The sequence below is a fragment of the Nonlabens sp. genome, from assembly GCF_039941875.1.
GTDB lineage: Bacteria > Bacteroidota > Bacteroidia > Flavobacteriales > Flavobacteriaceae > Nonlabens.
Window position 1 is genome coordinate 1 of sequence record NZ_JBDVDQ010000006.1, and the last position, 57671, is coordinate 57671.

Genomic DNA, 57671 nt, shown 5'->3' on the forward strand with positions numbered 1-57671 from the left:
TTATGAGCAAGTGCTTCTATGTTGATTTCTTCAGCTTTTTGAACTGCAGCTTGTTTAGAAGCCTCGGCAGCCTTAGTTACCTTAATTAAATCATCTTGAGCTTTTGCTTCAGCATTTGTGATAGCAACTTGTTTAGCACGGTCAGCAGTTTTGAAAGCCTCGATGTCTTTCATGTTTTCTTGCTCTTCTACCACACCTTTTTCAAGAACTACGCGATCTCTAATCACATCTTGAATGTTCTTTTTCTCAACTTCTACTACTTTCTCTTTCTCGATTTGAGCTAGAGTAACCACTCTTTCTCTCTCGGTAAGTTCTAGCATACGGTCTTTTTCTACACGTTCTGTCTCTACAGCAGCAGTACGTTGCTTGTTTTTCTCTGCAACGATAATTTGACGTTGCATATTTTCTTCGGCAACTTGTACTTTCTCTGTGGTAGCTATACGAGCAGTTTCTGACTTCAATCTTTCTTCTTCTGCTACTTTTAGTGTTTCTGCATCTTCACGAGACTTGATGTTGGCAATCTCACGTTTTTGTTGTTCTTCTTTTTCGGCCAGTTGCTTATCTAGTTCTAGAATCGCTTCACGAGCTTCAACATCTTGTTTGCGTATTACCTTTTCCTCATCACGCTTGATCAGGTTTGCTTTAATATTTTGTGCAGCAGTAAGATCTGTAATCTTCTTGATACCTTCAGCATCTAGGATGTTGTCAGCTTTTAAATGAGAAACACTGGTTTGCTCTAAAAAGTCAATCGCACAATCTTCTAGTGTATAACCATTTAAGTCTGTACCGATAATGTCCACAATCTCATCACGAAACTCGCGACGTGCTTCATACAAATCGATGAACTCAAATTTCTTACCTACGGTTTTTAATGCCTCAGAGAACTTTGCTTCAAATAGGTCTTCTAGTGTTTCTTTTCTAGAAGCACGAGCAACACCTATGGTTTGTGCCACTTTTTTAATGTATTCTACCTCGTTATTTACACGCACGAAGAAGGCTACTTTAATATCGGCTCTCATATTATCTTTACAAATAAGACCTTCTACGCCCATACGCTCGATCTGGATTTTCTTTACCGAAATATCCATAGTCTCCACTCGGTGGAATACTGGTACAACATAAAGTCCTTTATCTGTAGCGACTTTGGTACCTCTAAAACCAGTACGTACTAAAGCTTGTCCTTGATGTACTTTTTTGTAGAACATTGCCACGATAACAAATACCAATACCCCTAAGAGAATGATACCTACTAAAACGGCACCTATAATAAATCCGATGTTTTCCATAAATTAATTTTGATTAGTTGTTTGTGTTATTATTATTATTATTACGGTGTTTCCGCCTTTGATATTTTTATTTTTTAATGTAGCCAATTTAGCCCTGTTGCTGATCTCCATTGATTATTTTCCTTGATAAATAGAATAGTTTTTCCGCTTCCACATAATCCTGGACATAATTCAGAGATTTTGATAAACACTTTAGATTTGTCTTTTGAAAATACAGGTACAGAAATTTTATACCAATAGTTTTTATTGGACACATTAAATCCTAGCCTATCATTATCCCACGAAAAACTTGTGTGTTTTTCTTTTTGTTTAGTCATTTCTCCGATTTCTTGATCTGTTAAATTAAATGATCCAGGTTTAAAACTGAAATCATTTATATTATACGAACTATCCGTATTTGATATTACGGAGTTATTTTTTGACTTTTTGATAATCTCATAACTTAAATCTGGTTCAATTGATAGCCCATAATTTAAATTTAGTTTTTGATCAATAACCATTATACTCATGAACTCATATATGTCTTCATCAGTTTTCTTGTCTGATTGCGTACAGCTTATCATAAACAGTAGTAAAACTAACAGAGCATGGTGTTTTTTCATTTCTTATTCGTTGGTTCTTTATTTTTAATTAGCTATTTATTCTTATCAATATCGTCTTCGACAAGCTCAGACTGACATCTGATTAAGATTTACTTACTAAATAGTAATTTTTATCATTCGATTGCTTGATAATGAGCACGCTTTCGCGAAAGCGTAATTCTGATCCATCTAATGATTTTACATAAATACTCATAGGGTTACCATCTGCAAGGACTTCTGCATTACCCATTTTATCTCCAGATATAGTGGAAGATAGAGTAGCCTGACGACCTATAAAATCCACTGGAGTATCACCATCTCTATTCAATTGTTTAAAGAAACCTTTAAAAGGAATGGTAAATATTTTAGTAATGAATAGTGCTGGAATCATCATTCCTATCATAATAAAATGACCAATTGAATTATCTGCGCTATGAGTAATCGAAGTTAAGGTTACCGTAGAAATCCACCAAAAGAAAATCCAGCTTGTAAACGTGAACATAAAAGGTAATCCAACAAAGTTGAAATAAATAAGAAAGACTTGCCACCATTTTAAAGGTTTGCGTCTCTTATGAACAATATGTTCTCTGTCTATTTCTCCACTAGAAACGTCTTCAAAATCCATGTTTCCTGCATCTACAGCTTCTAGGTCTATATCCATGTCTACATCTACGTCGATATCTACATCATAGTCAAAGTCGATACCACTAACCGCAGTTAATATCCAATAAATGAACAGTAACAATAGTAGGTAGGTAAGCACCAGATTTGAAGAAGAGAAAAGTAGATCTATGAAATTTTCCAAGGTTGGTTAGTGTTTAATGGTTAGTGTTGGTATGCATGAGCTTCTGGCAGATGCAATCGGCCACTAGGCCTCATCTTTCTTAATACCTAGTTGCTCTTTAAGTTTTGCAAGGTCGTCATCTAGTTTAGATTCTGTCATGTCTGCTGCGGCATCGATTTCATCATCTACAGATTTATTTGTGTTTGCTAGATCGCCATAAGCCTCAGCAAGTGCTTCGTCTTGTGCTACTTTTTCTTTCATACGTTCTAGCATGCTCACGGTTCCTGCGCTGTCTAATTCTGCCATTTGTTTATTGACATTTTTAGTCGCATCACTCACTTTTACGCGAGCTTTGAGTGTTTTTAACTCGTTTTCCCAGTTGGTGATGTTACCTTTAATGGTCTCGATAGTATCTTTTAATTGGGATACATTTTTCTCAAATTTTTCTGTGTCTTCACCAGCACGATTTGCATGTTGTTGTGCTTCTTCTTTTTTGGCCAGTGCTTCTTTAGCAAGTCTGTCAGCATCTGCCACGTCCATAGTCCCAGCGTGCGCTTTTTTAAGAATAAGCATCGCTTTAGATTCATAATCTTTGGCTGTTGCAGTGTGCTCGTCACGTTCATTTTTAGAACGTATGGCAAGTGCTTTTACTTGTGCCATAGCTTCCACGCTTTTATTAAGGTCTTCTTTCATATCACGTATTCCTTGCTCGGTCATGGTGATAGGGTCTTCTAGGTTATCAACTGCTTTGTTTGCTTGTGCTTCTCCTATTTTAAATATTCTTTTAAATATGTTCATGATGTTGTGTTTTTATGGCAGATGCAATCCGCTGTTAGGTTTAGATACATTGCATGCATCTAATATTTTGAAAATTTGATAATGTTATCAGAGTACTCGCTCATTAATAAACTCAATGAGTTAAGAGTACCTTCTAACTCGTTAAGGTCTAGATTTTCTATTTGAAGCGTGTCTCTAAAGATGACTTTAGATCCACTTTCATCGAGTACAAATGCGCCGTGAATGATATCCCGGTTTTTTTGTAATAGACTCTTAAAAACCTCTTCGTTTTTATTATTGATTTTAAAAATATATTGTTCCATAATGAGAATAGGCGGTGCGATTCCCAGAATCATATTTTTAACTCCGGCGCTTTCTTTTTCTATCACCATTATTCCATCTTGTGGATTTTCTCTGATGATGTCAAAATCAAGCTGTAAGAGGTAGTCTTTAATTGTATTGAAGTAATTATTCATAGGTTTTAATTGGCAGGTTTAATATTACGAAAAAGCTTATTGTAATCCCACTAAAATTTGGGTAGCTATTTCAATAACATATATAATAATAGGTATCATAGTTTTTTAGTTTAAGGTTATCTCGCTTTCGCGAAAGCGTAAACAGCAACGGCCTATTGCATTATTACAGTTGTTTTAAAAAACAATCGTTCTAAAAAGGTTGGTACATTTTTAGAACTTTTGCTCAAAATATTAGTGTAAACAAAATCATTTAGCTAATATTGTTAGTGTAAATATACATAATATTTTAATATTTGCAAATAAAATTAGCAAAATATGTCGTTTTTCGGAAAGAACATAAAAAAAATACGTGGAGTTAAAGGGTTGAGTCAGCAGGCGTTTGCCGATCTATTTGACTTAAAGAGAGGTACTTTAGGTGCTTATGAAGAAGGTAGGAGTGAGCCTAAGATAGATACTATAATTCTTATTGCTAATTATTTTAGCATTGCAATAGGAGACATGCTCACAGCAGAATTAACCGTAAATCAGCTCTTGCGATTTAACGACAGTCTTACCTTAACACCAGAAGATTTAGAAAGAGAGCAATTTGCGCAAATACCTTGTATTACAGAAAAAACGTCTCATGATTATATAGAGTATTATGACAACGATGCTTTTCTTGCCGATTTACCTACACTTACTTTACCACTCAATACAGAAAAGGATTTTATAGGTTATACGGTGACTAACTTAGAAATGACTACGCATGACAAAGGACTGTTTCCTAAGGATGTAGTGATAGGTGAGAAGGTGCCTAAAAATGTGATTACCAAGCTTAATAATGGAACTGTAGTTCTTGCAGTAACTGATAAAACTCTTATTCTAAGAAGGCTGTATATTACAGACAAGGGGCTGGTCCTGAGAGCAGATCATAAAAATGTTGATGATATTACCATAGATAAAAAAGCTGTGAAGCAATTATGGCGTGTGCGTTATGTGTTCTTTAGAAGAATGCCTGACTTTTCTGATAGTATGGAAGATAAAATGGCTTTTTTAGAAGCGCAAATGAAGGAGTTGAGAGATTCTATTTAGAACTTAAAATATATTAGTACAAAATAAAGCTGCAAACAGATGTTTGCAGCTTTTTATTTATAAATCTGTTATGATTTTAAATTATTAATTCTTAATCCATTTAAAAGTTTTACTTGCATTATCCTGAGTAACGCTTACAATGTATAGTCCTGTAGCTATAGTAGGTTTGATTATTTGTGATTCACTCACTGTGGTGGTAAGTAGTTCTTTACCTGATAAGGTATGTATGCTTATTTGAGCATTTTCTAGTGTCATACCGTTAAAACTTAAGTTTTGTGATGGGTTTTGAGTAATTTTTAAATTATTTAAAGCATGGTTCTCCATACTAAGAGCGTTTACCGATACACAGTCTGATAATTGAGTACAGCCGTTAAAGGTCACCTCTACAGCATAGTCGCCTATAGCTGTTGGAGAATAAGAGCTAGATGTCGCGCCTGTTATTGCTCTATTATTTGCACATTCTACCCATCGGTATGATGCGCCAGATTGTTGTGAAGAAAGAATACCATTATTTTGGGTAACTGTAAGATCTATTAAAGGAGTTAAAGTTACTGCGCTAGAAACCCAGTTAGAACTAGTACCGGATAATGTAAAGTTGAATAATGTGCCAGAGGATAGTCCTGAAGAATCTGTTAGGCTAGTGACAGTAGTGTTAGTAGCGCCGGCACTTCCTTGATTAAATTTGTAGTAAGCCTCTATTCCTGAGGTAGACTGACATATTTCATTACTCATAGAGTTGGATATTTCAGTTTGTGTTCTTGCTACATTCCAAATTCTTACTTCGTCTAATTCTCCTGCAAATGTTAGGTTTGCGCCACCAGGTACTCGACGGCCTATTCTTAAATCAATTCCTGTAGTAGGAGTGTCAACGCTAGATAGGTTTCCTGTACCTACTTGCAGTCCGTCTACATATAGAAAACCTGTACTATTATTTAATACAAATGCGACGTGTGTCCACTGTCCTACGGGAACGACTCCTGTAGAAGATGATAGATTTGCATTAGTCCCGCCAGAAAAAAAGGATAGGCCTCTATTTCCATTGATCATAAAAGTATTTCTAGATCCTGCAGCATTTACTCCATAATCTAATATGGTTAGGTTGGAGCTGGGAGCGCTAGGGCTTATGTAAATCCATGCTTCAAATGTTCTGTTTGCACTACCGGTTACACCTGTATATGTGGTCTGGATATAATCATCTGTAGCATCAAAACTAAGAGCATTTTGAGTTTGACTTTGAACGATTGTGCATAAAAAAAGTAGACAAATTTGGGCTAGTTGTAATTTTGTTTTCATGGTTGTTGGATATTAATTGGTTATTAATCATAATGATACGTATTTTATATCAAAATTTTGACTTCATTAATATCAAAAACTTACTTGTAAATAATAATATATTTTATGTAGTACTTTTTTACCAAAATCTATTTTGTAAATGGTGTATTTTAAGAATATGTCATTTCTTTCTTTTTAATAAAGTCATTTGTCTATCTGAGGCAATGTTGTGCTATAAAAATGCTGTATTTGTTAAATGAATAGACGGTAAGAAGAATAAGTGTGTCTAAACTTTAAGGAGTAACAAACACCATTTTATATAGAGTTGAAATGGTGAATTCCCATAGAATACTGTGTCAAGCAAGGTGCAGTTTTCTTGCTGAGGGGAAATAGGCTTTGAGATTTCTAGGAAGAAGTAATAAAAAAAGGCCTTAGCGTTAACTAAGGTCTTGTTGTGGGCCCACCTGGGCTCGAACCAGGGACTTTCTGTCCCGATAGCTATCGGGAGAGTCCGATTATCTAGTTTGATTTAAGATTTTCTCACGTAATTCTTTATACTTCATTAAGTTCTCGATGTACGTTCTGCTTTTCATTCTTTTGATTTTCTTTTCTAAACGAGTAGCATGCGCGTAATCATCACATTGTATCGTTAGTTTTATTTCCCAATCATTAACTGTAGCAGTAAATTTTCCTTTCCCGTATTTGCCCTGATTGTGTGCGTTCAGTCTTATTTCAAGACTCTCTTGAATAATACCTACATAAAATTTATTCAACTGTTCACTGTAAATAATATAGAGCCACGCCATGATATAGAAAACTGTTAAAATAAAAAAGACCTTAGCGTTAACTAAGGTCTTGTTGTGGGCCCACCTGGGCTCGAACCAGGGACTTTCTGATTATGAGTCAGATACTCTAACCAGCTGAGTTATAGGCCCAATAAGATAATAGCTGGTAATATCTTATCTAAAAAGTCTGCAAATGTAATCAATTATTAGATTACTGCAAACTTTTATTCGATTTCTTGACATAATTCTACAAGAACTCCATTTGTTCCTTTGGGATGTAGGAATGCAACCCATTTATTATCGGCACCGCGTTTAGGTTCTTTATTGAGAATATGAAACCCTTCTTTTTCTAATCTTATCAATTCTGACTTAATATCTGTTACGGCAAATGCTATGTGATGTATACCTTCTCCTTTCTTTGCGATGTACTTTGCTATCGCACTGTCTTCACTAGTCGCAGCAAGAAGCTCTATCTTATTATCACCACTTTTAAAAAAACTTGTGTCTACAGATTCACTCTCTACCGTTTCTGTTTTATAAGGTTCACGTCCTAAAAGTTTTGTGTATAATTCATTTGCTTGATCTAGATTTTTAACCGCAATTCCTAAGTGTTCTATTTTTCCAAACATATTATTTACCTTTAAGAAAACAAATTTAGTGTAGATAATGTATTAGATGGTATTTCTATGACCATATTAACTACTGGTCTATCAACTATTAATGAGGAACATCTTACCTTTGCAGCATGGAAGAAAGTAATAGACAGAAAAAAATAGCCGGAATTTTACAGGGAGACCTATCTACGGTTATTCAGGATGTGATGAGAAAGAATGCTGTGAATAATCTTATAGTATCGGTTACTAAGGTTACTGTTACTCCAGATTTAGGTTATGCAAAGGTCTATCTATCTGTATTTCCAGCAGAGAAATCTGTTGCTGTTGTTAAAGAAATTGTAGAAATGGGCCATGAAATACGTTATGAAGTGGCTGCAAAGGTGCGCCATCAGTTTAGACGCATGCCAGAACTTCAGTTTTTTAACGATGATTCTTTAGAATACATGGATCAAATAGATCGTGAACTGAGAGGAGAGAATAACCCAATCGATAATCCAGACCTTCTACCACGACGTAAAAAGTCTTAGTGAATTTTTCTTTTTACATAGCGCGACGTTACCTCGTTTCTAAAAATGGCAAAAACGCCATTAACATTATTAATATCCTTAGTTTTATTATTACTGTAGTGGGAACCGCGGCACTTTTTATCGTGCTTTCTGGTTTTTCAGGACTTAAGGATTTTAGTACAGAATTTTCAAATTACTTTGATCCAGATCTTAAAATTTTACCTGTAAAGGGTAAGACTGTTTCTATTCCGCTTTCGCGAAAGCGAGAACTAGAAAGTATTCCTGGGGTAGAATTAATATGTGCTGTCATTGAAGAAAAGGCGTTTTTAAACTATGAAGAGAAAAACGACATAGCATTTATAAAAGGAGTTCCTGATGATTATGTAAACATGATCCAACCAGATTCTATTTTATATTATGGTAGCTGGTTATCTAAAAGCGATGCACAAGTAGTGGCTGGATACTCACTAGCTGCCCGATTATCACTTACTGTAAATAATTATGGTAGTTACATGCAAATTATGGTGCCTAGACCTGGTACTAATGCCATAAACAAATTGAATATAAGTAGTTCATTTTCTAGAATGGATGCCATACCTGTAGGAACTTTTAGTGTGAATGAAGCACTGGATAGTAAGTACATTTTCACGAGATTAAGTGCAGCACGACGATTATTACAAATGGACGACTCTACGGCTAGTGCTGTTGAGGTAAAATTATCCTCTACAGCAAACGAGAGTGATGTGCGTAGAGCAATTAATGATGTTTTTAAAGAGCCGATTAAAATAAAGGATAAATTCCAGATGAATGACGCGCTTTATAAAATGCTTAATTCAGAAAATCTAGTCGTTTATTTGATCTTTACACTAGTCTTAATTATCGCGTTATTCAATGTAGTAGGTAGCATTATTATGATGATTCTTGATAAGAAGAAGAATATGAAAACCTTACTAGACCTAGGTGCGCCGGTTGCTTCATTGCGCAAGATATTTTTTATACAAGGTAGTCTTATGACACTTTCTGGTGGTGTGATAGGTCTTGTTATAGGAGTAGTGTTTGTGTTGTTACAGGTAGAATATAAGCTGGTTTATATAGCGCCAGGTTTGCCTTATCCGTTTGCGATGGATTTTTGGAATGTGATTATATCCCTGGCAACTATTACCGTATTAGGAATAATCGCCAGTTATATAGGTTCTAGAAGAATAAATGATCGTTTGCTTTCTCAGGCAAAATTATGATCACCGAATTTTGCTAACACCTCGTCAAAGGCAGCAAAAACTCCAGCAGAATCGTCGCTAGTGACCATTTTCATTCGGTATTCTTTAAAATTCGGTATTCCTTTAAAGTAATTAGTATAATGTCTACGTGTTTCAAAAACACCTAGTGTTTCTCCTTTCCAGTCTATCGCCATTTGCAAGTGTCTGCGGGCTACTTCTACACGGTCTGCCATGGTAGGTGGTGCCATGTGAGTTCCATGTTTAAAGAAGTGTTTTATTTCGTTAAAAAACCATGGATATCCTATACTAGCGCGTCCTATCATACAGCCATCTAGACCATATTCATCGCGCATTTTCATAGCGAGTTCTGGTGTGGTAACATCTCCATTACCGAATATAGGGATATGCATGCGTGGGTTGTTCTTCACCTCTGCAATTGGTTTCCAGTTTGCATTACCTTTATACATCTGTGCACGTGTACGACCGTGTATGGATAAGGCTTTTATACCTACATCTTGTAAACGCTCTGCGACTTCTACTATTCTTATAGAGTCGTCATCCCAGCCTAATCTTGTTTTTACAGTAATAGGTAAGGAGGTGTGCTCTACCATAGCCTTAGTAAGCGACACCATAAGATCTATGTCTTTAAGAATACCTGCTCCAGCACCTTTAGAAACTACCTTTTTTACAGGACAGCCGAAGTTGATGTCTATAATATCTGGTTTTGTACGTTCTACTATTTCTACACACTGTAGCATAGAATCCAGATTTGCGCCAAATATTTGGATCCCTACCGGTCTTTCACTCTCATAAATATCTAATTTCATGGTGCTTTTTGCAGCATCACGTATAAGACCTTCGCTAGAAATGAATTCTGTATAAACCACATCAGCACCATTTTCTTTACATAACGTACGGAAAGGTGGATCGCTCACATCTTCCATAGGTGCAAGTAAGAGTGGGAAATCTGGTAATTCTATGTCGCCTATTTTAACCATGTTGTAAGGGTAAGGTGTAAATTAAAGTTCCGCTTTCGCGAAAGCGGAACTAGTAAAATCTTAATTTAAATTTTTGAACTATTTCTTATAAGCCAGCTTTTCTGAACGGCCTTTCTTAAAAATATTATTGCTATTGTAATGACCTGCTCTCAAAGCTTTTTGCTCTTCATATGGTAGCTTAATAATATCATTACATTCTTCACTACAGCAATTTTCATATTTCTCTTTGCAAGAATCACACTGAATAAATAGTAAATGGCAGGCATTATTTTCACAATTAGTATGTGTGTCACAAGGTGCACCACATTGATGACAGTTAGAAATAACCTCGTCACCTATCTTTTCAGCAAGTCTGTGGTCAAAGACAAAGTTTTTACCTCTGAATTTATTCTCTAGATTTTGCTCCGTTACCTGTCTATGGTACTCGATAATACCACCTTCTAGTTGGTAAACGTCTTTAAAACCTTTATGTTTATAATAAGCGCTAGCTTTTTCACAACGTATACCACCAGTACAATACATAACTAGCTTCTTGTCTTCTTTATGATCTTTAAGTTTATCTTCTATATAATCAAGACTGTCTCTGAAGGTATCCACATCTGGAGTCCAGGCATTTTTAAAATGGCCTATTTCTGACTCATAATGGTTGCGCATATCGACTAGAACTGTATTAGGGTCGTCGATAAGTTCATTAAAAGCAGTAGCATCTACATGTATACCTTTATTAGTAACATCAAAGGATTGATCTTCCAGTCCGTCTGCGACTATTTTTTTGCGCACTTTAACTTTAAGTTTTAAGAAGCTCTCGTTATCGTGTTCTCTAGCGATATTTAAACGTACGTTTTCTAAAAAATCGATACCGTCTAAAAAGGTTTTAAACTCTTCAAAACGATCTCCAGGAACAGAGAGTTGTGCATTTATACCTTCGTGAGCGACATAAATTCTCCCTAGAACATCCATGGGATGCCAGTGAAGAAATAGATGATCTCTAAATAGTTGTGGATTACCGATCTGGTGGTACTGATAGAAAGATATAGTAAGGCGTTCTTTTCCAGCCTCGCGTATTAATACACGTCTTTCTTCAGCACTTAATTTGTTATACAGTTGCATGCTATAAACAGTTTATGTGTTGAAAATTTGCGCAAAGATACTGAGAATTAATAAAAGACTAAAAGCGATAACAATAGGCGAAGGGAAAGTAGTTTTGAACAAGCAAGTAATACGATTAATATTAATAGTCTTTCAACAGGTATGTACTTTGTGAAAGTAGTTAATGGTAATTCCCAGTCTACTTTGAAATTTATAAAAGAGTAAGAATGTAGTTTACACATTTAATTTATTTAGAAATGGGAATCTTGTAATGAGATTCCCTTTTTTTATGCCGTTCTATTTGTTGTTGTTCCGCTTTCGCGAAACCGGAATTATATCATAAAATGATCTATGAAATGAGTTGTTTTGTATTATGTAGACGTACTGACTATAAAGTGTCGAAAACGGTAAATGAGGTACAAAATAAAGTTATAGTTAGATTTGGAATAATTTTCCAAGGATCAATGTCAAGAAATAACGGTCAATTGTTTACTATTTGGATAAATATGTATATTAAACCTGTAAATGGTTATATAATTTATATCTTTAGACTCGATTATAGAAGGAAAGGTGCAAGTGATAGTATTTAAGGAAAAAGATAATTTTAAAATAAAAAAATAGGGAAATGAAAAATAACAAGTATTTAATTTTAGCAATTTTTATATTAGTAGGAACAATAGCTCATGCGCAAGCTCCTGGTTTTGTGGATGATGTAAATGATGTAGAAGATACTGCACCGATCCCTGGTTTGTTATTAGCGGTTTGTGCTGCGATAGGTATTGGGGTAGCAAAATTAAGAGCAAAAAAATAACTCTAAGTTATTCAATTGATAATAAAAAAGGGGAATCTTAAATCAAGATTTCCCTTTTTTATATTTTATAGTTGGATATTAGTTTCGCTTTCGCGAAAGCGGAACTTTTATAAACATCGTTAATAACCTAATCTCTATCCTATTGTTTCTACTTTATCTAGGCCGTATTTTTACCTAAAATAATTACAATGGCAGACGATAAAGAGAAAGAAGCAAAATTAAAAGCCCTTAAATTAACCCTTGATAAGCTGGATAAGGCTTACGGTAAGGGAACGGTAATGAAAATGGGTGATAAGCAAGTTGTTGAGGTAGAATCTATTTCTACTGGTTCACTTGCCTTAAACGCAGCTTTAGGTGTAGGTGGTTATCCACGAGGTAGAGTTATTGAAATTTATGGACCAGAATCTTCTGGTAAAACAACTTTAACCTTACACGCTATAGCAGAGTGTCAAAAAGCAGGTGGTATCGCAGCATTTATTGATGCAGAGCACGCTTTTGACCGTTTTTATGCAGAAAAATTAGGCGTTGACTTAGATAATTTAATTATCTCACAACCAGATAATGGAGAGCAAGCTCTAGAAATAGCAGATAATCTTATACGTTCTGGAGCAATTGATATTATCGTAGTAGATTCTGTAGCAGCGCTTACTCCTAAAAGTGAGATAGAAGGTGAAATGGGAGATAGTAAAATGGGTCTTCATGCTCGTTTAATGTCACAAGCACTTAGAAAACTTACAGGTTCTATTTCTAAGACAAATTGTACTGTTATATTCATTAACCAGTTACGTGAGAAAATAGGGGTGATGTTCGGTAATCCAGAGACTACTACTGGTGGTAATGCCTTGAAATTCTATGCTTCTGTAAGATTAGACATAAGAAGATCTACACAAATTAAAGATAGTAGTGGTGCCGTTTTAGGTAACAAGACTCGTGTAAAAGTGGTAAAGAATAAAGTCGCGCCACCATTTAGAATGGCCGAATTTGATATCATGTACGGTGAAGGTGTTTCTAAACTAGGAGAAATTATCGATTTAGGTGTTAATTATGAAATCATCAATAAAGCTGGTTCGTGGTTCTCTTATGAAGATACTAAACTAGGACAAGGTCGTGACTCTGTTAAGACTATTCTTAAGGATAATCCAGATCTAGTAGAAGAGTTGGAAGTTAAAATTATGGATTCTATAAAGGCTATAAGTAACTAGTCTTATACCTTTTGAAAATTTTAAAACCGCTCTCTGTAAAAAGAAGCGGTTTTTTTTATAGCTAGACGCAACCTTTTGTATAATGGTGCATCTATAATGTATAATACTGAAAATGAAGATGAGATTAAAATTTATTATGATTCTTGCACTAGCAATTATCACCCTTAATAGTTGTAGCGTAGATGATGGTAATAGTACAGCTATTATTAATTATGAAGCCCTAGCTATAGAAAGTGTAGACTTGCCACAAAGTTTTACTTTTGGAGAAACTCATGATATTCTTGTTGGGTTTGACTATTCTAATAGCTGTCAAAACTTTGCAGGTTTTGAAGTAGATTCTAACTTAAATGAAAGAGTTATTACCGTGGTAGCATCAGTTAGTAACGGTAATTGTACAGATGAGGTAGTTAGAAGAGAACAAAATTTAAGATTTTTAGCAGCAAGTAATGGGACGTATGTGTTTAAATTCTTCACAGGGTTTGATGAAAATAACGAACCTACTTATTTGGAATACACAATACCTGTAGAAGAATGATTGAATTTTAAAGTGTGGTCTATAAAAAGATAGTTTCATTATGTCAAAAAAATGATCCTAAAGCCCAAAAAGAACTCTATGAAATGTTCTCACCTAAGCTTTATGGATCCTGCCTAAGATATGCTCCTAATGAGCAAGAGGCACAAGACATATTGCAAGATTCTTTTATAACCATATTTAAAAAAATTGATCAGTTTAAATTTAAAGGTTCTTTTGAGGGCTGGTGTAAAAGAATAACGGTAAATACTGCTTTGCAAAGGTATAGAGGTACAAAAGTATTTGACTTAGTTAATGAAGATCAAATAGAAGATATAGAAACCGTTGAGGTAGAAGAGTCTGATGACGTGCCGCTTAAAGATTTACTTTTCATGGTGCAGCAGTTGCCAGAAAGATATAGACTCGTGTTTACCATGTATGTAATGGATGGATACAGTCATAAAGAAATAGCAGATATGATGAAGATTACCCTAGGTACTTCTAAATCTAACCTTGCTCGAGCAAGGCAAAACCTGCAAATAATGGTTAAATCATGGCGAGAATCGCATAATTCTAACGCCAGTTAATATGAGTGATAAGAAAAATATAGATAGACTTTTTCAAGAAGGTTTTAAAGACTTTGAGGTGAAACCACCTTCTATGGTCTGGGATAATATTGGCCAAGAAATAGGTCATAATAAAAAGCAGAAAGCTATTTCATTATGGTGGATTTTAGGCGGTGTAGCAGCTGGACTGGCTATTTTATTATCTGTTTATATAAGTGCATACAGCAACGTTACTGTAGATGATAAGCTACCTATAGTTAATATGCCTGCATTAATTGACAACAACAAAAAAACTGAAGGAGAGACAGATGTCAAAGATGTCAATAATAGTCTAGACACAACACCTGATAGCAAAGAATCAATTAATGATGTACAATTAGTAACTAGAGATCTAGATTCTGAGAATAACGATGTAAATAATTTAAGAAGTAAGCCATCTACATCTAGACTTAAGATAACAAATACTCATCAAAAACCGAGTAATTTATCTAAAAATAGAAATTATTCTACTGATAATAAGGTTGCGAACGCTGAGAAAACGGTAACAACTACATATGCCAGTCCGTCGACCACTAGGGCTAAGGATGCATATAAAACTTCTATTGCTCAAAATAGTAATCAGTCTGTTTTAAACACACCTAATGATAATACAGGTGTTTTAAATGAAACTTCTAAGAAGGTAAATGCGATCACAGATAATAATTCTACGGCAATGAATACCGGTGTTGATAAAACAGATTTTGAAGACAGTTCCATAAATAAAACAGAAGACATTTATAAAAAGGATATTTTAAACAATGCGGTTACAGCGGTTGATTCTATAAAGAAAAAACTACCTACTCTAGAAGAGATAGCGGCACAAGAAGAAAAAGAAGATAGTTTAAATAGCACGGTGTTTAAAGGAAGATGGGCAGCAAGTACGAAGGTAGGTCCAGTATATTCAAATAGCCTGAGTGGTAGCGCTATTAATAGTGAGGTAATCAATAATAATCGCGATGCAGGACTCAATCTGAGTTATGGTATAGGATTAAGCTATGAGATCTCTCCTCGATGGAGTGTGAGAACCGGTGTTAATCAAGTAAATATGACTTATAGTACACAGGATATTAATTATCAAGTAAATGTAGATATAGCCAGTCGTGGTCAGTTTCTTCCTCAGACTTATTCTTCTAGCTCGATTACCAGTGCAGTGGTGACTGGTGCTAGTCCACTTTCTAATGATGCTTTAAACACTGGTTTTGCAGCGCAAGAGTTAGTAGAAAGCCAGTTACAAGGATTTAAAGGAGAGCTTTCTCAACGATTAGGTTACATAGAAGTACCACTAGAACTTAGATATAGTTTAATAAACAATAAGTTTAAGGTAAATGTATTAGGTGGTATGAGCGCTTTATTTCTAACCGATAATATGGTTACTGTTCAAAACGATAATCAGCGATTAGAACTAGGTGAGGATGCTAATTTTAATGAATTTAACCAGAGTGCAAACTTTGGATTAGGAATTAGCTATGACTTTACATCTAAGTTAGGTGTGTTTATAGAACCTACATTTAAATATCAATTAAGTACATTAAGTAATAACGTTGCAGATTTTAAACCCTATACTATTGGGGTGCAAAGTGGTGTAGCATTAAAATTTTAAATCACTAGCAGTCATTGTGAGCTAGTTAAGATTTCAGTGAAAAAGAAAAAGAAGAATTTTGAGGTTAGTTATTGAAACTCAATTTTTGCAATGATGATGAAAAACCGTTTCCGTGCCATGGAGCGGTTTTTCTATTTTAAGCCTTTTCTAGAGAGTGAAGAATGATGTTTCTTACGCTTTCGCGAAAGCGTGCTTTATCCTCCACCACCTTCATACCTACCGTCTCAATAGGGAGATGAGTTTCTGCTCTCATAATTCCAGGGCTACCGTTCCAAAAATGAAAGGGAAACCTTTTTTTATTATCGTATAAAGTAACAGGTAATAAAGGTATTTGATGCTCTATGGCTAGTCTAAAAGCACCATCCTTAAAAGGATCTAAAACCACATTTAAATCGTCAGAAACGCCGCCTTCAGGAAAAATACAAATCCCAACACCATCTTGCATGCGCTGTCTAGCACGATCAAAAACCTCTTTTCTACTTCTAGGATTTTTTCTGTCTACTAGAATGCAAGTACGTTTATAGAAAAAACCAAAAACTGGAATCTTAGAAAGCTCTTTTTTACCAACAAAAACAAAGGGGTTTTTAGAGATCAGCAACATCATCATGATATCAGTCATACTGGTATGGTTGGCAACCAGCATATAACTTTGATTCTTTTTCATGGGTTGAGCGCGCTTAATAACTGGCCAGAAACCCATTCCATAAATTATAATAGCCGACCAAAATCGAGCTACCTTAAAGAATAAATGATACGTTTTTTCTGAAATAGTGAGCAATACCAGTAATGGAAACATTATAATAATAGGTACACCCATTAAAATGTAAAACCATACTCGGTACAAAGGCATCAATATGTAGCGCATCCATTTCAAGACATCAAAAATAGAAGAAATTATGATTTTATGGACATGTATTTCTTTGGATCTACTTAAAATAATTGCTCACATGATATTTTATAAAGCTTTAACGTCCTTTGCATTGTGTTGATCGCTTTTTACTAATTATCTTTGATCCTCAATTAAAAACAATGGCAAGAATACTTACTGGCGTTCAATCTACTGGAACACCGCACCTAGGAAATCTTCTAGGAGCAATTTTACCAGCGATCGAAATGTCTACAAATGAAGAAAACGATTCTTTTCTTTTTATTGCAGACATGCATTCCTTGACACAGATTAAGGACGGAAATTTATTAAGAGAAAACACCTATTCTACTGCAGCGGCATGGCTGGCATGTGGTCTAGATATCAATAAAACCGTTTTTTATAGACAAAGTGATATACCGCAAGTAACAGAATTAAACTGGTATCTTGCTTGTTTCTACCCATTTCAAAGGCTAACTCTAGCACATAGTTTCAAAGATAAAGCAGACCGTCTAGAAGACGTAAATGCTGGTCTTTTTACTTATCCTATGTTAATGGCTGCAGATATATTATTATATGATGCCGAGATCGTTCCTGTAGGAAAAGATCAATTACAACATCTTGAAATCACTCGTGATGTTGCTGGTAGATTTAATAATAAGATGGGAGAAACTTTTATTGAACCTCAAGCTAAGATTCAAAAGAACGGAATGCTTATTCCAGGAACTGATGGAGAAAAGATGAGTAAGTCTAGAGGTAATTACATCGATATTTTCCAGACGGATAAGAAGTTGCGCAAACAGTGTATGTCTATAGAGACAGATAGTACACCGTTAGAAGAACCTAAAAATCCAGAAACTTGTAATGTTTTTGCATTATATAAGTTAATTGCACCAGAGCAAAAGATACAGGAATTGCGCAATAACTATGAGGCTGGTAACTATGGCTATGGACATGCAAAGCAAGCGCTTTTTGAGGTACTTTGTGACCGATTTAAAGATGCTAGAGAACGTTATAACTATCTTATGGATAATAGACATGAAATAGACGAGGCACTAGAAGAAGGTGCTTTTAAAGCACGTCATATTGCAAATGATGTATTAAAACGTGTGCGTTCTAAGGTTGGGTATTAATAAAACTTGAATACTTATTTACAATAAAGCCTGTTCTAATGTTTAGAACAGGCTTTATTATTTTCTACTATTATAGAGTTGTTATCTAAGCAAAAAGCCCAGTCAACTCGGCATCAATTTTATTGATAATACCACCTAGATCTTCAGGATTATTTACAAAATCGATATCATCTACATCGATTATTAATAAGTTCCCTTTATCATAACCATGAATCCATGCCTCATAGCGCTCATTTAAACGGCTTAGGTAATCTATAGAAATCGTGTTTTCATAATCACGACCACGTTTATGAATTTGGTTCACTAGATTAGGTATAGAACTGCGCAAATAGATCAATAAATCTGGAGCAGCAACTACCTTTTCCATAAGGTCAAATAATGAACTGTAATTATCAAAATCTCGTTGAGATAACAATCCCATCGCATGTAGATTAGGTGCAAAAATGCTTGCATCTTCATATATAGTACGATCTTGGATAATTTTATTTCCACTCTCGCGTATTTCTAACACCTGACGGAAACGGCTGTTTAAGAAATAGACTTGTAAATTAAAGGACCATCTTTCCATATCCTGATAAAAATCTTCTAGATATGGGTTTTCTAGAACGTCCTCAAATTGAGGTGTCCATTTATAATGTTTTGCAAGTAAGTTAGTTAGGGTAGTTTTACCAGCACCTATATTTCCGGCAACGGCTATATGCATCTTTATTTCTTAACAGGATTGATCTCATAAACGTCCACACGTTTATCATGCCAAAGATAAAGTTTTCCGCCCTTTAGATAAAGGGTTTTAATATCCTTTTCTAAGACGGTGATGGTTGCGATCTCGCTTTCGCGAAAGCGGAACGTTTTATCTAACTTATAAATCTTAATTATTCCTTCTTTTAGTATAACTAGATTTTCAAAATCATAATCTAAAAGCGTTGCATTTTCTAGAGTTAAGGAAGAGGTTTTACTACCGTAAGAATTAAATGTTTCTATAAAATGATTACTCACCACGTGACAAAAATTATAATCACTGAGTAATTGAGATGAGGTTTCTTCTAAAACAGCCGTACTTATTAGAGTCTGGTTATTAATGTAGTCGTATAACTCTAGACGGTTTTGATCCAGATCGTGCAGCCATAAACGTCGCTCGCCGGCTAGTCTAGCGTGTTCTATAAACCTGCTAGGTGTTAGTCGATTTAAAAGAATGCGCTGCTTTTCATTAAGTCTATTATCTAGTAAAACTATGGTTTGAGTGTCTTTATAGAATAATAGAATACTCAAAGGGTTTATAAGATCTACCTCAGTTAAATCGCCTAGTTGTAGGTCATAGAATTGTGTGATCTCTTTACCGTTTTTCTTAAAAAAGGCATCGTTTTTACCATAATAAACAGCGCCAAAATCATCCAGACCGTAGAAAGAGTCTGCCGTGAGATCAAAACCTTGATCTGTTTTTTGGGCCCAAGAAAGGGAATTTATAAAAAGTAAAAAGAATATCCATTTCATAAAAGCAAATTACAATTAACTAAGGACTTTTATAATATGATTTTATTTACTTTAAGAACTAGTGATCTTAACTAATGACTATTTTAAGGCGCCATTAATTTATAACCATAACCACGCACATTAACTATTTCTAATTGGTCGTCTTGTGCTAGTTTTTTTCTCAACTTGGTAATAAATACATCCATACTACGACCAGAGAAAAAGTCGTCATTACCCCATAATTTTTTAAGAATAAAAGTACGGTCTAGTACTTTGTTTTTCTTTAAAACTAGATGATATAGCAAGTGAGATTCTCTATGGGTCAATTTAGTAACCTCTTCTTTATAAATAAGTTGTTGTTTTGGGAAATTAAAAGAATAGTCGCCCAGTTCATAAATAGCAGCTGTTTTTTGAACCGTCTGTCTACTCAATAAATTTTCAATGCGTACGATAAGCTCTTCCATAGAAAAAGGCTTTTTAAGGTAATCATTACCACCTACATGAAAACCTTCTAGAACGTCTTCAGTTTGCGATTTTGCAGTTAGAAAAATGATAGGAATTTCTTCATTTTCTACACGTATTTTCTTAGCGAGTTCAAAACCATCCAGTTGAGGCATCATTACATCTAGAACCAGTATATCTGGTTGCTTTTCATGAAAAGCATCTAGTGCTAGTGCACCGTTTTCTTTAAGTCTTACACTAAAACCTCTAGTTTCAAGACTTTCTTTTACGATCATTCCTAGAGCTGGTTCATCTTCGGCTAGGATAATGTCTATGTTGGTATTTTTATTCATGAGGCATCGTGATTTTAAAAGTGGTTTGTGGTTGTGCAGCAGCAGTAATTGTACCGTTGTGTTTTTCAATAATAGATTTAGTATAAAATAAACCGATACCGAATCCTTTCACATCGTGTCTGTTTCCTTTTGCTACTCGATAAAACTTGTCAAAAATAAGTTTTACGTCCTTATTACTTAAATTCTGTCCATTATCGCTAACAGTAATAACCGTAGAATTATCGTTGTTTTTTAGATCTACCGTTATCTGGTCACCACCATATTTTATGGCGTTATCTATAAGGTTATTAATGGCGTTTTCTAGGTGAAAAGCATCGGCAGTAATGGTAATGTTTTTATCTAACTCATTAAAGTTTATTTCTTTAGAAGTTTGATTTTGATGTTTTTTAATAATTACATCTATCAATTCATTAATTTCAAATACACTTTTTTGTAGCATAAGATCTTTACTATCCAGTGTGGCAGTTTCTAGTATGCGCTCTACCATGCCATTTAATTTTACTAACTGGTCGCGACCCATACTTAAATACCGATCGGTTTTATCGAGATCTCCACTATTTGTAAAGCTCTGTACACCTTCTAGTGCCGCGCTAGCAGTAGCAATAGGTGTTTTAAATTCATGTGTAATATTAGAGATTAAATCATTTTTCATCTCGCCTAGAGCTTTTTGTTTTCTTATAATCTGTAGGAGATAGAAAAGACAAAGAACAACAGCTGCGATCAACAAAGCACTGAGAATAATTCCAGTAAGGTTGAGTCTGTAAACGTTAGGAGATAAACCAGAATAAGTCATTAGTAAAGCATCTCCTGGTTTTAAAAGTTCAGAATTTGCTCGTAAGGCATTTTTACCTAATGTTGTAATTAGAAAATCCTCTCTATCTATAGGTTCTAACTTTAGTTTAAAATCTATCTCGAGACCTTGTTTTTTAATACGGGCAGAGACTAAACTATCTAGACGTACGAGATCCATTTGATCCTCTCTTAAACTTACTACAAGTTTACTGGTGAGCGATGCGACCACATTATTTATGTTTGCCGCATCAGCAAAATAAGTTTCTGCTTTTAAATCCGTATAATCACCATTAGGTTGCTCTATATCATAAGTTGGAAAGCTCCATAAACCCTCTATGGGTTCTACTTCATTAAGATCTTCAAAATCAGAACCTCTGTATATCCTTAATTCTGATATGTCCGAGACATTAATATTTTCAAAATTAAAACCTTGCTCCCCACGACTTTTAAAAATGCGATTCAATACTTCACTACGATTAGTAGTTTCCTTTACTATAATACCTATGTTATTATCCTTAACAAGTTGCTGGTAATACACCTCTACGCTTTCATCCAGGCCCATTTGAAGGTCAGCAACAATTTCACGTTTAGATTCCTGAAAATTATTATAATTCCAGTACAATTGTATTGCAAGAGTAGCTGCGATTACCACACTTATTAAAACTAAAAGAAATTGATATTTTCTATCATCCATAATTCAAAGGTGCGTCATTCCTAGCTTAGTTTAAAGTAAGGTTAACATATATTAACGCAACTTAACTCTGACAACTATAAAAATAGTTGATATTTGAATAACTAATTAAAAACCAACTACATGAAACGATTTAATAAAGGTATGTTGCTTTTTGTTGTTCTCGCTTTCGCGAAAGCGTACACAACACAAGCACAGCAAGATTTTACAGGTATCGCCCATTACCAAAGTAAAATGACATTAAAACAATCTGAAGATAGTACACAAATGGCAAAATTAGATCCTGCCATGCGAGAGATGATAGAAGAAGCAATGAAAAAAGCCGGCGAGGCAGAGTTTACACTCAAATTTAACCGTACAGAGTCGCTTTATGAAAAAGTACAAAAACTTGCCGCACCTAAAAAGCCAGTAAATGGTATGAGTATGACCATTGAAATGAGTGGTAATGGCGATACTTACGGTACGACATATAAAGATCTTGCTTCACAAACCTTTCTAAGAGAAGATAATATCCAAGGAAAAGATTTTCTAATAACGGATAAAATTGAAAAACTAGACTGGAAAGTAACTGGAGAGACTAAAATGATAGGTAAATATACCGCGATGAAAGCAACCTATACTTTTCCTAAAGAAGAGAAGGAAGAAAGTGAAGAAGAATCTACAAGCTTATTAAATATGGTAGATGACAAGGAACACATAGTAACGGCTTGGTTTACCATGGATATTCCCATAAGTAATGGTCCAGGTATCTATCAAGGTCTACCAGGTTTAATCTTAGAACTCAATGAAGGAGAAGTGACTATTTTATGCAATAAAATAGAAATGAATCCAGAAGACTTTGAAATTAAAAAACCTAAAAAGGGAAAGAAAATATCTAATCAGGATTTTAACGAACTCCAAGAAAAGAAGCAAAAAGAAATGCAAGAACGTTTTAAGAATAGTAAAGGCGGTAACGGTGCTATTTTCATTGAAACTCGTGGATAGGTTTGTTAAACTTATCTTAAGATGAAACTATTCGTTTTTTATGTCGTCTAAGATTTGGCCAATTGTTTATAAGCTAATAATCAAATTATACGATCATGAAAAAAAAGATACTATTAATCATTGCTATAATCTTCACTGGTGTGCTGAGCGCACAAGATTTTTATGGTGAAGCAACTTATATGTCTAAGACTAAAACAGACACTAGTTTCTTACCAGAAGACGCATCTCCACAACAGAAAAAGCGTTTTGAGGAAAGAATGAAGGCTTTTAATGAAAAGACTTTTGTACTTAAATTTAATCGTAATGAGTCTACTTATAAAGAAGAAAAAGAACTTTCTGCTCCTGGACAAGGTGGCGGTCGTGGCCCTGGTAATTTTTTAGGAACAGCTATGGCTGGTGAAAAATACAAGAATCTTAAAGATGGTGAGTGGATAGAGCAACGCGATATGATGGGTAAAACTTTCTTGATAAAAGATAGTATCCCTAATCTAGAGTGGAAAATTACTGGAGAGACTAGAATGATAGGTCAGTATCAGGCCATCAAAGCAACTGCTGTTAAAAATAACAATGAATTAGATTTTTCTGCTTTTAGAAGACGTGGACGTAACAATTCTAGTGACGATAAAAAAGAGGAAAAAGTAGCTGAGAAAGCTAGTCAAATAGAGGTAGTAGCCTGGTTTACACCTCAAATTCCTGTGCAACATGGTCCTGCAGAGTATGCTGGCTTACCTGGTTTAATATTAGAAGTTAATTCAGGTAAAACTACGTTACTATGTAGTAAAATAGTAGTGAACCCAGAAGATAAGGAAGAGATTAAACCTGCTACAAAAGGTAAGGAAACTAATGAAGAAGAATACAACGTTCTTTTTAATGAAAAGATGAAAGAGATGTCAGAGCGTTTCGGTCGCGGTGGTCGTGGCGGCGGTGGCGGTCGTGGAAGAGGATAAATAACACTTATATCAAAACTTTTGCGAGAGTAACCTAACCATTATTCTCGCTTTTTTAATCAATAAACTTAACATGAAAAAGACATTACTCTTAACGCTTATGGCTTGCTTCCTGCTTTCTCTAGCAGGTGCACAATCCATTAAAATATCAGGTGTGGTTGTGGATAGTACAGGTACTCCACTGCAAATGGCAAATGTGATCGCCTACCAAAAGGACAAAAACTTAGGTGGATTCGGTATTACAAATGACTTAGGTAAATACCAGTTACAAGGCCTCAAAAAAGATAGTACTTATGTACTAAAAGTATCTTTTTTAGGATTAAAAACTATTGAAGACACCGTGAGAAATGTTCAAGGTGATCTAGTCAGAAATTATGTAATGTATGAAGATGAAAATACTTTAGACGCCGTAAATATTGTTTATGATATGCCGGTCTCTATAAAAGGAGATACCATAGTTTATAACAGCGATAGTTTTACAAATGGAACAGAACGTAAATTAGGTGACGTACTTGAAAAATTACCTGGTGTAGAGGTTAATGAAGATGGAGATATTCAAGTAGAAGGTAAGACAGTAGAAAAAGTAATGGTAGACGGTAAAGAGTTCTTTGCAGGAGATTCTAGACTAGCTACAAAAAACATTCCTGCAGACGCGGTAGGAAAGGTAGAGGTTCTTAAAAATTATAATAATGTTAGTCAATTAAAAGGTTTAGGAAATGATGAAGATCGTATTGCGATTAATATTAGATTAAAAGAAGGAAAGAAGAATTTCTGGTTTGGAGAAATTACTGGTGCTCTAGGAGAAGGTGATGACGAGTTAAGATACCAGGCTAAGCCCAAAGCTTTTTACTATAGTGAAGATGTATCGCTTAACATACTTACAGATTTTAATAACCTAGGACTACAATCATTTACATTTCAAGAGTATAGGCGTTTTGTAGGTTTTAATAGAGGTAACACTCGTAGTTCAGGATCTTCTATTGATATAGGTGCTGGTGCTGGTGGTTTATTAAATTTACAGGCAAATAGAGCCAAAGAAATAGAAAGCAAATTTGGCGCTTTTAATGGATCATGGGCTGTAAATAAAAAGTTGAATATAGAAGCATTTGCCATCTTATCTAGTGTGGATACAGAGCAAGAAACTATTGCTAGTAGGACGTTCACAGAAAGTGGCGTTCAAGAAAACACCGAAGACCGCTCTTTCCAACGCAATCAAATAGGTCTTTTTAAATTAGGTGCAGACTATAAGCCTAATGCAGACTTTTCTTTAGAGTATGATGGACAGATTAATTTAAGTGATGTGAGTCAGTTTAATGACTTCACATCTGCACAAGAAGGTGTTGTTAGAGATATTGATCAAAATGAATCTCAAAAACCTATTACCATAGATCAATCTATTAATTTATATTACACTCAAAGCGAGAAAAACATATTCGCTTTTGAAGGTAGATATGTAGATGCAGAAGAAGATCCGTTTTATAATGCAATATTAGATCCCGAGGTAGATAATGCTGGTAACGATATCGAGCCGTTTACTGGAACACTGGGTCTAGATGCAGCAAATCCTTATGATATTAACCAAGAGAAGCTGGTAGAAAGTACAAAGCTAGATGCTAAGGCAGATTTCTGGAGAGTCTTAAATAAAAAGAGTAATATTAACTTTACAGTAGGTACCTCGATTGTAAATCAAGACTATAATACAAGTATCTTTCAGATACTAGATGACGGTAGTCGCAATGATCTTACTGATGCAGAATTTGGTAACGACGTGAACTATAAGTTTAGAGATTTATACGGTGCGATTCATTATAAATTTATTACTGGTAAATTTACAATCACACCAGGTGTTACAGCACATTCTTATAAAATAGAAGATACTCAGTTAGGTAATACTAATGAGCTTGACTTTGAAGAAATCCTTCCAGATTTCAATGTTCGTTTTGCATTAAGATCAAGTGAGAACATCAATTTTGATTACCGCAGGACGGTAAGTTTTACGGACGTAGAAAACTATGCATTAGGTACCATATTTAATAATTATAATTCGTTATTCAATGGTAATAATCAACTTACAGGTGTTACAAATGATAGTTTTAGCCTAAACTATTTTAACTTTAATATGTTTAATTATACTAACATCAATGCAGGAGTAACTTATTCACGTCAGACAGATGCTATTCAAAACAGTGTTTTTATCGATGGTATTAATCAAGAAAGTATGTTGATTAATTCGCCTTTTGCAAATGAGTCTGCAACAGGTTTTGGTCGTTTCTCTAGAGAATTCGGTAAAATTAGAGCTAGTGTAAATGCAAATCTAAGTTGGAGTACTTTTAATAATGTTTTTAATGGTAACGCAACAGAGTCTGAAAATATAACACATAGTTATGGAGCAAGTTTTAGAAGTAATTATAAAGACGGTGTTAATTTTGATGTAGGGTATAACATTGCTTTTAACAACTCTGATAATGGTGGTCAGGTGAACGATGCAACCACACAAACTATTACACTAAACGCAGACTGGCAAATTAATAAAGCTTGGTTTTTTGATGTAGATTATGACCTAAATTTATTTGATACTTCAGCAGATGTAGATAATAATTATGACTTTTTAGAAGCAGCTTTATATTACAATAAACCAGATTCTAGATGGGAATATAAGCTTGCAGCAAGTAACTTGTTAAACACAGAGGCATTGAATAGAAACACTTTTGGACAGGTAGCAACCAGCACAAGTTTCTATACCGTACAACCTAGATATGTATACCTACAGTTAAAGTACGATTTGTAGATCATGATTATTTAAATTTAAAAAGCAGCTCTTTGTTAATTAAGAGCTGCTTTTTTGTTTTAAAGATGTTTTGTGGTCTCGCTTTCGCAAAAGCGGAACTATTCATAAACCTAGATTCTGGGATGGGTTCTATAAGAAAAAAGAGAATAATCGATATTTCTAAAAATGAATTAAAATCAATGTATTTAAACCCTACTTTAATTTAAGAGTGATGCAAAATTAAGTTATTACGTGTAGATCAGTTAAACTGCTCTTAAGTAGGGGTGAATTATGTTAATTCCTTATATTTTTGGCACTATGAAAAGAATTTTATTGCTATTAGTAATTATTACGAGTAGTGTTTCTACTGCACAAGAATTTACAGATACTCGTATTAGGGAGATGATCGAAGAATACCGACAGCTCGATCGTGGACCATACAAGAGTATCAACTGGTTTTGTCCAGACGGTACCATTAGAGATGCAAAAGACCCCTGTCCAGAGGCTATAGGTGAAGGAATACAACATGCTAGTTATAAGAAGGATGTTGAAGAACTGGCTAAAGAACGTAATATTTATTTTGCCGAAATCCTTGCCTCCAATAAAGTGTGGAGTTTCTGGGATGGTAAGAATAATCACAGCCGTGTAAAACAATACCAATTAGGTAAATACCTAGAATCTGTTGATAATGGATGGATACAAGAACGTTCTAAATTTTATCGCGGTGCAAAACAAATCGAGGACGAAGAAGAATGGGGACGTAAATTCTACTATACCATACTGTCAGATAACGATCTAGTAGAGCGCGATTTCTTTTTAATAAGAGAGAGTTTGCGCGATATACCACATGATGGAGATACTAACCTGGCTCAAGATATTAGAAGTCTAAGTAAAGTACTTGCAGAGCGTCATTCAAAATTTATGGATATCAGAATTAAAATTCATGGTAATCCACAAGCTGCGGATATTGAATCTGTAAAAAAATGGTTAGATAAAAACGAAGGCGATATAAGCGAGCAGTCTAAAAAAGACTTCAATAAACTCATGAATGATATGCAAGAGTTTTTTGAACCAGTATCTGTAAAAGACCTAAGCAAAATGGTGGCAGACTGGAATGAAGATGCTTATATAAGAACACAAACAGAATGGTTCTCTCAATTTTATGCAACTGAAACTGACCCTGCAATTTTAGTACCTGCAGCTGCAAATTTAATGTGTGATATTAAAACCAATATTAAGGACGATAAAAGAGGTACACGACGTACTAATGCACTAGAACTAAGTATTAGATTAGAAGAATTAATCTTTCAGCAGGCAGGTAGCTGGCAACCGGTAGACCTTCAAGAACATTTAGATAAAATATATTCCCTTAGTGAGGCGCTAGCAAGTGCTGGTTATGTAGAAATGTGGGAATGGGACGCTATAGAAAGCGAATTATTTCTAGCCAATGGTGAGACTATAAAAGCACATGAATTACTCGATTTTATCAACACTGGTCGTAGTCAGGTAGAATGGGGAACAGGTATGGTAAACGCTATTTATGGCGAGGTTGTAGAACAATATTCTCAGTTTGAGCCTAAGGCATATGGTTTCTATGACGACCGTATAAGAAGTTCTTTGCTTTTGCCTCTAGGTGATGCGATAGGTACTTTAGGCGGTCTGGTCTCTAGACAGATAGGTCTTACTAGTCAGATAGCAAGTGTAAATAATGTGAGTACCATACGAGGTCTTAATCCTGGATATACAAAAGGAGAACTGGTAGTAGTAAGCGGTAACGCCGAAGGTATGCAGGTAGACCCTAATAAAATCTACATTTTTGATCATCCACCTAGTGATTTAAAACCTGTCGCTGGTATAGCAACAGTGTCAGAAGGTAATCTAGTTTCTCACGTGCAATTACTGGCTCGTAATCTAGGTATTCCTAACGCTGCGATCTCTATAGATAACTTAAATGATTTAAAAGAACTCGATGGAGAAGAGATTTTCTATGCTGTGAGTAACCGTGGTACAGTGGTTATTAAGACGGCTAGCGACATGAATGATAAAGAAAATGCTCTTTTCAACACCGCTAGCAAGAAAGAAAAGAAAACCATCAGAATTCCAGAAGGTAAGCTTAAACTAGATGGTGTTTTACCGCTAGATATGGCGGCTGTCGGTAGTTCGGACAGTGGTATTCTTTGTGGACCTAAAGCAGCAAATCTAGGTCAATTAAAACAGCTTTTCCCTGACAAAGTAGTGAATGGAATAGTGATACCGTTTGGGGTTTTTAAAGATCATATGAATCAAGATATGCCAGAAACTAGTGGTAGTTACTGGGATTTTTTGATGTCCGCTTTCGCTAAAGCGAAACAGTTAAAAGCAGATGGAAAATCAGAACAAGAAATTATAGATTACCAGCTAGGCGAGTTGGCTATTCTTAGAGATGCAATTTCTATAATGAAATTTAAACCAAGTTTTATCAATGCTCTAGAGGCTGATTTTAAATCTATTCTAGGAGATAGACTAGGTAGCGTGCCTGTGTTCTTGCGTAGTGATACTAATATGGAAGATCTTGAAGAATTTACTGGAGCTGGTTTAAATCTTACTGTTTTTAATGCAGTGGCAAGAGAAAAAGTAATTAATGGAATACGAGAGGTATGGGCTAGTCCTTACACAGAACGTAGTTTTAAATGGAGACAGGTTTATTTAGAAAATCCTGAGAACGTTTATCCATCTATATTAATTATTCCTACGGTAGATGTAGATTATAGTGGTGTGTTAATTACTAAAGATTTTATTAATGATAATGAGAACTCGATTACGGTTGCTATGAGTCGTGGTGCTGGTGGTGCCGTAGATGGACAGAATGCCGAAACGTATTTAATAGATCAAGATGGCAAAAGTCTATTAATTTCTCCAGCTAGGGAAAACAAGCAACGCAAGTTACCTGTAACTGGTGGGTCTGTGATGGAGCATGTAGATTTTGACACAAGTATATTAACACCGCAAAATTTAAAGAGCATTAGAGAGTTTGCTAAAACGGTGCACGAGATCATGCCAGGTTCTAAAGACGGTAGTTATACTGGTGCATGGGATATTGAGCTAGGTTTTAAGGATGGTAAAATGTACTTATTCCAGATAAGACCATTTGTAGAAAATACACAAGCTGTAAATTCTGAATACCTAAATTCTATCGATGCAGATGTCGATGTAAACACTGCCTTATTTTTACATAAACCTATTGCAATTTGAAAAATATAACTAAAATAGTAGCAGTCTTATTTACAGCGGTATTCTTGCTAGCTTTTTATCCTATAGATGGATTTGATAAGACTGGAATTAAACGACTTAAAAGACTGGAAAAGACTCTAGACAGCACACTTAATGAATACTATCTTAGAAAAGGGTCTTTTAAAAAGTATGACGAGATAAATCTATGGATGTGTGAAAAAACAGATTCCATAGATAAGGTGATGACGGTAGATGGCGATTTCCAGAAAGAGATGTTGCGACTTTTCCCTAGTCGTTCTGGGTATGGTATAACGGTGTTAGATATTACAGATGTCAATAATACTCGCTATGCAGAGATGAATGAGAATAAAGGTTTCCAGCCTGGTAGTGTAGGTAAAATAGCAGTAGCCACTGCATTTTTTACGGAGTTAAAAAACTTGTGTCCTGAGGATTTTAATGTGCGTACTAATTTAATGCGCAATAAGGTGGTGAAATCTGGTAATTGGGGTCTTTATGACCATCATACTATTCCTGTTTATAATATAGAAAAGGATAGTTATGTAAAACGTACTGTTATCGCTAGTGACGAGTTTACTCTTTATGAATGGGTGGATCACATGCTTAGTGTTAGTAATAACGGCGCAGCGAGTATAGTATGGAGAGAAGCGATGTTGATGCGTGTTTTTGGTGATGAGTATTTTAATTTAACTCAAGAACAAGGAGACGCTTATTTTGATCAGGTAGATAAGAGTGAAATTACTAATATAGCAATAAGTGTGGTAAATGATCCTTTAAGAAATCTGGGCATTGCTAATAATGAGTGGAGATTGGGTAGTTTATTTACAAATGGTCCTGATCGTTATGTAGGTAGCAAGGGCGGTTCTATAGGAACACCCAAAGGTTTAATGAAGTACTTTATTAAACTAGAACAAGGTCTTGTGGTAGATGAGGAATCTAGTCTAGAGATTAAACGTTTACTCTACATGACAGATCGTAGAATACGCTATGGAGCAAGCCCACAATTAAATGATGCTGCAGTGTATTTTAAATCTGGTAGTTTTTATAGTAATAATAAATCGCTAGGTACTCCATATGGAGAGTATAAAGGAAATGTATACAATTACATGAACAGTGTTTGTATAGTAGAGCATCCTAGTGGTGTTAATTATATAGTATGTCTAGAAAGTAATGTATTGAGTGAAAATAGTGCTGGTGCGCATCTATATCTAGCAAGTGCTATTGACAAAGCTATTAGAAAAAAATATGAGGTAGAAGAGAAGTAATACTTCTGAAATCTCAAAATAAAAGCTGACTTCTTTAAGTGGTCAGCTTTTTTATTTGAATTATCTAGGCACTGCGTTGTTTACCATTCTTAAATTTTAATGCTTCTAAGGCAGCGTCTGCTACTTTATTAGATACTAAATCAGAGGCGTCTATTAGTAATTTATAAGAATAGTTATCTTCTATTATTTTTAATAGGGCGATGGCTTTGATTTGTAAGGATTCATCTTCTATATACATAATCGTTTTAAGGCAATCTTCTTGATTAAGTAAAGAGACATGTTTATGGTAGTCACTCATTTCTTGATTAGGAGAAGACATGCCGCTCTCAAGTATCGGTAATAGAAGCGTTTTAAGGTTTCTACTTAATAAACCGTCTAAGTATTCCATGGCATGTAGCTGAGACTCCTTAGTGTCGCTTTTTAGACCTCTGTAAGCAACAAATACATCTTCTGGGTTATAGTATAAAGCCAGTAGGTTGAAAACTCTTTTTAAGTTAAGTTCTAGAGAGGTTTTTAACTGTTGTATTAAATGCGACCTTTCTGTTTTTTCAGGTAATGAAATAATTTTTTGAGGCTGTAATTTTGACCGTTCTATGATACGCATGGAAAAGTAACAACCCAATAATTGTCTATACAATTTAGACTCTTTAGCTATCATCAATCTTAATGTACGCTGATTTATAGAGTAATCAATTCCTTCTTTACGCCAGGTATAAAGTAAGTTAGATACTTTAGTTCTTAATTTAAAATCGCCTCGTTGACTCATTTTAAAAAGAGCACGATAAGCTTTTTCTGTATGAATGTTACTGATAATAGTCGGTATCTGTGATTTTTGTTGGACGTTTAGATTTACATTTAAGTACTTTTTGTATAAAGTAGGTATGATAGCATTACCAAAACTAGAGATGGCTTTAATACTGCTTTCGCGATAAGCGATATTCTCTAATTCACTGTAAAGCACAGGTAAAAACTTTTCTCTTGCGGTCTCACCAGCTGCAAGTAGAGCAGCATTTTTAAGAATGGGATTAGGGTGTTTTAAGTACGTCTGTATAATATCATGGTACTTAGTTCTTTTTACGTATCCTAGAGTTTCTATAAGTCTAGCTATTTCAGATACTTTAAGGTCGCTATCTACACTTTCTAGCTCGTCGATAAACATCTTTATTCTCAGGTGGAGGTTGTATTTTGCAGCTAGAGTAGGGTTATCCTCAGACTCCCTTGCTAGTGCTAATAATGCAGCAGTTGCTATAAATTCATTTTCATAATCTAAGTACTGTTCAAAGAACTGATAGGAGACTTTATCTTGTGACATTAGATAACTCATAGTAGCCACGATAAGTGCGTCATCTTCTATATAGATGAAGTCTTGAACCTTAGTTTGTGGCTCTTTAGTAATATATCTAAGACTATCAACTACAGCTGCTTTAACTTTATGACTCTCATGATTAAGTAATTTGAGGACATCGTTTTTAAGAGAAGGATGCGTTATTTCTGGTAAACGCTTAATTATTTCTAGAATATCTTTTTCTGATCCTGATTCAAAAATCACACGCATATTTTGTCTTATGCGACCTATTGACTTCTTAGTGATGCCCATGTTTTCTCGCATCATAATACTTTCTTTAAAAGTACCTAAATAGGCATCTCTTACTTTAAAGACTACCAGTATCCACACGAGAACTATAGCAATAGTAATTAAAGTAATGTAGGTGGTAGATAATTCTAAACCTTTAATTACAAAAATCAATAGAAAACCAGCTAGACCTGTGGCAAGACTATCCACAACTACATCTATAAAGGTTTTAGTTTTATTCTTAATGCTAGACGGTATAGGTAACGCCAGCAATTCTACAGCACTCTTATGTAAAGATTGCTTTAAACTACCATCGAGACCTTTAATGATAATAACTATCCATAGCTCTGGAAAAACAAGTAGAGCAAGACAAAGCAACACTATTCCTATAGGTAATGTAATAAGACTAACACTTATGTCTGTATTTTCTAGAATCTTATTCGTTATAAAAAGCTGAATTAATAAAGAAACTATGTTGAATGTACTGAACCAGAACCCAAAGAAAGACGCTAGGTCTTGTGGGTCAGGAATTTTTGCAGCCGCTATGTAACTGAATTGGTAATCTACTAGCTTTGCAACAAGAACGCCTAGTCCTATAACAGCAGCAAGGTAAGTAAGGTGTTTTGATTTGTAAATAAGCTTTATAGAAGACTCTGTAGATACGGTAGCGCGTTCTTTCCTTTTAAATTTACTCAAGGTTTGTACACGAGTTTTCCAGATGCGTTTAAAAACCAGCGTGCAGGTCGCTATTAATAGTCCTGCAAGTATCATTAATATACCATTACCTACATAACCTGCGAGAATAGAAGTAAGATAACCACCTATAATCCCACCAGCAATACCACCAGCACCTATAAATCCAAAAAGCCTTTTTGCTTCTCTAACATTGAATACAACATTTGCCAAAACCCAAAATTGAGACGTCGCTAAAAGAGCAAACATACCTACCATGGTGTAAAAAAGATAAGAGAAAAACGGTGTTACCCATCCTAATGCAACTATGCAACCCATCGCAATAAATCCTACAGAAAATAAGATGAGTGTAGTTCTTATAATGTAGCGTAGAGCAAATTTTTCTAAAGACTTGTTATAAATAAAAGAAACTACCACCGCAGTTACTGCGATAATTATAAAAGCAACAGATAAATTTTCTGCACCTAATTGAGATAAAAAAAGCGCACTCACTGTAGGTTTAACTATCAGTAGTGCGCATATAATTAAAAATATATACAGCTGCATCATTAAGGAAATGGATTCTTCTCCATCCCTAATGTCAAAAAATTTATGAACCTGCTGTAATAATGATTTCATCCTTTTGTAAATCTGGGGCTAAAATACTGCTTTGATCTAGTGCAACCTCTGCAGGTTTTACTAAACTTCTTATAATTTGCTCTCCATTTGTATCTTGTACCATCGCTACTAGAATGTATTTTTTGTCTCTGGCTTCGTCTATAACCATTATAGAATCGCAATGCCAGTTTTTCCAAGAACCACTTTTTCTATAAAGAGTAGCTTCTGGTGCGATTACATCCAGAGTATTTACAAATTTGTGATGTAAACCTGGGTTTTTAAGATACTTGAGCATTTGCGCGCTACGGCTTTCATTAATTAATTGTCCTGTAGCAAGTTGGTAATAAAATTTTGCAACAGCATCAGTGGTAGCAGCATGACTTAGACCTCTTATAGGTTCTGGATTACGTTTTCCTTGTGCAGCATATCTTTTACCTACCCATAAACCACCGTTTCCTTCTTTATCATAAAAAGGATTTTCAGGATTACACATAAGATCTTCTATTCTTTGAAAACCTACACGATCTATCATTCTCGTGGATGCAGCATTATTAGATTTACTAATCATTAACCACATATCGTTTTGAACTTTCTTTGTAAGTCTCAGGTCACCTTCTTCTATAGCGTCCATCGCGGCATATAAAACGGCGATTTTAGGCATACTTGCAGCATACATCATGTTATCACCATTAATATTTGCATACTTAATATTATCTTCATCAGACATATCAACTAGGCTTATGGACATCATTTTTTGCTGGATAAGATTTCTCCAGTGAGCGTTTGCGTTAATTTGATCTTGTAGAGCTAGCTGTAAACCAGCATCTTGATAATTGACGACCTCAAATTGAGGGTTTTGAGAAGTTATTAAAGGAGATTTATCATCTGCCAGAGCTAAGTTAATCACCAGTAAACTGAAGAGAAACATTATTTTTTGTAACATAAATACTTTAGGGATTTGAGTTAATGTAATTTACACAGAAACGAGGCCGAATATAAATTTATTGTACCATTTAACACCTTAAAAACCAACATTTAACACTTTTAAGTCAAAATAAAGATATTTTGTCGAATGGCTTGATTTTGCTAGTGTTTTAACTAGTACTTTTGCCATTATGAGCGGTATTTATATACATATTCCATTTTGTAAGCAGGCTTGTCACTATTGCGACTTCCATTTTAGCACTAATTTAAAGTACAAAAAGGATATTATCGATGCTATATGTGATGAGTTACGCTTTCGCGAAAGCGAATTTAAAAACACCACCGTGCAAACTATATATTTTGGTGGTGGGACACCTAGTGTACTAGAAGTGGCAGAGGTGAAGAGAATTATACAAACTGTCTACGATTTTTATACGGTTAGTTCAAATCCAGAGATTACTCTTGAGGCAAATCCAGACGATTTAACTAAGGAAAAGATAGTCGCTTTCTCCAACACACGTATCAATAGACTTTCTATAGGTGTTCAAAGTTTTTTTGAAGAAGATCTTAAACTCATGAATCGAGCACACAATGCTATGGAAGCGCATGAATGTATAGAATTTGCCGTGCCTTATTTTCCTAATATTTCTATAGATCTCATTTATGGAATTCCGGGAATGAGTAATGATCGATGGAGAGAAAACTTGCATAAAGCTATAGATTTAAAAGTGCCTCATATTTCTAGTTACGCACTAACCGTAGAGGATAATACAGCACTTAAATCATTTATTGATAAAGGAATAATTAAAAATGTAGATGATGAGGTGGCACAAGAGCATTTTCAAATCTTGCTAGATGTCATGCAATTGCATGGCTTTGAGAATTATGAATTTTCTAATTTTAGTAAACCAGGTTTCTTCTCGCAAAATAATACAGCGTACTGGACAGGTAAAAGCTATCTAGGTATAGGTCCTAGTGCACATAGTTTTGATGGTAAAAAACGCGGCTGGAATATTAATAATAACGTCAAATATCTAAAAGCTATTCAGGCTGGAGAGTTACCTATGGAAATAGAAGAGCTTACTGTAGTAGATAGATATAATGAGTATATAATGACTGGTTTACGCACTATTTATGGTGTTTCACTACATAAGATAGAAACTGATTTTGGACCTAATTTTAAAGAATACCTTTTAAAGCAAGCTGCCGAATATCTTAAAGATCACCTACTATATATAGATGGTGATACGCTTTTAGTAACTAGAAAAGGTAAGTTTTTAAGTGACGGTATTGCTAGCACATTATTTATGGTTAACCTGTCTTAATTAATGAGCTTGTTAAGCTCTTAGGTAAATGAGAAAAGGTGGAATTAAAACTCTAATCGTCTTCCCGCAAAATTTGGCAGAAAAGAATCTAAGCGAAGGAAGAAAGTTATATCTAAATTTGTGCGGGATCTGCTAGAATATTTTTCATTAGTAGGATTATCGCTAGTTGGATCTATATTTATGAGTTATTTCTTCCTTATAACTTGCAATGTTTGTAGATTCCATTACATTAGTTATCAAGATTACAAAGCACGACGTCATGCATAAACGCTTCCTTTTATTATTTTTTTTCTTGTTACTTATTTCTTGTAAAGAGAAAGAAGAAGAAAAACTTACTCGTATTAATTATGAGGAGATGACAGACCTGATATTAGTAAATGATTTTACTATGCCAGACGATGTTGCTTATTATGATAAAGAGGGAAAGCTGCTCACCAATACAGAGAAAGATGCTCTGTCTGAAGATTTACCTTATGCTAACTGGTTTATAAACGATCAAAACGTACTTAGAAAAGTAGAGTTTCAAGATCCTGAATTTGCACGTATAGCGCTTAAAAAAGAACCTGTCTTTAAAGATATAAATAAGGTAGACTGTAGTAATTTAAATAGAATTCTAGAACGTATTTACGATAGAGATCAGGAAAATAGAACTGATAACCTAATGGATGCAGAGTTGGATTTAAACAACTTAAAGTCTGTAGAGCAAATTCTTGCAAAATGTGGTATGCCTAATGTAAATACTGCAGGTGATAAAGGAATGAGTGCTATATGGTTAGTGATACAACACGCTAGTGCAGATAAAAGGACTAAATATTTCCCACAATTATTAGAAGCTGCAAAAAAAGGAGATTTAGAACGCCAGGATATTGCTTTAATGCAAGATAGAATGCTTATGGACTCTGGAAAGGAACAATTATACGGTTCTCAAATCACTATGAATGAAGACGGTAGTTATGAACTTTATGATTTAAAAGAGCCTAGTAAAGTCGATTCTAGAAGAGCGATTATGGGCTTGGGGCCACTTTCTGAATATGTTGTTTTTTGGGACTTAGAGTTTAACGTCGCTCAAGAACAATAGTAATATTCTAAAACTGAAAGTAAATAAAAGGTTGTACTTCACTGCTAGCAGTAGCGTTTATCACCCAAATTACGGCGGCAAATAATACCATTTTACCTACAACCGGTATTCTATGAAAAAGGGCTAGTTGTTTATCTTGCCATTGTTGAGGTACAAAGTGCCATAAGAAACCGATTAATAAAACAATAGCCACATTTTGATACCCTGTTAAAACAGTCCACCAGTTTTGTGGATTCCATTCCATCATCCCTATATTACCAATTACGTTTAAAGCATTATCAAAATCTGATGCCCTGAAGAATATCCAGCAAAACGCTACAAAATGAAACGTAACTATTCCTGCTATAATTTTTAGGGTAAAGTATTTGCTAGTGAATTTTGGAATGTTAAACGCTTTTTCTACGGCAAGGACAGTTCCATGCATCGCACCCCAAAGAACAAATTTCCACGATGCACCGTGCCATAAACCACCTAAAAGCATGGTCATGAAAAGATTAAAGTAAGTACGTAGTTTTCCTTTGCGATTACCACCCATAGATATGTATAGATAGTCACGTAGCCAGCCAGAAAGCGATATGTGCCACCTGCGCCAGAACTCGGTCACGCTAGTACTTTGATACGGTGTTCTAAAGTTAGCAGGTAATTCAAATCCCATTAATAGAGCCAGTCCTATTGCAATGTCAGAATAACCAGAGAAGTCACAATAAATTTGTAACGTATAACCATAAACGGCTAGCAGGTTTTCAAATGCGCTATAATTATCTGGAAAATTGAATACACGATCTACAAAATTTACACTTATATAGTCAGAGATTACTGCTTTTTTGAGCAGTCCTCCTATAATAAGAAATAGAGCATAGCTCAGCTCTTTTGTGGAAAGAGCTAGTTTCTCATATATCTGCGGTATAAAATCTTTGGCTCTTACTATAGGTCCAGCAACTAGTTGTGGGAAGAAAGAAACAAAAAACATAAAATCCCATACATTTCTCGCTGGTTCTAATTCTCTTCTATATATATCTATAGTATAAGACATGGTCTGGAAGGTGTAGAATGATATCCCTATAGGTAGAAAAATATTCCCAAAACTCAAGTCTCCAGAAAACAATGCATTGAAATTTTCGGCAAGAAAGCCGGTGTATTTAAAGTAAGCTAGTAAGCCTAGGTTGATAACACATGAGGTGATAAGTAACCACTTCCGTTTACTTGCATTATTGCTCTTGTAGATAAGATCAGATATATAATAATCTACAAAAGAAGAAAATATGAGTAGTAAGAAGTAAATCCCACTACATTTATAATAGAAGAAAAGCGAGAAGGCAATAACATATAAAATACGTGTTCTACGTACATTAGTCATTAAGATATAAAGCAAGTAGAATCCTAGAAATAGGTATAAAAACGCTTCACTGTTAAACAGTAAAGGTTTTTGTGGATCATAACTGAGCCAGTTCCATATGCTTTCTAATTCACTCATTTTTTATAACTATCATAAGAGTTAAAAATAGATTCTACTAGCAGTTGTGCTTGTAGTTGATAGCCTGGTTTTATAAAATGAATTCTATCGCCAGAAGTTAATTTTGCAGCATGCCAGTCAGGCATTGCTGCACTCGTTCTAGAAACAGAGTGTAAATCATAAAACGCCCAGGAGTTTAAGTTTGCAAAAACTCCCATTTCATAAGCATACACCGTTGCGGTAGAATTGATGTATTTGCGTTTCTTCATGGACGGTGGCGGGCTAGTTAATAACACACTACCAGTCATACCTCTTTTAATCATCTCACGATTAAAAATATCCATGTCAGATTTGAGTTTTTCTTCGGTATAAGTGTCATAAAAACTCTCATTAGTCCCTAGAGAAATAATGATCAAATCTGGGTTCAACGATGCTAGTTGATCAAAAAACCTAGGAAACTTGTTATAATCACTAAATTTTGTGCCGTTAACGCCTATTCCGTGAAAATTAACACCACTCTTTCCTGTACTCAGTAAAAGCCCATCTAGAACGTATTTAGATTCTTTGCTTGCAGCTCGCAAATAAAGTTGCTGTGTTCCTGCAGGTATTTGATAAGTAATACCATCTATGGACATTAGGTCCTTAAAATTAGCATTAGCACTTACCTTATTTGTAGACGTAGCACCAGGTATTTTAAGTGATTGCCCTGCGCGCAAATTCACATTTTTCATCCCATTTGCTCGCTGTATTTTTTTTACTGATGTATGGAACTTTGCGGCAATTTTACCCAAGTAATCGCCAGATTTTACCTTGTACGTTTTTGTGCTACTTACTCGTTTAACAAGATTGCTTTGATCACTTACACTTAGTTTAAATCGCTCAGCATGTGGTGACGCTATAGTAACCTCTGTAACTGTTTCTAGAGAATTATCTAGATCTACTTCCATAATAAAATTACTGTCCGTAGTTTCTAGATTTATTCCACTCAGGCCTACATTATCATTTCCTTTACTTTTTACATTGCGTACAGCAGTCCAGTCACCATTTGCTTTAAACTTAACGTCTATGGCGCCATTAGTTCCTGCTACGCGATATGGAAAAACAAAACCACGACCGGCATTACCTAGTTTTTCTTGTAACCCTTGTCTTATAAACTGTGGAAAATAAGGTCCTTGGACATGAGAATCTCCTATTTGCACAACGGTGACTTGACTACGTTTTCCGTTTTCTAATTCCTTTACCTTTTTAAAGAAATCATTCAACACCAGCGGATTCTTGATTTCTTGAAAACTGCGGTCTATTAATAATGGATTGATTTGTAAATCTTCCATATCTTGCGCAATTACTGGTAGGGCTAGAATTCCTAACCATAAGAAAAGCAACTGTTTAATCATGTAAAGGTGTGTTTTGCAGGGTGTCATTTAAGGTGCTCGTTGCCAGACTATCTGCTTTATGTTGTTCTATTTGTAACTGTAATTGTTTTGTTCTCGCTTTCGCGAAAGCAGAATAATCTTCCATCAATGTTCCATAAATCATGCGACCTATTTTACGAGAACCCTTAGGACTGAAATGTGTGAAATCATTATTAGCTAATTTCTGATCGGTCCATATTGGCATGGTATTCACGCCGCCCATAAGGTGAAAAAGACTCATGAAACCAGATTCGGTTTTTGCCGCATAATGTTGCTGCGCGCGTAACAATTTCACCACACTAGTATCTGTTTTCACGATGTTTTCAAACTTAGTTCCTTTATCTGCGGTACCTAATATAAGAATGTCTGCATCTGGAAAAGCCTGTTGTAAATGATTAACAACCTTAGTCATTCTACTAGAGTACCAGTTGTAACTTTTGGATTTATGAGTTAATACGTTAGCACCGAATTGTAAAATGATGAGGTCATAACTCAATACCTGATCAAATTTTCTCATCTGGCCGATGTTTAAAATACTCAAAGGCAATCCAGAATTACCACGATTAGAAAATCCATCCACGGCAACACCTGTCGCGTCAGAAAAGTCTATTCCATAAATAGGTGTGTTTTGTGCACCAGAAAAGTCTAACTCTATTTTTTTAAGGTTCTTACTCGATAGGTTTACGGTGTTTAATCCGTTCTTACCTTTTAAAGCTATTGAGGTAAACGTGGTATCTTTTTCTTCGGTGACTTTTAAAAGTGAATTATCTGTTGCTGGACCATAAAAAAGACGTGGAGAATTGAGTCGGTAAGAGTTCTTTATACCACTAGCTAGATATTTTACACTTGCAGTAGAGTCTGCTGGAAAAAAAATAGCTCCGTTTACACCATATGGCAGGCTGTCTGCTTTTCCTTTCATATAATTGCGTTGCGTCCAGTTACCGCTAACATAATGTTTAACAGAATATCGCGAGCGAGCACTTTCTGATTTCATAGAAACAAAACCTACACCACGACCGCCAAAACGAGTCTGTAATGCGCTTCTAAAATCTTGTACGATTAAATCACCATCTATCATGGAATCTCCATAATATGCAATGCGTACTTTTCCTTTTTTAGATTGTTCTAGCTCGTATAATTTTTCAAAAAACCTTGTGAGATTTTCATTACCCTGATAGCTAGTGTATGAAATCGAGCCAGGAATAAGTGCAATACCGGCAGAGTCTACAGGATGTTCTAGGTTGTAATTAAAATCTGTAATTCTAAAAAGGCTGGCATACGAGATCTTTTTCTTAGGTGTTATGATAGAGTCTTTTACTATTACCGGTATGGAAACAGTATCAGTTGCAATCTTAGGACTAGTTAAGTTAATGGAGTCTTGGTCAAGTGTCAAAGGTTCTTGTTCTCCGTCTTCCATTGCTTTTAACATCAAACTGTCTACGACTATGTTAGTAGAGTTGGAGTTTTCTGTAAAAATCTTGCTAGGTAAATAAGGTTTTATAAAATAGAATAAGAGCGCACCTATGGCTATAATAAAGAAAGCGTAGAAAAATTGTTTTTGATCCTTAAAAAGCATGTGAAAATGGAACGCTTTTTACTCGCGTTTTATTGGGTGCAATTTAATAGAATACTCAGTATTATTATAATAAACCATATATTGTTTATATATTATTACTGACCCAGATTTAAAAATTTATTTTTAATGTAATTTACTTTTTGCTGTGACCGTAATACGTTTTTTGATTTGATATTAGTGGTAATTCCGCTTTCGCGAAAGCGAAACAAAACAACAACATTTAATTAACCATTTTTATGAAAGGAAAATAAGAAACATCCTACTTATTAGGAGCATTGAGGCTAGTGAGCTATTAAGATTCAATCCAAATAAGGTAAAGTTAAACGGCTTTTAGCTATTACGATTGAAATTGATAGATCGGAAAGTTATCTTTGCGTCAAACTAAAAAATTACACATGAGCGCATTAGTAAAATCATCGCTTGCCAGAAAGTGGGTAATGGCACTTTCAGGATTATTCCTTGTTGTCTTCCTTACACAACACTTTGTCATCAACATCACATCTGTCTTTGCACCAGATACCTTTAATGAGATTTCTCATTTTATGGGATACAACCCTATGGTACAGTTTATTGCACAGCCTATCTTAATAATTGGACTTATAGTTCACTTTATCATGGGTATCGTGTTAGAACTTAAGAACAGAAGTGCTCGTCCTATTAAGTATGCAAAGTTTTCAGGTAACTCAAACTCTCAATGGGTATCTCGTAACATGATCATTACTGGACTAGTTGTACTTGCCTTCTTAGGATTGCACATGTACGATTTCTGGGCAGAAGAGATAGGTTACAAGTATATCAGTGCAAATCCAGAAGATCCTACTAGATATTATGAAGAGTTGGTTCATAAATTTGTGCCATTCTGGAGAACAATCATCTACGTGATCGCAAACGTTCTTCTTGCAATGCACTTATGGCACGGATTTAATAGTTCGTTCCAATCTATGGGAGCAAAGGCTATTAATAAAGGTGATGGATTAAGAAAGTTCACTTATGCATGGTCTGTGATAATTCCTGCTGGATTTATCTTTATCGCATTGTTTCACCATTTTTCTCACTCCTAATAAGAAGTTATGTCAGTATTAGATTCTAAAGTACCTAAAGGACCACTTGCTGAAAAGTGGGTAAATCATAAAAATAACATTAACCTAGTTAACCCTGCAAATAAGCGTAACATAGATGTTATCGTTGTAGGAACTGGACTAGCAGGTGGAGCTGCGGCTGCAACTCTAGCAGAGCTTGGGTATAATGTAAAGACATTTTGTTATAACGATTCACCACGTCGTGCGCACTCTATTGCTGCGCAAGGTGGTATTAACGCTGCAAAGAATTATCAAGGTGATGGAGATTCAAATTTCCGTTTATTCTATGATACTATTAAAGGTGGTGATTATAGGTCTCGTGAAGCAAACGTACATAGACTAGCAGAGGTTTCTGGAAATATTATCGACCAGTGTGTGGCACAAGGAGTTCCTTTTGCACGTGAGTATGGTGGACTATTAGATAACCGTTCTTTCGGTGGTGTACTAGTTTCTAGAACATTTTATGCAGCTGGACAGACTGGACAACAGTTATTATTAGGAGCATATTCTGCCTTAAACAGACAGATTAACCGTGGTAAAGTAACGCCGTTTAACCGACATGAGATGTTAGATCTTGTAAAGGTAGATGGTAAAGCTCGTGGTATTATTGCTCGTAACTTAGTTACTGGAGAGATAGAAAGACATGGAGCGCATGCGGTAGTAATTGCTTCTGGTGGTTATGGAAATGTATTTTTCCTTTCTACAAATGCAATGGGAAGTAACGTAATGGCAGCGTGGAGAACACACCGTCGTGGTGCACACTTTGCAAACCCATGTTACACACAAATTCACCCTACTTGTATTCCTGTAAGTGGTGAACACCAGTCTAAACTGACATTAATGTCAGAGTCTTTACGTAATGATGGTCGTATCTGGGTTCCTAAGAACATAGAAGATGCTAAAGCTATACAAGAAGGTAGACTTAAAGGTGTAGATCTTAAAGAAGAAGATAGAGATTATTATCTAGAAAGAAGATATCCTGCATTTGGTAACCTTGTACCTCGTGATGTTGCATCTCGTGCTGCAAAAGAGCGTTGTGACGCAGGTTACGGTGTGAATAAAACAGGTCAGGCGGTTTATTTAGACTTTGCTGCTTCTTTCTTAAGATATGGTAAAATAGAAGCGTTAACTAGTGGTCATAAAGATGCTAGTGAGGCAGAAATTATTGCTTTAGGTAAAAAGGTAATTGAAAATAAGTATGGTAACTTATTTGATATGTACCGTAACATTACAGATGAGAATCCGTATGAGATGCCTATGAAAATATATCCGGCAGTACACTATACAATGGGTGGACTATGGGTAGATTATAACTTACAGACTACAGTGCCAGGATGTTTTGCAGCTGGTGAGGCTAACTTCTCTGACCACGGTGCAAACCGTTTAGGAGCAAGTGCATTAATGCAAGGTCTGGCAGATGGTTACTTCGTGTTGCCATATACTATAGGTGATTATCTTGCAAACGAGATTAGAACTGGAGCTATTTCTACTGAAACAGCAGAGTTTGATCAAGCAGAAAAGGATACTCGTGCACGCATCGAGAAATTGATGAATGGTGCTGGTGTACATTCTGTAGATTATTATCACAAAAAGTTAGGTTTAATAATGTGGAACAAATGTGGTATGTCTCGTAATGAGGCTGACCTTAAGTCTGCAATGAATGAAATAGCTGAACTGAGAGCTGATTTCTGGAAGAACGTAAAAGTTCCAGGAAGCGCAGATACTAAGAATCAAGAGCTAGAAAAAGCAGGCCGCGTTGCAGACTTCCTTGAATTAGGTGAGTTGTTTGCAAAGGATGCTCTTGATAGAAATGAGAGTTGTGGTGGTCACTTTAGAGAAGAGTACCAGACTGAAGAAGGTGAGGCATTACGTGATGATGTAAACTTTGCTTATGTAAGCGCATGGGAATATAACGAGAATCCTCGCGATGCTAAATTACACAAAGAAGACCTAGTCTTTGAAAATGTGGAATTGAAAACTCGTAGTTATAAATAATAGAATTTTAATTGTCTCGCTTTCGCGAAAGCGGAACAAACTAAATACATAGAAGTATGAAACTTACTTTAAAAATATGGCGTCAAGCCGATTCTGAAGCTAAAGGAAACATGATCACTTACCCTATCGATGGTGTAGATGGAGATATGTCTTTTCTTGAAATGATGGATATCGTTAATGAAGGATTAATTAATAAAGGAGAAGAGCCTGTAGAATTTGATCACGACTGTCGTGAGGGAATTTGTGGAGCTTGTTCTATGATGATTAATGGACAGCCTCATGGTCCACAAAGGTTGACAACTACATGTCAGCTACACATGAGAAAATTTAATGATGGTGACACAATTACCATCGAGCCTTGGAGAGCAGCTGGTTTTCCAGTTATTAAGGATTTAATTGTTGACCGTTCTTCTTTTGATAGAATACAACAAGCTGGTGCATATGTATCTGTGAATACCTCTGGTAATACACAAGATGCTAACTCTATTCCAGTAGAAAAAGCAAAGGCAGATGAGGCATTCCACTCAGCAACTTGTATAGGTTGTGGAGCGTGTGTTGCAGCATGTAAAAATGCAAGTGCTATGTTGTTTACTAGTGCAAAAGTATCTCAGTATGCTTTATTACCACAAGGTGAGGTAGAGGCTACAGATCGTGTTATGAACATGGTACGTCAGATGGATATGGAAGGTTTTGGTAACTGTACGAACACTGGAGCATGTATGATCGAGTGTCCTAAAGGAATTAAATTAGAAAACATTGCTAGAATGAATCGTGAGTATCTTAAAGCAGAAGCTTTAGGATAGATATTGGGTTGTAATTACAGCTACATAATTATAAAAAGGCTCAAGACTTTATGTTCTTGAGCCTTTTTTTATTGCTTCATATATTTATAAATAGAATACACTTTAATAAGTGTCGTTATTAACATCTCATATATAAAAGTCTGTTAGGTATTAATTTAATTACTGTGCGTGGCGTTTAGCTTATTAATCTTATCATACTTCTATTAGGTTTTTAAAGTGCACTAGCTAGCTTTTTTCTTTAGATGTATAAGTTGATCTTATTAGTTTAGAGATTAGCTTAGATATGGGTAACGATGCTATTAATTCGATGATGTGTCTCAGGAAAGAATTGTTTGATTTGCTATTGGATGGTGGTAGATGGTGACTAATTAATGTTCTTGGGCATTGTAAAAATAAAAAGCTCCTGTGCATAAATGCACAGGAGCTTTTTAATAAACCGAATTTAGATAAGTGTAATCTAAAATTATCTAGTGTATAGAGAGCCGGCTATTTTTTGAACAGTACCGTTTGCTACATGAATAATAGCTTCTTGATCTCCCACAAGATTTACAGTGTGAGGTATAAAGCCGTTATTAATTGTCAAAGAAACGCTACCATCAGTATTTACGTTAGTCGTTGCAGTAGCTAATCTAGTTGCTACTTCTTGATTATCTCGTAACTGTCCTATGTAGTGACTTCCTGTTACAGATATGTGAGAGTTGATAAAGTCTCCTAATCTATCACCAACTGGTGCGTTATTAGAGTCAGCATCTAATACAAGAGCAGCTGTAAGTACATCTAGTCTTGGTAAAAACACAGTAAAAGGTGTGTCAGAACTTCTCAAAACTTTTTGATTACACAAAGCGATAATTTCTTCACTAGATGAACTCTGAGATATAATGTCGTTCATTATATTGAAAGATTCACAAGATGTGATTAAGGATTGTAAAGTAGAAGGTTCTATTATTTTATTAACTATTGTTGCGCTACCATTAGTAAATGACATAGTATCATTCATTATATCTACCCCATTTAAGGTTGTACTGTTGCCTTGGTGTTGTACTACTGCAGCAATATTAATATCGCTGTTAAATAACTGAGTTGCTTTAGTAGTTATGATTAATTCTGGTGCAATATTCTGTGATTTAATATCAATAGTATTATCTATTACATGGTTAAGTAATATTTGCTTTAGATAACTATTTGGAATTTCTTCAATTGATTGGTAGTCGTTTTCTTGTAGGAAAGTATCAAATGCATTGTTGTCTGGTAGAAAGGCATAAGCAGTGCCTTCTGCATCTAATGAACCCAAAAGATTTACTTGTTCTAATGCTGTTGCTAGCGTAGTAAGATTGTTTTGAGATTTGATGTAGGTAGAAATAGTGCCTCCTGCTGGATTTACATATAGATCCTCATTTGATAATTCGTCCTGTTCACAAGAAACAACAACTGATAAAAAGCACATTAAAAGTAAGCTACGTAAGAAGTAAATATTTTTCATAATCTTCGGTTTATTCGTTTATATGTTCAAATATCAGGTTTATCAGTTAAATAATGCTATTTAAGTTTATAATATTTTACATAAAACCGATATAATTGCATTACAACGATCTTTTTAAACTTGATTTAAAATATTAAAACACTATAAATCAATATCTTAGAGTTTAGATGTTTTTATTGTGTCTTTTTGGCCTAAATTTTAATTAAAAATGTATTTCATCGATTTTATTGACATTTGTAAATTTTGATATTGTTATAATGCGTGGATATACATGTAGTTAAGTGTTTTTCAATTTTTATAAACTGACCTTTTAACTAATAAAAACAATCTTAAAAAGAATTTTAATTAACAGAAGTTAATTTATTAACATGAATTTATGAAGATAACAGGTTCAATAGAAACCTTTTTTATTTTTGATTTGATGGTATTGTAAAAACAATCTGTCATGTGGAATATGGGATTAATTTTATACTACTTATTTATTACGGTTTTATAATCCTATGTTGTAATTTCCCTTCATGAATTCAAAACTCCCCAACGTTACAGACTCCATCTTTACCATAATGAGTAGACTGTCGCAAGAACATAATGCTATTAATCTTGCTCAAGGATTTCCTAACTTTTCTGTAGATCCTATATTAAAAGACCTACATATTAAAGCTATACAAGAAGATAGGAACCAGTATGCGCCTATGGCAGGATTACTTTCCTTGCGAGCTGCTATTTCTAATATGACCCAACAACAGCATAAAGCGTTTTACAATCCAGAAAATGAAATTTGCCTGACTGCAGGTGCTACGCAAGCTATTTATTGTGCAATACAGACAGTGGTGCACCCTGGTGATGAAGTGATAATCTTCACTCCTGCTTATGATTGTTATGAGCCAGCTATTCAACTAGCTGGTGGTAAAACGATAAGTATCCCAATGACTTTACCTGACTTTACCATAGACTGGCAACAAGTAAAAGATAAAATAACCTCACGTACAAAAATGATCATGATCAACACGCCACATAATCCTAGTGGTAATGTGTTAAGTCATCAAGATATGTTGATTTTAGAAGAAATAGTAGTAGCAAACAACCTAGTTCTTCTCAGTGATGAAGTTTATGAACATATTATTTATGACGGTATAGAGCACCGTAGTGCTGTCAGATACCAAGGTTTGAGAGAACGTAGTTTTATAACTGGTAGTTTTGGTAAGACTTTTCATGTTACGGGATGGAAAATGGGATATTGCCTCGCGCCACGACATCTTATGGAGGAGTTTTATAAAGTACATCAATACATGGTTTTTTGTGTGAGTCATCCTGTTCAAGATGCAATTGCTCATTATCTCCAAAAACCAGAACGCTATTTAGATTTGGGAAAGTTTTATCAAAGTAAGCGAGATCTATTTCTTAACTTGATTAAAGAAAGTAAGTTCACCTTTAAACCTACACAAGGTTCTTTTTTTCAATTGTTAGATTATAGTTCGATAAGTGATGAAGGTGATTTTGATTTTGCAAGAAGACTTACCATAGAACATAAAATTGCAAGTATTCCTATCTCTGTTTTTATGAATGGTGCGGATCCTAAAATGTTGCGATTTTGTTTTGCAAAGAAAGATGAAGATATAATAGCTGCTGCAAAAATCTTGAACAGCTTATAAGAAATCATTTTATTGAAATACCTGAGTTTATTAAATTCTTAATATTATGAAATACCTTTTTATATGCATAGCGCTTGTTTTAAGCTCTTGCAGTTCTCAAAAAATAAATCAAACTTTGACTCCATCAGATTTTCAAACAGGGCTAGAACCTTATTATCAATCTTGGTCAGGTGGAGCACCAGGAGCTAACAACGGTGTCTCGCTTTATTTCCCTGCGTCCATTTTAGAAGGTAATCAGTTTCTAGCGGTTTACTTCCGTGGTATGGAGAAGAAAATTGCGAGTTTTACCTCTAACAATAAAAAAATGTTGGTCACACGTTTTGATTACCCACAGCGTGATAGAGAAATGTCACTAGATCCTAAAAAAGAATATGGTAACGAGTCTCCATCTTTAGAAAATTTACCTTTTCAGTTAAATAATGATCAGGCAATTGTTGCTTTCTTAAAAGATGGAAAAACAATTTATGTAAAACTAGATAAGATGGTTCAAAAAGAAACCATCGCTTATCCTAGTGCGCCACCTCAACAAGGCAACAGGAATTAAAAATAGAAGTATAAGACCTTTCCCTCATTCATATTAAGGACTCACTCATTGTAACTATGTGTGAGTCCTTTCTTTTTATAGGTTTATCAAAATATTTAAATTATGAAAAATCTAGTTATAGTTGCGGTTCTTGTTTTAAGTTCCGCTTTCGCGAAAGCGCAAGGAGAACAAATTGCAAAGGAATTAAGAGGCTACATCAATGCAGATGTGTCTGAGGAAATGATTGAGGTAAAAGATAAATCAGGAAAAACACATTACGTAAAAAGTGCCAAAGCTAAGACAGAACATCATATAGGTGGGACAAGTACTTCTAACAATACCGTTGTTTTTGATGCATTCAATGCACATCCAGAATGGCAAGATATGTCAGTCATTGTAGACTGGACTGGTAGTATGTATAGTTATGTAGGGCAGGTGGTGAGATGGCACCATGTAAATAAGGACAAGCAATTAATACATAATATGGTATTGTTTAATGATGGAGATGATAGAAACCGCAACGCAAACTCTGGTGCAAAAACTATAGGTGCTACAGGTGGTATTTACCATCCAGATCATTCTGACATAGATGCATTTTTAAAAACTGTAGCTACTGCGGTAGATAATGGAAATGGCGGCGATGGACCAGAAAATGATATCGAGGCTATTCTTACGAGTCAGGAATTGTGTAACGCCCAGAAAGATTTTGTTCTCATAGCAGACTCTAGCGGTATAAGAGATATTTCTCTTGCTAGTCAGATTAAAAGACCAGTACACATTATTATATGTGATTATGTAACTGACGATTATATTAAACTTGCTCAAATGACCAAAGGGAGCATCACATGGCCAGGTGGTTATACAGACTACAGCGGTACTAACTGTAATAAACGACATGTGCATAATCATGATGTAGTTTGTGCTGGTTAATTAATTTTTTTCCATAAACTTGATAAAACCTATTAAAGACCAACATGCCAAGTTTGTGTCTTGGCATGTTTGGTTGTTATCGATATTTTAAAGTTTATCTGTTATGCCTAATGTTAAAACGACTACGGTTGTTTAAGAAAAATGACACGATCAAATCTGGACAATGTCGGCACAAATAAAAAGTAAGTAGGTCAAGTCTTAAATGCTTTTACAGTATCAAATATCTCTAAAATGCAGAATTAATTATGCCTTTTGGGAATAGAAAATAATCCTACCTTTGAAATTCAAATAATCTACGTTTTTGAGTTCCATAAAAAACCTTTTTAAGAATACCTTTATTTACGGTCTGGCGACGGTTTTACCGAGATTGCTTACTGTGTTGTTGACTAAGTTGCTTACAGAATATTTGCCTGGTAAAGTAGAATTTGGTGAGGTCTCAATAATATTCTCCTATATAATTTTTGCAAATGTGATCCTTACTTATGGTATGGAAACAGCATTTTTTAGATTCTATAATGACGCGTCTACTAAGGCAAAAACCTTGAGTACGGCTCTTATTTCTTTATTAATAACGACATTAATTTTTGGAGGTGCGGCTTATTTATTCATTGATCACATTGCAGCTGTTACAGAGCTCTCGGCTCAATACTGGAAATGGGTGATAGCTGTAATTGTTTTTGACACTTTAATGGTGATTCCGTTTGCTTATATGCGTGCTCAAGGAAAGTCTACAAATTATGCTCTGATTAAGCTGTTTAACGTGGTGATTTCAGTAGGGATGACTTTACTTTTCTTTACTGTTTTAAAGGATTTCCCAGCAATTCAAAACGTTTTACCTACAGATAAAATAGAACTATTCTTTATAGCTTTTCTCTCTGCTAGTGTTGGGACATTTTTAATTGTAACTAAACCTTATTTCTCAAAATTGGAATTTGACAAAAAACTGTGGAAATCGATGCTTTCTTACGGTTGGCCTATATTACTTGCAGGTTTTGCTTTTGCTATTAATGAAACGGTAGATAAAATTTTATTACAAAAACTACTACCTGTAAATGAAGAAGAAGCCGAAGGTATAGTAGGTGTTTACACCGCTGGTTATCGACTTGCAGTAGGAATGACCTTATATGCACAAGCATTTAGGCTAGGAGTAGAGCCTTTCTTTTTTAGTCAGTCTGACGATAAAAATGCAACACAACAGTATGCTTTGATAACTAAAGCATTTGTAGCCCTAGGGTCGGTAGCTCTAGTTGCCTATGTAGTTCTGGTAGATTTTATACGTCCATTTATAGTGGATAAAGGTTTTGAAACTGCCATGGAAGTAGTGCCATTAATTTTAATCGCTTACTTCTTCTCAGGGGTGTATCAGACGCTATCGGTTTGGTATAAAATTCAAGATAAAACTAGATATGGCGCTTACATATCAATCACAGCAGCAGTTCTAACTATTATCGTTAACGTACTCTTGATTCCGCAAATAGGTTATATGGCAAGTGCTTATGCTACTTGCGCAGCTTATGGATTAATGATGGTGGTCTCTTACTTAATAGGTAGAAAACACCTCGCTGTTCCTTACGATCTCAAAAATATTCTGCTATATTTATGCCTTTCTATCTCATTATCATTAGTTTTCTTTTACTATGTAAGAAGTGAATTGGGTATAGAAACTTGGCAAACGTACTTGGCAGGAGCATTAATGACTCTTATTATATTAGGTGTAGTTTGCTTGCGCGAAAAAGAAATTATCAATAAAATCCTCAGTAGAAAATGACCATCAAGATTATAAATAAATCATCGCACGCATTACCTCATTATGAAACTGAAGCAAGTGCAGGAATGGATTTAAGAGCAAATCTAGAAGAAGCAGTAACCTTGCAACCACTAGAAAGAGCGATCATAAAAACAGGATTGTTTATTGAACTGCCTATAGGAACTGAAGCACAAGTAAGACCTAGAAGTGGTCTAGCTGCAAAAAAGGGAATCACTGTCCTTAATGCGCCAGGAACGATAGATGCAGATTATCGTGGCGAGATAGGCGTCATACTGGTAAATTTATCTAACGAGCCCTTCACCGTAGAAAACGGAGAGCGCATCGCACAACTAGTCATCGCAAAGCATGAGCGTGCCGACTGGCAACAAGTAGAAGAATTAAGTTCTACAGAACGTGGAGAAGGCGGTTTTGGGAGTACTGGAGTGAAGTAAGCCTCTAATTCCTGCGTAGAGCAATAATTTTAACTCATTTAATAATGTTAGATCTATGAAAAATTTGATTTTAGTAAGTTGTTTCTTTTTCTCAACTTTTAGTTTTTCTCAAATCGAGAATAAAAATACTGTTATGTCTAAGGTTATTTGTGAATGCCTAGAGAATGCAGAAAAGGAAGGTACTCTAAAAGATAATTTTGAAAAAACATATAAGGAATGTCAGAAAGGAGCTGTTTTTGCTGGTGCCTTATCTCAAATTACAAAAGATAGAGACACTACGCTAACACTTAATCCCAACGCTTCTCTAGATACCATAGATCAATCAGATATGGAGGCAACGTTAGAATTACTTTCTAATGATTGTGATCTTTACAATAAATATAATTCAGCAGCTGTTTCTGTAGAAAATATGCTGCCAGGCGTTACCGATATTGCTTGTGACTGTATAGGTGAGGTTTCTACTAATATTTCTCAAGCAGATAAAAATAATGCTATAAAGCAATGTACTACTGAGGCTATAGTTAGTAGCAATTCTATTCAAGAATTAAAACTAGGTACAGTAGAAAAAATGAGATCTTTTTTGAAATTGGTTTCAGATAATTTAGTTGAAAATTGTCCCGCAGTAGAGAGACTGGTTTTTTCTAACGACGAAGAAAAGTTGAACTCATATTCCACAAATGAGAAAGCCATGGAATTCTATTTAGATGGGATAGATTATATGGAGGCTGAAAAATATAGTAAGGCCATTAAGCTGTATGAAAAAGCAGTTAAATTAGACCCTAAGTTTGTTTTTGCATGGGATAATTTGGGTAGATCTTACAGGCAGATTAATAAATTTGACAAAGCTATTAAGGCATATGAAAAATCTTATGAGGTAGATTCTTTAAATCCTACGTCGATAATGAATATGGCGGTAGCTTATAATTATAAAAATGATTTTAAAAGTGCTGCATTTTGGTATGAAAAACTAATTGAAGTTAACCCTAAAGATCCTGAAGGTCATTATGGGCTTGCACTCACTTATATGAATCAACAATTGATAGAAGATTCTTTAAAAAAAGCTATCGACGCTAGGCAATTGTATTTGGAGTCCAACTCACCTTATTCTGCAGATGCTGAAAAGATGATAGGCTTCTTATATCGTATGTTTGTAAAAGAGAATAAAGAAGATCTTTTTAATAAGATTTGTACTGATAATAATTTAAATATTAAACTAGACTAACTAAGAGATGTTATAGACTATTTCTATTCCCATCTCCATAAAATATAAATTCCTACCTGAATAGGAATAACGCCTATGAAAATAATCGTACCTATGGCAGGTCGTGGCTCACGACTTAGACCACATTCACTTACCGTTCCTAAACCATTAATCCCTATCGCAAACCAGCCTATCGTACATAGACTAGTTAAGGATATAGCACGCATACTTTCAGAGCCAGTAGAAGAGATCGCCTTTATTCTAGGTGATCCATCTTTCTTTGGAGAAGAAGTGGTTAAAAGTTTAGAAAAACTTGCTGAAGGTCTAGGTGCCAAAGCTAGCATTTACCGTCAGTTAGAACCTCTAGGAACTGGGCATGCTATTATGTGTGCAGAGCCTTCTCTTTCTGGTCCAGCGGTAGTTGCTTATGCAGACACGTTAATAAGAGCCAGTTTTGAACTTGATCCTGCAGCAGACGCTGTTATATGGACCAAGCAAGTAGACCGCCCAGAAGCTTATGGTGTGGTAAAATTAAACGACCAAGAAGAAATCGTAGAGCTAGTAGAAAAGCCAGAACAATTTGTAAGCGACCAGGCAGTTATAGGTATCTATTACTTTAAAGAAATAGAAAACCTTAAAAAAGAACTGCAATTTGTGATCGATAATGAGATCATTAATGGTGGCGAGTATCAGATTAACGACGGTATAAAAAGAATGATGGCTGCTGGAAATGTTTTTAAAACAGGTACAGTAGACGAGTGGATGGACTGCGGTAATAAGAATGTTGCTATAGAGACCAACCAGCGCATCATGACCTTTATGGAAAAAGATGGAAGTGAAGAAATCAACTCGCTACCTACTCTAGAAAACTCCACTATTATACAACCATGTGTTATCGATAGCAGTGTAGTTCTCAAAAATAGTACTGTAGGACCGCACGTTTCTATAGGCGCAGGAACAGTCATAGATAACTGTACCATTACTAACTCATTGATACAGAAAAACTCTAGTATAAAAAATGCTACATTAGATGAGGCTATGATAGGTAGTCACGTAAAATACGATGCTAATTTTACTAAAATAAGCATCGGTGATTATTCTACTATGGAATAATTATTGAAAACAACAAGTTATGATCAAGTCACTCCACATTCTCTCGTTTATCGCTCTATTTTTCTTGAGTAACCTTGTCGTTGCTCAGGAACAAGTACCGTCAGAAGATGTGAATGTGGATGATCTAGGTGATGTCTCTGACGGTTTTAAGGATAATTTTTTCAACGCACTCTCTGCAAAGGCTATCGGTAATCACGATAAGGCTATTTTATTTCTAGAGGCTTGTGAAAAAATACAGCCAGATACTGGAGTCGTTCAGTTTGAAATGGGTAAGAATTATTTGATGAGTAACGCTTTCGCGAAAGCGGAACAGAAAATAACTCGTGCCATAGAACTATCTGGAGAATCAGAATGGTTATTAGAAACTTTATATGACGTTTATAACAAACAAACGGAATATGAAAAATCATTAACCGTACTTGAGAAACTGGCAGAAATGAATGAGAATTATGAGGAACTGCTGCCCTTTCAATACTTGAGAGCAAATAAAAATGAAGAAGCGCTAGCGATTATAGAAAAGCTAGATAAACGACTAGGAGAGGACGACCGTCGTATCTTAGTTAAAAGACAGGCGCAAGCAAGATTAGGAGCAAATGAGGCTAGAGATGGCAATATTGAAGATCTAGAAGCTGCCATCGCGGCAAATCCTAAAGACGAAAAATCTTATATCAACCTGATTTATCTCTACAGTAAAAAGAATAATACAGATAAGGTTCAAGAAATAGCTGAGGCGCTGGATAAAAACTTACCTAAAAGTGATAAAGCGCAACTGGCCCTTTATAAAATCTATCTAGAAGCAGGTAAAACACGCAAAGGAATCAGGAGCATGCAAAAGGTTTTTGAATCTACACAGTTCGATACAGAGACTAAAATCAACGTACTCAACGATTTTATACAGTCTGACGCTACAGACATAGAAGATAATGATATTGATAACGCTATAAACGATTTTGCAGACCAAGTGGAAGATGTAAAAGCATTTAATGCACTGGGTGATTATTACCTTAAAAGAAAAGATGTAGGTAATTCTATAGCTTTTTATCAAAAAGGACTGGATATCGATAACAAGAATTACGATCTTATTAAAAAGGTAGCGCTCTTAAGTATCGATATAAAAGATTATAATAAAACAGTAGAGATTACTGAGGAGGCGCTGGACGTTTTTCCTGCACAGGCATTGCTCTATTTGTTAAATGGTGTTGCACATAATAAATTAAATGAACCAGATAAGGCGATAGATCAGCTAGAATCTGGATTGAGTTTTTTACTTGACGAGCCTAAGTTAGAAAGTGATATCTATCAACAACTAGCTATAAGTTATGATCAAAAAGGTGATACAACTAATGCCGCAAAAATGCGTTCTAAAGTAAAGACGCTGTCTAAAAATTAATAATGAAATACTTAAAATACACTTCTATAGTCCTTTTTATATTGCTAGCCAGTTGTGGTGGTACACAACGTGCTGCAAATGATGCTACCGCTGCTGCAAAAAGATCTAAAGTAGTGAAGTCCCACAACGCTGCCCGTATCGATTTTGAAACTATGAAAGCCCGTCTTTCTATGAGTTATGATAACTCAAAAAACACGAGATCTTTTACGGTTAATTTGCGCATGGAAAAAGGTAAAAAAATATGGATGAGTGTGACCGTATTGGGTTTTACAGGTGCAAAGGTTTACATCACTCCAGACCGTGTACAGTTTTATGAAAAGCTCAATAGAAGATCTTTTGATGGCGATTTCAGCCTTATAAGTGATTTTTTAGGAGAAGAAATTACCTTTGAGCAGTTAGAAGATTTGTTATTAGGTCAGGCAGTAGAGCCTCTGGATAATAAAGATTTTAAAATTGTAAATAACGAGTATCAGTTCAAACAAGAAGGCATCGTGACGAAGCTTTTCAGCCTACGTCCGTCTGACTTTAAGGTTTCTGAGCAATCTATTGCTAAACCATCAGAAAATAGCTTCTTGAAAGTTAATTATACCGAGTATCAAGTGGTAGATGGGAGAATAATCCCAACTGAAGTAAAGATAGATGCTAACCAGCGCGACCGAGTTTCTAAGGTAGAGATGGAGTTTAAAAATGTAGAATTTAATCAATCGATGACGTTTCCTTTTAGCATGCCATCTGGTTACAGTGAGTTTAAATTGTAGATGAAAAAGCACTTTTACTTATCGATATTGTTTTTGTTGTGTTTCGCTTTCGCGGAAGCGCAATCAGAAAAAGCAGCTCTAGAACAACGTAAAGCAGAGATTCAAAGAGAGATCAATCAATTTGATAGGTTACTCAAAAACGTCCGTAAAGAAGAGAAAACAATGGTGCTGCTGGTAGAAACCATTGATAAAAAGATATTGCGTACTCAAGAGATTATTAATATTACTAATAAGCAAGCAAATAACCTGACTAGAAATATTAAAGCAAATGCTGCTGAGATTAAAAAATTAAATACAGAGGTAAAAGCTCTAAAAGCAGAGTATGCAGAGATGATTGTAAAGTCGTATAAATCACAAAATGATCAAAGTAGACTGATGTTTTTACTGAGTTCTGAAGATTTTTTACAGGCTTATAAAAGAGTACAATATTTAAAATCCTATGCAGACTATCGTAAGAAACAAGCAGAAGAAATAACGATAAAATCGGAAGCTATTGCTGCAAAAAATGTAGCGCTAGAAGAAGAGAAAAAAGAAAAGAATAAAGTTCTAGCACTCAATAAAAAACAAAGGGCAGCACTTAAAGTTGATAAAGTAGAACAAGAGAACCTGCTGGCGGTGGTTAAAGAAAACGAAAAAAAGTATGCCGCAGATATAAAGGTAAAAGCAAAAGAGCGCAACAAAATAGATCGAGAACTTAAAGCGCTTATTGCAGCCGATATTAAAGCGTCTAATAAAGGTAAAACAGGTGCGGTAGCAAATAAATTCTTCTTAACACCAGAAGCAAAAATTCTAGCTA

Annotated in this window: 50 protein-coding genes and 1 tRNA gene (1 of these 51 running past the window's edge); 29 read left to right on the plus strand and 22 right to left on the minus strand. The window is 35.1% G+C overall.

The annotated features are described in order from the left end of the window. The 5 genes from ABJF08_RS04400 to ABJF08_RS04420 form a co-directional block, all read right to left on the minus strand. On the minus strand, nucleotides 1-1286 hold a 1286-nt coding region (locus ABJF08_RS04400; RefSeq protein ID WP_348114852.1), incomplete at its 3' end, for an SPFH domain-containing protein. A 74-nt stretch (nucleotides 1287-1360) separates the two neighbouring features. After that, nucleotides 1361-1888, minus strand: a complete 528-nt coding sequence (locus ABJF08_RS04405) for a hypothetical protein (protein WP_348114853.1) — start codon at nucleotides 1886-1888, stop codon at nucleotides 1361-1363. An 82-nt stretch (nucleotides 1889-1970) separates the two neighbouring features. Further along, on the minus strand, nucleotides 1971-2672 hold the full coding sequence (locus ABJF08_RS04410) for a hypothetical protein (protein ID WP_348114854.1): 702 nt from the start codon (nucleotides 2670-2672) through the stop codon (nucleotides 1971-1973). Between the two features lie 63 nt (nucleotides 2673-2735). Then, nucleotides 2736-3449, minus strand: coding sequence for a PspA/IM30 family protein (locus ABJF08_RS04415; RefSeq protein ID WP_348114855.1), 714 nt, complete (start codon nucleotides 3447-3449; stop codon nucleotides 2736-2738). 59 nt (nucleotides 3450-3508) lie between these two features. Beyond that, entirely contained in the window at nucleotides 3509-3904 is a 396-nt protein-coding gene (locus tag ABJF08_RS04420) for a molecular chaperone Tir (RefSeq protein WP_348114856.1), read from the minus strand. Nucleotides 3905-4219: 315 nt separating this feature from the next. On the opposite strand from ABJF08_RS04420, the gene ABJF08_RS04425 reads away from it, so the two are divergent. Next, a complete protein-coding gene (locus ABJF08_RS04425; protein WP_348114857.1) occupies nucleotides 4220-4975 on the plus strand; it encodes a helix-turn-helix transcriptional regulator in 756 nt (251 codons plus the stop codon). Between the two features lie 84 nt (nucleotides 4976-5059). On the opposite strand, the gene ABJF08_RS04430 is transcribed toward ABJF08_RS04425, so the two are convergent. The 4 genes from ABJF08_RS04430 to mce form a co-directional block, all read right to left on the minus strand. Further along, a complete protein-coding gene (locus tag ABJF08_RS04430; protein WP_348114858.1) occupies nucleotides 5060-6268 on the minus strand; it encodes a LamG-like jellyroll fold domain-containing protein in 1209 nt (402 codons plus the stop codon). A gap of 494 nt (nucleotides 6269-6762) precedes the next feature. Then, entirely contained in the window at nucleotides 6763-7053 is a 291-nt protein-coding gene (locus ABJF08_RS04435) for a GIY-YIG nuclease family protein (RefSeq protein WP_348114859.1), read from the minus strand. A 55-nt stretch (nucleotides 7054-7108) separates the two neighbouring features. Further along, nucleotides 7109-7182: transfer RNA gene (locus ABJF08_RS04440), tRNA-Ile, on the minus strand. Between the two features lie 74 nt (nucleotides 7183-7256). Continuing rightward, on the minus strand, nucleotides 7257-7661 hold the full coding sequence (gene mce / locus ABJF08_RS04445) for a methylmalonyl-CoA epimerase (RefSeq protein ID WP_348114860.1): 405 nt from the start codon (nucleotides 7659-7661) through the stop codon (nucleotides 7257-7259). 116 nt (nucleotides 7662-7777) lie between these two features. Here mce and rbfA point away from each other — a divergent pair, with 116 nt between their 5' ends. Both rbfA and ABJF08_RS04455 read left to right on the plus strand, forming a co-directional pair. After that, on the plus strand, nucleotides 7778-8173 hold the full coding sequence (rbfA, locus tag ABJF08_RS04450) for a 30S ribosome-binding factor RbfA (protein WP_348114861.1): 396 nt from the start codon (nucleotides 7778-7780) through the stop codon (nucleotides 8171-8173). Then, the gene (locus ABJF08_RS04455; RefSeq protein ID WP_348114862.1) at nucleotides 8173-9390 is read left to right on the plus strand and encodes an FtsX-like permease family protein; all 1218 of its coding nucleotides are present in this window, start codon (nucleotides 8173-8175) and stop codon (nucleotides 9388-9390) included. The genes rbfA and ABJF08_RS04455 overlap by 1 nt, the downstream gene beginning before the upstream one ends. Here the strand turns inward: ABJF08_RS04455 and dusB are convergent. Both dusB and ABJF08_RS04465 read right to left on the minus strand, forming a co-directional pair. After that, entirely contained in the window at nucleotides 9375-10367 is a 993-nt protein-coding gene (gene dusB, locus ABJF08_RS04460; protein ID WP_348114863.1) for a tRNA dihydrouridine synthase DusB, read from the minus strand. The two genes, ABJF08_RS04455 and dusB, sit on opposite strands and share 16 nt — an antisense overlap. A 78-nt stretch (nucleotides 10368-10445) precedes the next feature. After that, complete coding sequence (locus ABJF08_RS04465; RefSeq protein WP_104514275.1) at nucleotides 10446-11477, minus strand: rhodanese-related sulfurtransferase; 1032 nt, start codon at nucleotides 11475-11477, stop codon at nucleotides 10446-10448. A 604-nt stretch (nucleotides 11478-12081) separates the two neighbouring features. On the opposite strand from ABJF08_RS04465, the gene ABJF08_RS04470 reads away from it, so the two are divergent. The 5 genes from ABJF08_RS04470 to ABJF08_RS04490 all read left to right on the plus strand — a co-directional run bounded on the left by ABJF08_RS04470 (nucleotide 12082) and on the right by ABJF08_RS04490 (nucleotide 16185). Then, on the plus strand, nucleotides 12082-12267 hold the full coding sequence (locus ABJF08_RS04470) for a hypothetical protein (RefSeq protein WP_348114864.1): 186 nt from the start codon (nucleotides 12082-12084) through the stop codon (nucleotides 12265-12267). 188 nt (nucleotides 12268-12455) lie between these two features. Continuing rightward, nucleotides 12456-13469, plus strand: a complete 1014-nt coding sequence (gene recA, locus ABJF08_RS04475) for a recombinase RecA (protein ID WP_104514277.1) — start codon at nucleotides 12456-12458, stop codon at nucleotides 13467-13469. Between the two features lie 112 nt (nucleotides 13470-13581). Next, complete coding sequence (locus ABJF08_RS04480) at nucleotides 13582-14004, plus strand: hypothetical protein (protein ID WP_348114865.1); 423 nt, start codon at nucleotides 13582-13584, stop codon at nucleotides 14002-14004. 14 nt (nucleotides 14005-14018) lie between these two features. Further along, a complete protein-coding gene (locus ABJF08_RS04485; RefSeq protein WP_348114866.1) occupies nucleotides 14019-14567 on the plus strand; it encodes a sigma-70 family RNA polymerase sigma factor in 549 nt (182 codons plus the stop codon). Between the two features lies 1 nt (nucleotide 14568). Beyond that, nucleotides 14569-16185 (plus strand): hypothetical protein, encoded by a 1617-nt coding sequence (locus ABJF08_RS04490; protein ID WP_348114867.1) that lies wholly within the window; start codon nucleotides 14569-14571, stop codon nucleotides 16183-16185. A 136-nt stretch (nucleotides 16186-16321) separates the two neighbouring features. Here the strand turns inward: ABJF08_RS04490 and ABJF08_RS04495 are convergent, their stop codons facing one another. Beyond that, nucleotides 16322-17050 carry a lysophospholipid acyltransferase family protein gene (locus ABJF08_RS04495; RefSeq protein WP_348114868.1) on the minus strand — a complete coding sequence of 243 codons (729 nt, stop codon included), beginning with the start codon at nucleotides 17048-17050 and terminating at the stop codon, nucleotides 16322-16324. 164 nt (nucleotides 17051-17214) lie between these two features. On the opposite strand from ABJF08_RS04495, the gene trpS reads away from it, so the two are divergent. Then, nucleotides 17215-18183, plus strand: coding sequence for a tryptophan--tRNA ligase (gene trpS, locus ABJF08_RS04500; RefSeq protein ID WP_348114869.1), 969 nt, complete (start codon nucleotides 17215-17217; stop codon nucleotides 18181-18183). 85 nt (nucleotides 18184-18268) lie between these two features. Here the strand turns inward: trpS and ABJF08_RS04505 are convergent, their stop codons facing one another. The 4 genes from ABJF08_RS04505 to ABJF08_RS04520 all read right to left on the minus strand — a co-directional run bounded on the left by ABJF08_RS04505 (nucleotide 18269) and on the right by ABJF08_RS04520 (nucleotide 21933). After that, nucleotides 18269-18886 (minus strand): deoxynucleoside kinase, encoded by a 618-nt coding sequence (locus ABJF08_RS04505; protein ID WP_348114870.1) that lies wholly within the window; start codon nucleotides 18884-18886, stop codon nucleotides 18269-18271. Nucleotides 18887-18888: 2 nt separating this feature from the next. Continuing rightward, on the minus strand, nucleotides 18889-19674 hold the full coding sequence (locus tag ABJF08_RS04510; protein WP_348114871.1) for a hypothetical protein: 786 nt from the start codon (nucleotides 19672-19674) through the stop codon (nucleotides 18889-18891). 83 nt (nucleotides 19675-19757) lie between these two features. Further along, complete coding sequence (locus ABJF08_RS04515; protein ID WP_348114872.1) at nucleotides 19758-20447, minus strand: response regulator transcription factor; 690 nt, start codon at nucleotides 20445-20447, stop codon at nucleotides 19758-19760. Then, nucleotides 20440-21933 (minus strand): HAMP domain-containing sensor histidine kinase, encoded by a 1494-nt coding sequence (locus ABJF08_RS04520; protein WP_348114873.1) that lies wholly within the window; start codon nucleotides 21931-21933, stop codon nucleotides 20440-20442. Before ABJF08_RS04520 ends, ABJF08_RS04515 begins: the two co-directional genes overlap by 8 nt. A 120-nt stretch (nucleotides 21934-22053) precedes the next feature. On the opposite strand from ABJF08_RS04520, the gene ABJF08_RS04525 reads away from it, so the two are divergent. From ABJF08_RS04525 to ABJF08_RS04545, 5 genes are all read left to right on the plus strand, one after another. After that, a complete protein-coding gene (locus ABJF08_RS04525; protein ID WP_348114874.1) occupies nucleotides 22054-22914 on the plus strand; it encodes a GLPGLI family protein in 861 nt (286 codons plus the stop codon). Nucleotides 22915-23009: 95 nt separating this feature from the next. Next, entirely contained in the window at nucleotides 23010-23861 is an 852-nt protein-coding gene (locus tag ABJF08_RS04530) for a GLPGLI family protein (RefSeq protein ID WP_348114875.1), read from the plus strand. Between the two features lie 73 nt (nucleotides 23862-23934). Further along, nucleotides 23935-26649 carry a carboxypeptidase regulatory-like domain-containing protein gene (locus ABJF08_RS04535; RefSeq protein ID WP_348114876.1) on the plus strand — a complete coding sequence of 905 codons (2715 nt, stop codon included), beginning with the start codon at nucleotides 23935-23937 and terminating at the stop codon, nucleotides 26647-26649. Between the two features lie 297 nt (nucleotides 26650-26946). After that, nucleotides 26947-29859, plus strand: a complete 2913-nt coding sequence (locus ABJF08_RS04540) for a PEP/pyruvate-binding domain-containing protein (protein ID WP_348114877.1) — start codon at nucleotides 26947-26949, stop codon at nucleotides 29857-29859. Further along, nucleotides 29856-31121: a serine hydrolase gene (locus tag ABJF08_RS04545; RefSeq protein WP_348114878.1), complete on the plus strand. Its 1266-nt coding sequence runs from the start codon at nucleotides 29856-29858 to the stop codon at nucleotides 31119-31121. Before ABJF08_RS04540 ends, ABJF08_RS04545 begins: the two co-directional genes overlap by 4 nt. Before the next feature lie 64 nt (nucleotides 31122-31185). Here ABJF08_RS04545 and ABJF08_RS04550 read toward each other — a convergent pair whose 3' ends face one another. Both ABJF08_RS04550 and ABJF08_RS04555 read right to left on the minus strand, forming a co-directional pair. Next, entirely contained in the window at nucleotides 31186-34005 is a 2820-nt protein-coding gene (locus ABJF08_RS04550; protein WP_348114879.1) for an Npt1/Npt2 family nucleotide transporter, read from the minus strand. Beyond that, complete coding sequence (locus tag ABJF08_RS04555; RefSeq protein ID WP_348114880.1) at nucleotides 33977-34912, minus strand: serine hydrolase; 936 nt, start codon at nucleotides 34910-34912, stop codon at nucleotides 33977-33979. The genes ABJF08_RS04550 and ABJF08_RS04555 overlap by 29 nt, the downstream gene beginning before the upstream one ends. A 187-nt stretch (nucleotides 34913-35099) precedes the next feature. Here ABJF08_RS04555 and hemW point away from each other — a divergent pair, with 187 nt between their 5' ends. Both hemW and ABJF08_RS04565 read left to right on the plus strand, forming a co-directional pair. Further along, nucleotides 35100-36233, plus strand: coding sequence for a radical SAM family heme chaperone HemW (gene hemW, locus ABJF08_RS04560; protein WP_348114881.1), 1134 nt, complete (start codon nucleotides 35100-35102; stop codon nucleotides 36231-36233). 259 nt (nucleotides 36234-36492) lie between these two features. After that, nucleotides 36493-37311, plus strand: a complete 819-nt coding sequence (locus ABJF08_RS04565; protein WP_348114883.1) for a DUF6624 domain-containing protein — start codon at nucleotides 36493-36495, stop codon at nucleotides 37309-37311. Between the two features lie 7 nt (nucleotides 37312-37318). Here the strand turns inward: ABJF08_RS04565 and ABJF08_RS04570 are convergent, their stop codons facing one another. The 3 genes from ABJF08_RS04570 to ABJF08_RS04580 are packed head-to-tail and all read right to left on the minus strand — an operon-like array spanning nucleotide 37319 to nucleotide 41752. Continuing rightward, nucleotides 37319-38785, minus strand: coding sequence for an MBOAT family O-acyltransferase (locus tag ABJF08_RS04570; protein WP_348114884.1), 1467 nt, complete (start codon nucleotides 38783-38785; stop codon nucleotides 37319-37321). Continuing rightward, nucleotides 38782-40158 (minus strand): LysM peptidoglycan-binding domain-containing protein, encoded by a 1377-nt coding sequence (locus ABJF08_RS04575; RefSeq protein WP_348114885.1) that lies wholly within the window; start codon nucleotides 40156-40158, stop codon nucleotides 38782-38784. The genes ABJF08_RS04570 and ABJF08_RS04575 overlap by 4 nt, the downstream gene beginning before the upstream one ends. Then, nucleotides 40151-41752 carry a hypothetical protein gene (locus ABJF08_RS04580; RefSeq protein WP_348114886.1) on the minus strand — a complete coding sequence of 534 codons (1602 nt, stop codon included), beginning with the start codon at nucleotides 41750-41752 and terminating at the stop codon, nucleotides 40151-40153. The genes ABJF08_RS04575 and ABJF08_RS04580 overlap by 8 nt, the downstream gene beginning before the upstream one ends. A gap of 395 nt (nucleotides 41753-42147) precedes the next feature. Between ABJF08_RS04580 and ABJF08_RS04585 the strand changes: the two genes are divergently transcribed. From ABJF08_RS04585 to ABJF08_RS04595, 3 genes are read left to right on the plus strand one after another with little or no spacing between them, the layout of a single operon-like run. Beyond that, on the plus strand, nucleotides 42148-42813 hold the full coding sequence (locus tag ABJF08_RS04585; RefSeq protein WP_348114887.1) for a succinate dehydrogenase cytochrome b subunit: 666 nt from the start codon (nucleotides 42148-42150) through the stop codon (nucleotides 42811-42813). A 9-nt stretch (nucleotides 42814-42822) separates the two neighbouring features. After that, the gene (locus tag ABJF08_RS04590) at nucleotides 42823-44826 is read left to right on the plus strand and encodes a fumarate reductase/succinate dehydrogenase flavoprotein subunit (protein ID WP_348114889.1); all 2004 of its coding nucleotides are present in this window, start codon (nucleotides 42823-42825) and stop codon (nucleotides 44824-44826) included. Between the two features lie 56 nt (nucleotides 44827-44882). Then, entirely contained in the window at nucleotides 44883-45629 is a 747-nt protein-coding gene (locus ABJF08_RS04595) for a succinate dehydrogenase/fumarate reductase iron-sulfur subunit (RefSeq protein ID WP_348114890.1), read from the plus strand. A gap of 463 nt (nucleotides 45630-46092) precedes the next feature. On the opposite strand, the gene ABJF08_RS04600 is transcribed toward ABJF08_RS04595, so the two are convergent. After that, a complete protein-coding gene (locus tag ABJF08_RS04600) occupies nucleotides 46093-47109 on the minus strand; it encodes a fasciclin domain-containing protein (RefSeq protein ID WP_348114891.1) in 1017 nt (338 codons plus the stop codon). A 518-nt stretch (nucleotides 47110-47627) separates the two neighbouring features. On the opposite strand from ABJF08_RS04600, the gene ABJF08_RS04605 reads away from it, so the two are divergent. The 10 genes from ABJF08_RS04605 to ABJF08_RS04650 form a co-directional block, all read left to right on the plus strand. Continuing rightward, the gene (locus ABJF08_RS04605) at nucleotides 47628-48761 is read left to right on the plus strand and encodes a methionine aminotransferase (RefSeq protein WP_348114893.1); all 1134 of its coding nucleotides are present in this window, start codon (nucleotides 47628-47630) and stop codon (nucleotides 48759-48761) included. A gap of 46 nt (nucleotides 48762-48807) precedes the next feature. After that, the gene (locus ABJF08_RS04610) at nucleotides 48808-49305 is read left to right on the plus strand and encodes a hypothetical protein (RefSeq protein WP_348114894.1); all 498 of its coding nucleotides are present in this window, start codon (nucleotides 48808-48810) and stop codon (nucleotides 49303-49305) included. A gap of 102 nt (nucleotides 49306-49407) precedes the next feature. Further along, nucleotides 49408-50214, plus strand: a complete 807-nt coding sequence (locus ABJF08_RS04615) for a hypothetical protein (protein WP_348114895.1) — start codon at nucleotides 49408-49410, stop codon at nucleotides 50212-50214. Nucleotides 50215-50515: 301 nt separating this feature from the next. Then, nucleotides 50516-51982 (plus strand): oligosaccharide flippase family protein, encoded by a 1467-nt coding sequence (locus ABJF08_RS04620; protein WP_348114896.1) that lies wholly within the window; start codon nucleotides 50516-50518, stop codon nucleotides 51980-51982. Next, nucleotides 51979-52413: a dUTP diphosphatase gene (dut, locus tag ABJF08_RS04625; RefSeq protein ID WP_348114897.1), complete on the plus strand. Its 435-nt coding sequence runs from the start codon at nucleotides 51979-51981 to the stop codon at nucleotides 52411-52413. Before ABJF08_RS04620 ends, dut begins: the two co-directional genes overlap by 4 nt. Before the next feature lie 133 nt (nucleotides 52414-52546). Further along, nucleotides 52547-53635, plus strand: a complete 1089-nt coding sequence (locus ABJF08_RS04630) for a tetratricopeptide repeat protein (RefSeq protein WP_348114898.1) — start codon at nucleotides 52547-52549, stop codon at nucleotides 53633-53635. A gap of 75 nt (nucleotides 53636-53710) precedes the next feature. Next, on the plus strand, nucleotides 53711-54727 hold the full coding sequence (locus ABJF08_RS04635; RefSeq protein WP_348114899.1) for a sugar phosphate nucleotidyltransferase: 1017 nt from the start codon (nucleotides 53711-53713) through the stop codon (nucleotides 54725-54727). A 19-nt stretch (nucleotides 54728-54746) separates the two neighbouring features. Continuing rightward, nucleotides 54747-56117: a hypothetical protein gene (locus ABJF08_RS04640; protein ID WP_348114900.1), complete on the plus strand. Its 1371-nt coding sequence runs from the start codon at nucleotides 54747-54749 to the stop codon at nucleotides 56115-56117. Between the two features lie 2 nt (nucleotides 56118-56119). Further along, the gene (locus ABJF08_RS04645; protein WP_348114901.1) at nucleotides 56120-56875 is read left to right on the plus strand and encodes a DUF4292 domain-containing protein; all 756 of its coding nucleotides are present in this window, start codon (nucleotides 56120-56122) and stop codon (nucleotides 56873-56875) included. Beyond that, nucleotides 56876-57671 carry the 5' portion of a peptidoglycan DD-metalloendopeptidase family protein gene (locus tag ABJF08_RS04650; RefSeq protein WP_348114902.1) on the plus strand. Its footprint extends 410 nt past the window's final position, so only the first 796 of its 1206 coding nucleotides appear in the window; the start codon lies at nucleotides 56876-56878; the stop codon falls past the right edge of the window.

What these genes read in the sequence shown, in the direction of transcription:
- ABJF08_RS04405 (WP_348114853.1), bottom strand. Translation starts at nt 1,888, where the DNA reads ATGAAAAAACACCATGCTCTGTTAGTTTTACTACTGTTTATGATAAGC.
- ABJF08_RS04415 (WP_348114855.1), bottom strand. Translation starts at nt 3,449, where the DNA reads ATGAACATATTTAAAAGAATATTTAAAATAGGAGAAGCACAAGCAAAC.
- ABJF08_RS04420 (WP_348114856.1), bottom strand. Translation starts at nt 3,904, where the DNA reads ATGAATAATTACTTCAATACAATTAAAGACTACCTCTTACAGCTTGAT.
- ABJF08_RS04425 (WP_348114857.1), top strand. Translation starts at nt 4,220, where the DNA reads ATGTCGTTTTTCGGAAAGAACATAAAAAAAATACGTGGAGTTAAAGGG.
- ABJF08_RS04430 (WP_348114858.1), bottom strand. Translation starts at nt 6,268, where the DNA reads ATGAAAACAAAATTACAACTAGCCCAAATTTGTCTACTTTTTTTATGC.
- ABJF08_RS04435 (WP_348114859.1), bottom strand. Translation starts at nt 7,053, where the DNA reads ATGGCGTGGCTCTATATTATTTACAGTGAACAGTTGAATAAATTTTAT.
- mce (WP_348114860.1), bottom strand. Translation starts at nt 7,661, where the DNA reads ATGTTTGGAAAAATAGAACACTTAGGAATTGCGGTTAAAAATCTAGAT.
- rbfA (WP_348114861.1), top strand. Translation starts at nt 7,778, where the DNA reads ATGGAAGAAAGTAATAGACAGAAAAAAATAGCCGGAATTTTACAGGGA.
- dusB (WP_348114863.1), bottom strand. Translation starts at nt 10,367, where the DNA reads ATGGTTAAAATAGGCGACATAGAATTACCAGATTTCCCACTCTTACTT.
- ABJF08_RS04465 (WP_104514275.1), bottom strand. Translation starts at nt 11,477, where the DNA reads ATGCAACTGTATAACAAATTAAGTGCTGAAGAAAGACGTGTATTAATA.
- ABJF08_RS04470 (WP_348114864.1), top strand. Translation starts at nt 12,082, where the DNA reads ATGAAAAATAACAAGTATTTAATTTTAGCAATTTTTATATTAGTAGGA.
- recA (WP_104514277.1), top strand. Translation starts at nt 12,456, where the DNA reads ATGGCAGACGATAAAGAGAAAGAAGCAAAATTAAAAGCCCTTAAATTA.
- ABJF08_RS04480 (WP_348114865.1), top strand. Translation starts at nt 13,582, where the DNA reads ATGAAGATGAGATTAAAATTTATTATGATTCTTGCACTAGCAATTATC.
- ABJF08_RS04490 (WP_348114867.1), top strand. Translation starts at nt 14,569, where the DNA reads ATGAGTGATAAGAAAAATATAGATAGACTTTTTCAAGAAGGTTTTAAA.
- ABJF08_RS04495 (WP_348114868.1), bottom strand. Translation starts at nt 17,050, where the DNA reads ATGCGCTACATATTGATGCCTTTGTACCGAGTATGGTTTTACATTTTA.
- trpS (WP_348114869.1), top strand. Translation starts at nt 17,215, where the DNA reads ATGGCAAGAATACTTACTGGCGTTCAATCTACTGGAACACCGCACCTA.
- ABJF08_RS04505 (WP_348114870.1), bottom strand. Translation starts at nt 18,886, where the DNA reads ATGCATATAGCCGTTGCCGGAAATATAGGTGCTGGTAAAACTACCCTA.
- ABJF08_RS04510 (WP_348114871.1), bottom strand. Translation starts at nt 19,674, where the DNA reads ATGAAATGGATATTCTTTTTACTTTTTATAAATTCCCTTTCTTGGGCC.
- ABJF08_RS04515 (WP_348114872.1), bottom strand. Translation starts at nt 20,447, where the DNA reads ATGAATAAAAATACCAACATAGACATTATCCTAGCCGAAGATGAACCA.
- ABJF08_RS04520 (WP_348114873.1), bottom strand. Translation starts at nt 21,933, where the DNA reads ATGGATGATAGAAAATATCAATTTCTTTTAGTTTTAATAAGTGTGGTA.
- ABJF08_RS04525 (WP_348114874.1), top strand. Translation starts at nt 22,054, where the DNA reads ATGAAACGATTTAATAAAGGTATGTTGCTTTTTGTTGTTCTCGCTTTC.
- ABJF08_RS04530 (WP_348114875.1), top strand. Translation starts at nt 23,010, where the DNA reads ATGAAAAAAAAGATACTATTAATCATTGCTATAATCTTCACTGGTGTG.
- ABJF08_RS04535 (WP_348114876.1), top strand. Translation starts at nt 23,935, where the DNA reads ATGAAAAAGACATTACTCTTAACGCTTATGGCTTGCTTCCTGCTTTCT.
- ABJF08_RS04540 (WP_348114877.1), top strand. Translation starts at nt 26,947, where the DNA reads ATGAAAAGAATTTTATTGCTATTAGTAATTATTACGAGTAGTGTTTCT.
- ABJF08_RS04550 (WP_348114879.1), bottom strand. Translation starts at nt 34,005, where the DNA reads ATGAAATCATTATTACAGCAGGTTCATAAATTTTTTGACATTAGGGAT.
- ABJF08_RS04555 (WP_348114880.1), bottom strand. Translation starts at nt 34,912, where the DNA reads ATGTTTCTCTTCAGTTTACTGGTGATTAACTTAGCTCTGGCAGATGAT.
- hemW (WP_348114881.1), top strand. Translation starts at nt 35,100, where the DNA reads ATGAGCGGTATTTATATACATATTCCATTTTGTAAGCAGGCTTGTCAC.
- ABJF08_RS04565 (WP_348114883.1), top strand. Translation starts at nt 36,493, where the DNA reads ATGCATAAACGCTTCCTTTTATTATTTTTTTTCTTGTTACTTATTTCT.
- ABJF08_RS04570 (WP_348114884.1), bottom strand. Translation starts at nt 38,785, where the DNA reads ATGAGTGAATTAGAAAGCATATGGAACTGGCTCAGTTATGATCCACAA.
- ABJF08_RS04575 (WP_348114885.1), bottom strand. Translation starts at nt 40,158, where the DNA reads ATGATTAAACAGTTGCTTTTCTTATGGTTAGGAATTCTAGCCCTACCA.
- ABJF08_RS04580 (WP_348114886.1), bottom strand. Translation starts at nt 41,752, where the DNA reads ATGCTTTTTAAGGATCAAAAACAATTTTTCTACGCTTTCTTTATTATA.
- ABJF08_RS04585 (WP_348114887.1), top strand. Translation starts at nt 42,148, where the DNA reads ATGAGCGCATTAGTAAAATCATCGCTTGCCAGAAAGTGGGTAATGGCA.
- ABJF08_RS04590 (WP_348114889.1), top strand. Translation starts at nt 42,823, where the DNA reads ATGTCAGTATTAGATTCTAAAGTACCTAAAGGACCACTTGCTGAAAAG.
- ABJF08_RS04595 (WP_348114890.1), top strand. Translation starts at nt 44,883, where the DNA reads ATGAAACTTACTTTAAAAATATGGCGTCAAGCCGATTCTGAAGCTAAA.
- ABJF08_RS04600 (WP_348114891.1), bottom strand. Translation starts at nt 47,109, where the DNA reads ATGAAAAATATTTACTTCTTACGTAGCTTACTTTTAATGTGCTTTTTA.
- ABJF08_RS04605 (WP_348114893.1), top strand. Translation starts at nt 47,628, where the DNA reads ATGAATTCAAAACTCCCCAACGTTACAGACTCCATCTTTACCATAATG.
- ABJF08_RS04610 (WP_348114894.1), top strand. Translation starts at nt 48,808, where the DNA reads ATGAAATACCTTTTTATATGCATAGCGCTTGTTTTAAGCTCTTGCAGT.
- ABJF08_RS04615 (WP_348114895.1), top strand. Translation starts at nt 49,408, where the DNA reads ATGAAAAATCTAGTTATAGTTGCGGTTCTTGTTTTAAGTTCCGCTTTC.
- dut (WP_348114897.1), top strand. Translation starts at nt 51,979, where the DNA reads ATGACCATCAAGATTATAAATAAATCATCGCACGCATTACCTCATTAT.
- ABJF08_RS04630 (WP_348114898.1), top strand. Translation starts at nt 52,547, where the DNA reads ATGTCTAAGGTTATTTGTGAATGCCTAGAGAATGCAGAAAAGGAAGGT.
- ABJF08_RS04635 (WP_348114899.1), top strand. Translation starts at nt 53,711, where the DNA reads ATGAAAATAATCGTACCTATGGCAGGTCGTGGCTCACGACTTAGACCA.
- ABJF08_RS04640 (WP_348114900.1), top strand. Translation starts at nt 54,747, where the DNA reads ATGATCAAGTCACTCCACATTCTCTCGTTTATCGCTCTATTTTTCTTG.
- ABJF08_RS04645 (WP_348114901.1), top strand. Translation starts at nt 56,120, where the DNA reads ATGAAATACTTAAAATACACTTCTATAGTCCTTTTTATATTGCTAGCC.